Here is a 57,671-nt window from a genome sequence, read left to right on the forward strand (position 1 = left end):
TTCTGCCTTTTTTTATGTCGGCCCATTTTCATTTTTGGCCTCTTTTTTAAGAATTAGCCTAAAAACGACGGTTTAAATTTTAAACTGCTATTAAATGGCCGGTTACTTGCAAAATTGCTAGAGGGTTGGCGTATATTTGCCGCAAATTCTACATCTTTTAAATTTTTCATATAATGATAATAGGTCTTCCAAAGGAGATTAAAAACAACGAAAACCGCGTAGCCCTTACCCCGGGCGGCGTGGCTGAGTTTGTTAAAAACGGCCATACCGTGTATGTGCAGGCTACGGCCGGTAACGGAAGCGGCTTCCCAGATGAAGAGTATGTAGGCGCCGGCGCCACCATTCTTCCTACCATTGAAGAAGTGTACGCCATCGCTGAGATGATTGTGAAAGTAAAAGAGCCGATTGAGCAGGAATATAGCCTGATCAAAGAAGGCCAATTGCTGTTCACCTACTTCCACTTTGCCTCTTATGAGCCGTTGACCCACGCCATGATTGAGCGTAAGGCAACCTGCTTGGCCTATGAGACTGTTGAGTTGAAGGACCGCTCTTTGCCGTTGTTGATTCCTATGAGTGAAGTGGCTGGCCGCATGGCTCCGCAAGAAGGCGCTAAGTATCTGGAGAAACCATTGAAAGGCCGTGGCATTTTGCTTGGTGGCGTACCAGGCGTTCCTCCGGCCAATGTATTGGTATTAGGCGGTGGTATTGTTGGTACCCAGGCGGCTAAGATTGCCGCTGGCTTTGGTGCCCGCGTTACCATCATGGACATCAGCTTGAAGCGTCTGCGCGAACTGGATGATTTCATGCCAGCCAACGTAACCACCGTGATGTCTAACCATTACAACATCAAAGAGGCCATCAAAACTGCTGATTTGATCATTGGCGCGGTATTGATCCCTGGCGCGAAGGCTCCTCACTTGATCACCCGTGACATGTTGAAAGACATGAAGCCAGGTACCGTTCTTGTAGACGTGGCCGTTGACCAGGGCGGTTGCATTGAAACTTGTAAGCCTACCACCCATGAGAACCCAACCTTTATCATTGACGACGTGGTGCATTACTGCGTAGCCAACATGCCAGGAGCGGTTCCTTACACGTCTACCCTAGCCTTGACCAACGCTACTCTTCCTTATGCTTTGTTACTAGCCAACAAAGGCTGGAAGCAAGCCTGCCAGGAACGCGACGAGCTGAAACTTGGCCTGAACGTAGTAGACGGCAAAGTGGTGTACCCAGGCGTAGCCGAGGCCTTCAACTTACCATTGGTAAACGTAGAAGAAGTATTAGCATAAGCGAGACTCACCTATATAAGAAGTGCCTCCTGATGAGAATTAGGAGGCGCTTTTGTATTTATAAGGAGGCAGGCGTTAAAGGAAGAACCAAATTTGATGGGCGTTTTTAGCTTGTTTTCTGGATAATAGGCCAAAAACGGTGGCTGGACCAACTCCAGTTGACTTATTTCCGTAAGGCGTCAAACTCAATTTGGAGTTGGGGAAAAGTGGGGAGCATTTCCAGCGCGGTGAGGCTGGTGCCGTCCTGGCCTACCTGCCAACAATAATGCTGAAGACCATTGCTGATGAATAAGTAAGGTGCTTTGACGGTTTGGTTATACACGGCCACCTGCTGAACTGTTGTGGTTGTTAAAGGTATATATGGCGCTTTGCATTCCACCAACAACAAAGGAGCGCCTTGCTGGTCAAAGACACACAAGTCGGTACGTTTTTGGAGCGTGTTATAGGTAGTGCCTCTTTCCAATCCCATTAAACCAAGGGGATATTGCAGGTGCAGATGCAGGAAATGAACCACGTGCTGACGTACCCATTCCTCGGGGGTAAGAACCAACCATTTCTTACGGACTATATCGTAAATACAAGTTTTACCTCCAGAATCCTTAAGTTTGTAGTCAAACGCCGGTAAAGTCAACTGCTCCATGCCTCAAAGGTAGCATTTGTTGAGATTCTGATTACTGGCTGTTTTCCTGAAATAGAGCAAAAAATAAACTATGAAGACTAAAAAAGAGATTGTAGAGAACTGGTTGCCCCGCTATACGGGCAGGCCGTTAGATGAGTTTGGCGAATATATTTTATTGACCAACTTCCTGAATTACGTGGTTATGTTCTCTGAGCAGTTTGGCGTAGAGATGAAAGGCCTGGACAAGCCCATGCAGACCGCCACGGCTGAGAACATCACCATCATCAACTTCGGGATGGGAAGCGCCATGGCTGCCACAGTGATGGACTTACTGTCTGCCGTTAAGCCTAAAGCCGCTTTGTTCTTGGGCAAGTGCGGAGGTTTGAAAAAATCTAAGCTTGGTGATTTGATCTTGCCAATTGCCGCCATCAGAGGAGAGGGTACGTCTAATGATTACCTACCACCAGAGATTCCTGCCTTGCCGTCCTTCCGTTTGCAACGCGCCGTTTCTTCCATGATCAAAAAGCATGAGATGGACTATTGGACCGGCACCGTGTACACCACCAACCGCCGCGTATGGGAGCATGACGAGAAGTTTAAAGAATACCTGCGCTCTATTAGAGCCTTGGGCGTGGACATGGAGACGGCTACCATCTTTGTGGTTGGCTTCATCAATGAGATTCCGCATGGCGCGTTGTTGCTGGTTTCTGATAATCCCATGACCCCAGACGGCGTGAAAACCTCTGAAAGCGATTTGAAAGTAACGGCAGACTATGTCACCAAACACTTGCAGATCGGCATTGAATCCTTGTTAGAGCTTAGAGACTCTGGTGAGTCTGTGAAACACTTGCGCTATGACTAAGAAATTAACGCAGTGGGGCCTTGGGGCCCTTTTGTGCGCTTCGCTCCTCTCCTCTTGCAAAGGCACGGCCAGTGGTGACCAAGCTGACTTGCTGGTTTACAATGCCACTGTCTACACAGTCAATCAGGATTTTGCCAAAGCGCAGGCCATTGCCGTGAAGGACGGTAAGATTGTAGCCGTAGGCACCAATGATGAACTGAAAGCCAAATACAAAGCCAAAGAAGAAGTAGATGCCCAAGGCAAGCCTTTGTACCCAGGCTTTATAGACGCCCATGCGCACTTTGTAGGTTATGCCGCCAATCAGCGCGAAGCAGACTTGGTAGGCACCACCTCCTTCTCAGAGGTAGTGCAACGCCTGCAGAAACACCGCCAAGAGTATCCTTCGGCGGTTTGGCTGACCGGCCGCGGCTGGGACCAGAACGATTGGGACATAAAACAGTTTCCTACCAAGGACACTCTGGACAAGCTTTTTCCAGGTACGCCGGTTATCATTGAGCGCGTAGACGGCCACGCTTCTTTGGCAAACCAGAAAGCCTTGGATCTAGCCGGTGTCACTGCACAAACGCCGCAGGTAACAGGCGGCAAGATTGAAATCAAAGATGGAAAGCTTACTGGCATTTTAGTAGACCGCGCGGCTGACCTAGTGATTTCTAAGATTCCAGCTTTGACCTCAGGTGAATACACTCAAGTATTGAAAGAAGCCGAGCAGAACCTGTTTGCCGTGGGCTTGACGTCTGTGGTTGATGCTGGCTTGCCTAAGTCCTCGGTAGACCTGATTGACTCGCTTCAGAAAAAGAATGAATTGAAGATACGGGTGTACGCCATGCTCAGCCCTACACCAGAGAACAAAGCCCATTATTTAAAGAACGGGCCTTACACCACAGAGAGACTTAATGTAAGGTCTTTTAAGGTTTACGGTGACGGTGCTTTGGGTTCAAGAGGCGCTTGTCTGTTACACCCATATGCAGACAAAAAGGACGAGACAGGCTTTTTACTGTTAACCGTCCAGGAATACAAGGATTTAGCCGCCGAGATTTTCAAGTCAGATTTTCAGATGAACACGCACGCCATTGGGGATTCTGCCAACCGGACCATTTTGCAGATTTACGGTAACCTGTTAAAAGGCAAAAATGACCGCCGCTGGCGCATTGAACACGCGCAGGTGGTAAATCCGGCAGACATGCCGTTGTTTGGCAAGTATAGCATCCTGCCCTCGGTGCAGCCTACGCACGCCACTTCAGACATGTACTGGGCTGGTGACCGCTTGGGAATGGACCGCTTGAAACATGCCTATGCCTTTAAAGCCTTGATGCAACAGAATAATATGATTCCGCTGGGCTCAGATTTCCCGGTAGAGCATATCAACCCGTTGTATGGTTTCCATGCGGCGGTGGCCAGACAGGACGCAAAGAACTATCCAAAAGGCGGCTTTCAGATGGATAACGCCTTGACCAGAGAAGAAGCTTTGCGTGGCACTACCATCTGGGCGGCTTACGCCAATTTTGAAGAAAAGCAGAAAGGTAGTTTAGAGGTAGGCAAAGTAGCTGACTTCGTGATTCTAGAGCAGGACATCATGACCGCCAAGCCAGAAGCCTTACGCGATGTAAAAGTGCTTTCTACTTATGTGAACGGCGAAAAGGTTTACGGTAAAAAGTAATTCCGTTTTTTGCCTCCTTTCTAGAAAATAAGCTAAAAATGCCAACCTGCACAGGTTGGCATTTTTGTTTTGTATCTGATGTATTACCAATTACTCTTAACTCATTGCATAAATTCATCACTTCACATCAAACCATCCATTAATTTAAGTACCAGTCCTTTATACAGACACTAAATAATTACGAATACTACAAAAGTAAGCGCCGTCGTTTTTGGGCTACTTCCCAGAAAGTAGCCCAAAAACGACGGCGCTAAAGGTAGATGATCGGTTAAGCCAAAATCGGTACTGGCTTATCCTCTGCCCCAGACAGTTTCTTGCTTTTGATGGTGAGCAGAATGATGAGGCCAATTACAAAGAAGATTAAAAGCGTGAGGATACTGTTGCGCATAGACCCGAAGATTTGTTGGGTAACCCCAAACGCTAAGCTTCCTAAGGCTAAGCCTACCTTATCACAGATGTCATAGAAGCTGAAGTAAGAGGCATGGTCAGTGGTTTCCGGTAACAGCTTGCTATACGTAGACCGGGACAAGGCCTGAATGCCGCCCATCACCGCGCCAACCACAAAGGCCAAAACGTAATACTGCGTACCCGTAGTGATGAAATAAGCCCCAATGGTAATACCTACCCACACTATCACCGTTATGGCAATGGCCTTTATGTTTCCTATTCGGCCAGAAAGCCACGCAAAGAAATAAGCACCACCAATGGCCACGGCCTGGATGATTAATAAGACGGTTATCAAGTCTTCGCTAGGCAAGCCAAGCTCTTTAGACCCAAACAAAGAAGCTACATACATGACGGTTTGTACACCCATGTTGTAAAAGAAAAAAGCCAGTAAGAAACGCTTGAGCATAGGCAAATGCTTGAGCTGTCGTACAACTATGCCTAGTTCCCTGAAGCCATTTAACAAGAAGTTTCCTTTCGTCTCTTTTTGGTAAGGATTATGAGGTAAATAAGCAAACGAGTATTGGGCAAAGCCAAACCACCATAGGCCTGTCAATAAAAAAGAAATCCTGGCTGGCAAATTCCCATCAGTAAAACCAAACATCTCTTTATACATAACCAACACCAAAGAGATAATCAGTAATATCATACTACCAATGTACCCTAAGGAAAAACCTTTGGCGCTAAGCCTGTCAAATTGGTCTTCGGTGGCAATCTCTGGCAGGTAGGCGTTGTAAAAAACAATACTGCCGCTGTAACCAATGGCCGCAATCATAAAGAGCAACACGGAAAGGGAAAATGTCTGCTCTGTGAAAAAGAACAAGCCCATACACGCCAAAGAGCCCATGTAGCAGAAAAAGCGCATAAAAGACTTCTTGTTTCCGCCAGAGTCAGCCAGTGCCGTGAGCAGCGGACTTAGAAAAGCAATAATCAGGAAGGCTCCCGTCAAGGCATAACTGTACAAGACAGAGGCAGAGATGTCCCAGCCAAAAAAGCTGACCTGATCGCCGGTTTCCTTTTTGGTTAAGGCTACGTAGTATATAGGAAAAATGGCCGTGGTGATGACCAGAGAGTAGACAGAGTTAGCCCAATCATAAAAGCACCAGGCACGCGTAATTTTAGGATCATTCTTTACTAGTTTTTCCATAGAATAGAAGCCGGCAGACACCAGGCGCATTGTAAGGCTAGTTACGTAAATTCTTTCTTTTTACATCTTAACCTATGATTTAATGCTTGTAAAAATAGGTAGGCTCTACGCTTCTTTTATCTTTGCAAGGTACTTTCATCCTGTAATTATGGGTTCAACGTCCATCAACCCAGACCAAGACCTACACCACCTGCTCAAAACCAACGAGGCTTTGTTCATGGAAACGCTGTTTAAGCAGTATTACAGCTTGCTTTGCCGCACTGCGCTGCGTTTTACCAAAGACACTGAGGCCGCCGAGGACCTGGTACAGGAGGTTTTCTGCAAAATATGGCAGAACCGCGAGGCTTTGGAGGTAACCACTTCCTATAAGGCCTATCTGGTAAGATCTGTCACCAACCAATCCCTTAACTACCTGGAGAAGCAGAAACGAATGGTATTAACAGAAGACACCTCCCCTTTTGAGGAGGCTTTTTCTGCCAACACCACCATGGACTTGCTGGAGGGCACCGAGATGGAGATACGCGTCCAAAAGGCGCTGGCAGTTCTTCCACCGCAATGCCGCCTCATTTTTGAGATGAGTAGATTTGAGGAGTTGACTTATAAAGAGATAGCAGAGTCGTTGCAGCTTTCCCCAAAAACCGTGGAGAACCAGATGGGCAAGGCGCTCAGAATCTTGCGGGAGCGGTTATTGAGTCTGCTTCTTCTGAGCTTTTTCTTAGGATCATAAAATACTGTACCTACTTAGGTTAACAGAAAAATAATATTTTTTCCATTTGAAGATAGGGGTGCCCCCTTCTTCATCTGTCTTACAAGCAACATGACACACACCACACCTGTCACCCATGAAAGCCCAGAATGGGTCTTAATGGCGAAAGCCCTTCAAGGAGAGCTGTCTGATGAGGAGCAAAAAGCCTTCACGGCCTGGCTTGCTCAGGAAGAAGCACATGCTGTCCTCTGGGCTGAGGCTACGGAAGCGTGGCAGAAGTCTGAGGCCGTAGAGAACAAAGGCTTTGAGCCCAACGTGGCCCGGGCCTGGGAGAAGTTCTGCGCGAAAGCTGAACTGAACACCCTCTCTCCTGCCCCTGAGCAAACACGAGAGGCCGTGGTGAGGCCAATGTTCTCTTTTACCTCGTTCACCAAATACGCAGCCCTTTTTGTATTAGTCGCCGGTCTAGCCTGGCTTGGGTACACTCAATTCAAAGATTCAGGGGAGTGGGTTCAAATGGCTACACTTACCGGAGAACGTAAGGTATTCTACCTGCCAGACAGCAGCAGAGTTGTTCTGAACGAGAACTCTACTTTACGCTACCAAGAAGCATTCACGGGCAAGGAGCGGTTAGTGGAGTTAACCGGCGAGGGATTCTTTGAGGTACAGAAGAACCCTTCAAAACCCTTTGTCATCAACAGCGGCAACGCCCAAACAAAAGTATTGGGCACGTCTTTCAACGTGAAAGCTATTGACAAGGCAGAAGAAGTGACGGTCACGGTCTCTACCGGAAAGGTTTCTTTTTCTTCTCTAGAAACCAACAACCAGGTTATTTTGACGCCTGGCTTTACAGGCAGGATGCTAGGCAATGGAACGGTAGCCAAATCTAAGACTATTGATGATTCTTCTATTTCTTGGCAAACGCTTAAATATGAGGGAGCCCGTTTAATAGAGATAGAGAGTTCCTTAGAAAAGTATTTTGGTATTGATATTTCACTGTCAGACAGCTCTTTACAAAACTGTACCTTTACAGGTACTTTCACACAGCCTGACTTAAAAGAAATCTTAGCTGTTTTAGCGGCTTCTAATGGGCTTTCCATTACACAGCCAGCTACCAATAAATACGTAATAGCTGGTACTGGCTGTCTATAAGCCATTGCCCCCTACCCTGCCATGAACTTTTCTAACAGCACTCTTTTTGTCCTTAGCCTAGTTCTTTTACTTGCTTTTTCCTCTTGTAACATCATGGGGGAAGGTCCGTGCCTAGTAGGTAGCGGAGCGGTTAAGAAAGAAGTAAGGGACTTGCCTCCTTTTTCGGGTGTTGACCTGCGCATACCAGGTAAAGTGTTTATTCAAGCAGGCCCTCAACGTGTTACATTAGAAACGTTCCAGAATATATCCCAAGAGATAAAAATGGAGGTGGTGGGTAGCACTTTAGTTATCAACGCCGCTAACTGTTTGGAGTACATGGACGAGGAAGCAAAAATCTATGTCTACCTGCCTAACGTTGAAAACGTGGAGCTTAAAAGTTCAGGCCAAATTTATGTACAATCTGTTCCCTCTTTGGGCAAATTGAGGCTCAGCCTTTCTGGATCTGGCTATTTGGATTACTCGGGTAATCCTGAAGAGCTTTTTGTGTTACATTCAGGTTCTGGAGACGTAGATTTATTTGGAAGCGCCGCCTATTTAGAAACTACGTTGAGTGGCTCTGGTAGGCTTAGAGGCTTCCCATTAGCCGCTGAATCCGCTAAAACAACGCTTACAGGATCTGGCTACCAACAGGTATGGGTCAAAGACCGGCTTGATGCCATCATAACTGGCAGCGGAAACATATATTACCGCGGACAGCCTCAATTACTAACTGTTTACACTACCAGCTCAGGAAAGGTCATCAACAGCAACTACTAGCTAATCAATTATAGTGCTTTTTATAATTGAGGACGCCTTCCTATTGCATTTTTTCCTTAAAAATCTCAATTTGCGGTAAATCCTTTCGCCACCCCGGGCGCCTAGCATTGCTCCATCATCTATGGATTTGCCGCACTTCATAAGGCTTTCTTTTTGTTGCTTCCTTCTCTTGCTTGGCATGCAAAAGGCGGTGGGACAAAAATCCGAAACCGGAAAAGGGCAAAGAATCTCGTTCAATTATACTAATACGCCTCTATCTGTTGTTTTACAAGATTTAGAACAGCGGTATTCCCTGCATTTTTCTTATAGCAATGAGCAGGTAGACTTAGCTACCCAGGTCACGTGCGCATCTAACCCTGCATCTTTAGAGAGGGCGCTTAGACAGCTAACCTCTTGCTTACAGCTCACTTACCAAATAGTGGGCGGACAAGTGGTTTTACGCCGCTTGGAAGAACCAGGAGCCAATGGAGCCCCCAAACCTTATACTCAAAACATACGCGGCACGGTGGTAGATGCCGCCATCCAAACGCCCTTAGTGGGCGCCACCGTGATTTTGGCTTCTGAAACTCCAGTAAGAGCAGTAAGTACCCGTGAGGATGGATCTTTTTTGATACCAAAAGTTGGCATTGGACGGCACATCCTCCGCATCTCTTATATTGGTTACCAAGAGGCAGAGATATCTAATCTTTTGGTGGTGGCTGGTAAAGAAGCGCTAGTGAATGCCACCTTGGCCGAGAGCCTAACCCCTGGCATGGAGATTGTCATTGAAGCAGAAAGCGACAAATCCTTACCCCAGAATCAGTTGATCGTCTCTAGCGTCCATACACTTAGGACCGATGAGATTAACCGGTTTGCGGGCTCCAGACAAGACCCAAGCCGTATGGCCGCCAATTATGCAGGCGTGCTCAATGCATCTGACCAACGCAATGATTTGATTGTCAGAGGTAATTCTCCCCTGGGAGTGCTTTGGCGGTTGGAAGGGGTAGAGATTCCAAATCCTAATCACTTCACCTTTACCCCTAATTCGGGCGGAGCCTTCAGTTTACTAAACAACAACCTTCTAGCCAGCTCAGATTTCTTGACGGGGGCTTTTCCGGCAGAGTATGGTAACCGCATTGGGGCAGTGATGGACGTAAAAATGCGCACTGGCAACAATCAAAAGTTTGAAAACACCTTGCAGCTGGGATTAAACGGACTAGAGATGGTGACTGAAGGGCCTTTGGCTAGGCAATGGGGCGGGTCTTTTTTAGGCAGCATGCGCCTGTTTACATTCCAGCCACTGGAGAAGTTGGGTATTGACATAGGCTTTAACGGCTTACCCAAGTACCAGGACGGTTCCTTCAAGATTGAATTACCCACGCCAAAGGCCGGCACTTTCACTTTGTGGGGCATTGGTGGCACCAGTAATATCACCATCATGGACATTGACCCCGACACCACCACCTGGGGGAAGGTACGCTTTAGAACAGAGCCCACGCTAACCAATAGAATGTATGCCTCTGGGTTAAAACACACTCATAGACTTTCTCCCAGGACTGTCTCTGATTTTATAATCTCCAGTTCGGGCAGCCAGGTAGAAGCCACCACCACGGCTACTTTTAGAAACAGGACTACCAGGCTCTCTTATTACCTGCGGAATTATGAACAACAATTCATCACTCGTTTTAACATTACGCATAAATCCTCGCAGAAGCTGCTCCTTAAAACAGGTGCTTCTTGGCAGAAGATGTATTACAACAACCAGGAGATAGTGTATTATGATTTGCGTGACGCCTATGAGATCCCTTTAGATGCGCAAGGTTCTGCCTCTATCCTGCAGGGTTTTGTGCAAGGACGCTACTCTTTCTCACCGGTGTTTGATGTACAAGTGGGTTTGCACAGCCAGCTATTCTCCATTGGGGGCAAGTGGTCCTTGGAGCCGCGCATTTCAGCAAGTTACTATTTAACTGATGCGCATAGAATATATGCTGCGGCTGGGCTACATAGTCAAACACAACCCTTGGTGTATTATGAATACAAGTTCTTTGATCCTTCAGGAGAGAGGTTCAGCCAACCTTACAATAAACTGGACTTTACCAGAAGCACTCAAGCCGTAGTTGGTTACAATTATAGCATAAATAATGCTTGGCGTTTTAAAACGGAAGCCTATTACCAGAAACACTACCATGTGCCCATTAGCAGGCGCGCCGGTGAAGAAGCTTTTTCCATGCTGAACCAAGGAACTGAATATAATTTTGTCACCGTAGATAGTGTGGTGAGCGAAGGATCAGGCAAGAACTATGGGGTAGAGCTAACCTTGGAACGATTTCTTAAGAAAGGCTTCTATGCCTTGGGCAACGTAACTTTTCTGCAATCCCTATTTACAGGCGGAGATGGCTTGGAGCGCCCCACCACCTTTAGTGTAGGCTATATTTCAAATATCTTGATTGGGAAAGAATTTCAGTTAGATGCAGAAAAGCGGCATCTGTTATCCTTAGATGTAAGATTCAACCTATCTGGCGGCAGACGGTTTATTCCCATTGACGTAGAGAGAACCATTAATGAGCCGACAGATAAACTACACTATGATGTAGCCAATGCCTTTATTCCTCAACTAAAGGACTACTTTAGGTCAGATGTGAGATTATCCTACCAGTTAAACACCCAGAAAACAACTCACTGGATTTTTGCCGCGGCAGATAACTTCTTAAATACCAAGAACGAACTCTACTACAGCTGGGACCTAGAGGAGAACAAAGCTAAAATCTATTACCAGTTGGGCATATATCCTTACTTAGGCTACCGCATTCAGTTTTAATGCAATCCTATGTCTTAAACCTCACGTAGCTGAAGTCGCTTGATTATAAGTTCCCATAAATGCTCATACGGGACAATCTCTATTTCTGCATAGGCGTCACCCGGCGGATTAGTGTTCTGCAGTTTGTGATAAAGGCTCTCCCCTTTTTTCTGAGCCACTATGTAATCAAAATCAGCTTTCACTACCAGATTCAGCAATTTGAAGAATATTCTGCTGCGCTCACTAAAGCTGTCCTTAAAGTGTTTATGGGCATATTTCTTTAATGCCTCCATTCTGTACTCCAAGGCTTCAGTGTCCATCATGTCTACATAATAGAGCACTTGTAGTATTAATATGGCAACGTTAAAGCCTTCTTTGTCCTTGCTGTAACTGGGCACGTTCTGCGTAAGACTTTTCCACTTAAAAGGTTTATCCTCTTGGGGAGCCACCAAATTTAAATATGCTTCAAAGAGGCTCCAGCGCTCCTGCGCCATCTTGGTAATCTTTTTAATAAAAGGATTGGTAAGTACTTTATGGAGCAACGTATGCGCGATTTTATACTGCTTGGCGTGTAAGGCCAACAGAGTGTAATTCTCCATGAAGGCAAACCAGTTGTTGCTGGATGGGTTAAAAGAAGACTCATAAAGGCTGGCCAGCCGAATACCCTCTTCCAGTTTTTTGGCCCTTAAGTGGGCATACACTTGGATAAATTTATTATACCTGTGGTCAAAGCGCTCTGGGTTTACTTTCTTTGATTGAAGCAATTCTTCAGAGGCATTAGTAAGCTCAACTATTTTATTGAAATCACCAGAAAGCTCTTTTGCCCAAATAGACAATAAATAATAAAAATCAAAGGTGTTATATGATTGTGCTTCCATCCAAAGTCCCTCAAGTCTCTTAAGGACAACTTCAACATTTACAAGATGATTCTTTCTGGAAGAAATGGAGTGATTAAGTTCCACCTTAGATTCTAAAAAAAGACGTTCTGATTCTTGATCAGCCGAAAGTTTTGGGACTAGCTCTTGCAGCTGATTATTTACTTTGTAGAAAAGAGACCTCTCTCCTAAATTGGCATACGCATGCATCAATGACCTAAGAGTTAAGGATGCTATGTCATTAAAATCAAAATCGTAGGCTGTAGAAAGCACTTGCCTTAAAAGAGGAAGTGCTAAATCATAAGCACCAGAATTTACAAGAACTCTAGCCTGGTACAATTTGGCCAAACACTCTTGTTCAAGGGTATGAGAACTCTTAATACTATTCCCCTGGAATTCAAGAAAGAATAGCTGATTCATCAATTTCTTCCTTAACCTGGATTTAACCATCTTAAAGGCCGATGTTGAAGTTTCATTTGGGTACAATAAAGAAATTGCATCCTCTTCATTTGTAATAAGCCCGCTTGCAAGCCCTTCAAAAAGAGAATACTCTTTATTTGGGCGTTTCAACTTAAAATTCAAAAGCTGCGAATCTGAAGCTCCTCTCTTTTGAATAATTTGAACAAGCTTTTTTAATTCTTCCATTAGTAGAAATGTAATTATGGCTATACATCAAAAAGTAAAATTGGTATCTTGCTTTTAGTCGCTTACCTAACTTTAAATGATTTTGTTATAATAAGACCATTTTGATACTTAATAAATCAAAAAAATCTAATATAAACCAGCCTAATACATTATTAATGATAAATTTTATGTTTTTTATTAATAAATAACAAGTTACTATACCTCACACCCTTTCCTTTTTCTACCTATTAAAATCAATCATATTTGATATAGACAAATAAATAAGACAAACTATGGTAGATTTATTAATTGCTCTGCTTTTACAATTAGGTATATTGACTGGTGGTATTGGTCAAAAACAAAACACCAATACTTCAGCATCTAATACTACTACCACCCAGACCACTAATACTAATGGTCAAACTACCAACACCACTGAGGAGGACAAAACGACCGACGGAAATGACAGCTATGGTGGTACTGGTACTTGGGACACTAAAGACTAACTAAAATAGATCGGGCTACCCCTCCTATTGCCCGATCTATTTTATTATCTCTTTTGCATACCACAACTTTAACCCAAGTTTTGTAATATTGGGCAGAGCATTTTGGCGTCTGCAATCAATGAAAAAACTTCTTTCACTTACTTTGATCTGCACTCTTGTTTGTCAGATCTCTTGTTCTCCAACTGCTCAAAAGGAAACTCCTCTTAGGGTAAGGCTTCCGCAAGACCCAGAGTCTTTACATCCTTTAAGTTACGGGAATGCACACGCGCTCCAACTCATCAACCTTATATACCAAAGCCTACTCACGGTAGAACTAGGCTCAAAGGAAGTACAGCCTTTATTGGCTGCCAACTTGCCGCTTGTAACCATAAAAGACAGCCTTTCTTATTTTGCCTACCAGATTAGACCAGAAGCCAGATGGGACGATGGCAAGCCTGTCACAGCACAAGATGTTGCCTTTTCACTTAAGCTACTAAACAGCCCCTTGCTAGACAATGAGCGTTGGCGCGCGCAGTATCATTTTATAAAGGATATTGTACTTTCTAATAAAAACCCTCTTGCGTTTACCATTATTTGTAGCGGCTATACCCCCGAAATGAATCTGCTCACAGGTGATTTCTTTGTCTTACCTGCTCATAGATATGATCCTCAAGCTAAAATCACCCAGATTCCCTTTGGTTTGTTCAAAATCAGATATGACTCCCTGGCAAATAGCCCTGCCATTAAAGAACTGTCGTCTACCGTTCAGTCGCCTTCCATGGCGAAAGACACTGCCTGGGTACGTGGAAGTGGGCCCTACAAGCTTATGGCTTGGAGTGGCGGACAGCAAGTGACATTGTCCAAAAAGAAAAATTGGTGGGGCACTACCTTAGAAAAATCTTCCCCCAGTTTTAGAAACAACCCCTCTACTCTACAATTTCAAATAATTGAAGACAACGCTGCGGCTGTTATAGCTCTTAAGGCCAGGCAACTGGATGTGATGGACAATATCCCACTGCCCAGTTTTTTAGAGATGCAGAGGAACAAGTCGTTTAAACAGGACTTTAGCTTGCATACTGCCCCTACCTTCGATTTGGTATTTTTAGGGATTAATGGCTCTAGCCCTCTTCTGAATGACAAATTGACCCGCCAGGCTCTTTCTCACTTAGTTAACATTCCTCAGTTAATCAAAACCATCCAAGGTGGGTACGCTACGGCTACGGTAGGATTAGTCCATCCAGAGGAAAAACAGTTTTACAATTCTACCCTACCCCCCATTGATCATAATCCAGCAAAGACTCAGGACTTGCTTCAAAAAGCTGGTTGGAAGAAATCTTCTGAAGGCTGGGTAAAATCAAAAGGAAAAAGCAAGACCGTGCTTGCGCTTACACTCATGTACAGGGCAGGCAACTCTGAGTTTGAAAGTATTGCCTTGCTCTTTCAACAGAACGCCAAAGCAATGGGCATCCCTGTTAGCCTACAAGCCATTGAAAGCAGCCAGATTTCACAAAGGCTCCAGGACGGCACCTTTGATTTGTACCTAAGAACGTTTGTGGGCAATCCCTTTTCTTATAACCTGCTCCCGCTTTTACACACATCCAGTATAGGTGAGGGCGGGGGTAATGTGACGCGCTTCGGGAATGCAGAAACAGACCAATTGCTGGAGAGAATATCCATTGAGAGCAACCAAAATACCAAGGCCACGCTCCTGAAACAGTTACAAGAGAAAATGCAGGAGGAGCGAAACCTGGTGTTTTTGTTTTTCCAGCAGAACAAACTGGCGGTTTCAAAAAAAGTTGACTCAGTGATCATTTCCAGCCTCAAGCCGGGGTATGACCTGCCTAAATTTGTTCTAAAGAAATAAGTATGCCAATCAAAAGCCTTATCCATAAGCTCTTGGGGCTTGGTTTGGCGCTTTGGGGAACAGCCAGTGTCTTATTTTTCCTGATTCATCTTTTGCCCTCCTATAATCTACCGCGAGGCATGGATCAGGCAGATGTCACTGCCTACGGGAATGCCGCTTCTTCGGTTCAGCAGCAAGTAAAAGCAGATTATCTTAAAAGAAGAGGCTTAGACCAGCCTTTATTTTATTTTAAAATTTCTCCCAATGGGTTGCAAAAGAATGGCACGGTACCAACCCCATATTACCTAGAAGCTTTTATAGAAAAGGCAAGCAAAACGCACGGACTAAACGCCACCCGTGCCTTTCTTAGAGAATGGAACTTGTTTCTGCTAGACATAGAAAGCCAAACGCAAAGTCTCTCAAAAAACATTGCGCTCCACGCCTTCTTTAATGATTGGGCATTGCAAGAATCCAGTAAAGGAAGAGCCTCATTAGAAAGTCGTTTTTTGCTTGATTTGACAAAAACAGGCCAAAATCGGGCTTCAAAAGTTATGCAAGCTTGGCACCAGTTAATGAATAGCAGCCCACAGGTAACAGACCTTCTCCCAACTATAGCTTGGGTAGGCAATAAGAACCAATATCATATCTGGCTAGCTGGCATAATCACCGGCAATCTGGGCACCTCAACTAAAGATTATGAGCCTGTCAAGGACAAGCTTTTATCGTCTTTAAAAGTGTCTGCGTCTATAGCCTTGCCAGCAACCTTCGTGGCCCTGGTACTCTCCTGCATGTTGGCATTCTGGATGAGCCTCCCTGAAAAATCTGAATTAAAAACCGGGATAACGCACATACTGTATGCATTAGACAGCCTTCCTGGGTTCATGATAACACTGGGAATTTTTGCTCTCTATCTCATTTTGGGAGGTACCTTGGCCAGTTATGATGCACTGTCGTTTAATCCTTTCTCTGGCACCATTCTGCTGGGGAGTTTGAGCGTGGTTTTGTTTCTGTTACCATTTCTCACGTTGTTCTTCCAGAGGAGCCTCCTTTCAGAATTAAACCAACCCTACATACGGACGGCTCAGGCCAAAGGCATGTCCTTTAGAAATGCATTAGCTACCCATGGCGTGCCTAATGCCTTAGCTTCAGTTACCGTAGTGGTAGCAGATATGCTGGCGAGTCTCATTGCCGGGGTGCTCATTGTAGAGGTGACGTTTTCCTTGCCAGGGACTGGTAGTTTATTAGCCCACTCCTTGGTATCCCAGGACTTTGCAACCGTCATTGGGCTTACACTTAGTCTATTGTTATTTAGAACAACACTTATGTGGTTGACAGAGGCAGCCAACTCTTTTCTTGACCCTAGAACACAAAGGGTATGAGCTTAACCGCATCTGCACTACCTGCGCGTTTGATGACTTACCAATGGAAAGTTATGTTGGCTGCCGTTTGGCTTGCCACATTTACTTTACTAGCCTTCTTGCCTTTGCCTGAGAATGCACTTAATGCAATTCCTGAGAACGCTCTGTTACCTCCTTTTCAAGACCCCTTTCACTGGCTTGGCACGGACCAATTAGGGAGAGAGATAAACTGGTACCTTGTAGCTGCCACTCAGACGGCGTGGTGGCTTACCTTTCCACCCTTATTAGGGGCTACCCTGATAGGTATTATTATTGGGACGACTTCTGCGCACTTCGCTAAAAAGCCTTTGAAGCTACCCTTGCTTACTTTAGCATTAATCGTCTTGGCATTGCTCTGGGCTATCTACCTTATTTATCTGTATCTGGGTTGGGTCATTGCTGCACCCAGGGCTATGGCATCCTTCTGGGCCTTGACCTTTGGTAGCTTACTATTACTGGTGATTGCCTCATATGGAATCACTAGAATTACCTCTATTACTAAGAGAAGCCTGGTGACCTTGCCGGTAGATGAGGCAGCGCAACGGCTAATGGACTTTTGGACTACTTTCCCTAAGCTTCTTCTGCTTTTACTGCTCTCCACCTTATCCTCTCCTTCCGTCATGAGCATGGGGGTTTGGATCATGGTCACGTATTGGGTTTTGCCAGCTAGGCTTGCCAGAAATAGATCCTTGCTGGTGAGGAATGAGCTATTCTTTGAAGCCGCAATTGCCCTTGGCCTCCCTCATCCTGCTTTATTGATCCGGCATCTATGGCCCTCCATGAAAGGCCAATTAATTACAAATTTCTGTTTTAATGCTTCAGGTTTGCTGGGCATAGGATCAACACTGGCATTCTTAGGAATAGGTTTGCCTGCCGATGTACCCACCTGGGGTAAGATGCTATCCTTGGCCAGATTCTCTTTAGAGAGTTGGTGGCTGTTACTTTTCCCGGCTACTTTACTGCTACTCTCCATAATTAGCCTACAGGCGGTAGGAAATTATCTTTCTAAGAGGAACATATAGCATTCAAATGTTACCTAGCAGACCTATTCTTATTTTTATCAATATGCCACCTAATGGATTACATAACATTTAAAGGTATTTCAATATAATATTTAACTATAATCCTAGTTACTAAATTTCAATAGTTTCCTTTTTCAATTTACACCGCTTCCCTACTTTCGTAACAAGTCAAGGCATACTTACACATGGTGTTTACTAATATGTATTGTGTCTTATGCTAGTGAGACCGTGTTTGTTCCCCCGGCAGAGGCGGTTTAGTGAAATTTAGTTTTTTGTTGTTTGTCTGTCTGCCTGCCGTCTTGTCAACGGCAGGCTTTTTTTGTGCCTATTTCTGCCAAGGAACTAAGACGTTGTAAACCTTAAATGGAGGGTAAAAAAAAGAGCCTTGCACCATAAGGTTACAAGGCTCTTCTTAAAATTCTGCGGAGAGGGAGGGATTCGAACCCTCGATACCGTTACCAGTATACACACTTTCCAGGCGTGCTCGTTCGACCACTCTGACACCTCTCCGGTTAACAGGTTGCAAAGAAAGGCAGAAGCAAACGCTTTTGCAAGCGGTTTGCTTATTTTCCCTGCCTTATCCTCTAAAAGTAAGCTCGCCCCTCAGGTTGGACTGAAGCAGTTTTTTGGTTTCTTCTAAAGGAAGGCGTTTTCCTAAGACAAACATCAGTTTGGTAACTGCCGCTTCGGTGGTCATGTCAGTGCCCCCAACCACGCCCATTTCCCTTAGGTACAGACTGGTTTCATACTGACCCTGGCGCACCTCTCCTTCCTCGCATTGAGAAACGTTAAGGATGACAATGCCACGACCTACTGCCTCTTGCAGTAATTCTAAAAACCACGGATACGTGGGCGCGTTCCCAGATCCGAAAGTTTCCAGTACAAGACCCTTCAACCCTTCGCTTTGCAGGACGGCCCTTACCACCGCTGGCGTAATGCCTGGAAAGAGCTTAAGAACTGCCACTTGCTCCTCTAGCTCCTGGTATACTTTCAATGGTGTTTCAGGAATAGGCTTTATAAGCGTCTGATTGTATTCAATGTCTATGCCCACATGCGCTAAGGGTGGAAACTTGCCAGAATTGAAGGCATTGAACATCCTGCTCTCTACCTTGGTAGCTCTGTTTCCGCGCAATAATTGTGTATTGAAGAAGATGCAAACCTCTGGCACCAATGGCTTGCCTTTTAAGTGAGCAGAGGCTATCTCTAAGGCGGTGATTAGGTTACGACGGGCATCTGTGCGCATGCGCCCAATAGGAACCTGAGCCCCTGTGAAAATGACTGGCTTGGATAGATTCTCTAAAAGGAAGCTAAGTACTGAGGCACTGTACGCCATGGTGTCAGTACCATGTAACACTACAAAGCCATCATACTCCTCATAATTGACCTGAATGATTTGGGCAAGCTTGATCCAATGCTCCACCCCAATGTTAGAGGAATCAATAGGTGGGTCCAGGCTCAACACTGTGAGCATCACCTTAAACTGCCGCATCTCAGGTACTCTGTGAATCACCTCGCTAAAATCAAACGGCACTAGGTGTTCATCCTGTTTATCTGACACCATGCCAATGGTACCACCCGTGTAAATAAGCAAAATAGACGCCTCTGGGTTGCGGGGAGCGGCTGTATTGATATTTACCTTAAAGAATTTCATAGGCTATGATGGCTAAGCGAATAATTGGATGGCGTTGGCAGTAGTGGCAGTAGCCACTTGCTCTAAGGTCAAGGATTTAATATCAGCAATGCGCTGGGCAATACGGGGCAGGTAGCTGGGTTCATTACGCTTTCCTCTATAAGGAACCGGTGCTAAGTAAGGACTATCTGTCTCCAGCACCAAGTGACGCAAATCTGTCTGTTGGATGACAGGCTCCAGACCACCATTCTTGAAGGTGGCCACGCCGCCAATCCCTAATAGAAAACCCGTTTCTATTGCTTGGTCAGCTTCCTCTACAGTGCCTGAGAAACAATGAAAAATACCTGTAAGGGTACCGTCCTGCAGCTCCTGAACAATCTCTAGCGTTTCTTTGAAGGCGTCACGGGTATGTAACACAATAGGAATTTGGTATTGTTTAGCCCATTGGCACTGGATGCGCAACACTTCTTGCTGTTGGGCAAAGAAAGTCTTGTCCCAATACAAATCAAGGCCAGCCTCCCCTATTCCTTTAAACTTTCTTTTCTGGAACCAGCCTTCTACCTCATACAGCACCTTCTGGTAGTCTTCTTTAACGTAACAAGGATGCAAACCCATCAGCGCATGGCACATAGCAGGGTGCTTTTGCTCTAAAGCAAGCATTGCGTCTATAGACGTATGGTCAATGTTGGGCATGTAAATCTGCGCTACCCCCGCTTCCTCAGCCCTTAGGATCATGCCTTCCTGGTCATCCTCGAACTCAGGTGCGAATATATGGGCATGGGTATCAATAAATTGCATGCTAGGTTTCTATTTAAGCGATGGCCGTTTTTGGCTTCTTTTCCAGAAAACAGACCAGAAATGGCAAATATAACAGAATGCCCTTGAACCGCTTTCAATAAAGCCGGCCCTTCCAGTTAATCTTGAAAGGCAAAAAGTAGTACACTATGAGCAGAATAGAAATTCCTAAAAGGTAGAATTCAAAGAATAGGACATCATACCATCTCATAGACCGGCCCGCTCTTTGCACGGCCTTCATCACAAAAATGCTCTGTAATAGCACCTTTCCCAAGCCAATCAGTAAAGCGGTACTCAAGGAGGTGTAGGAAAAAAAGGGCACCCAAACCGGATAGTAAATGGAATTAAATACCAATAAGGCCCGTATGTACCAAGGCAAAAGCCAGGCACCCCGCATCCAACGCTTGCGCTGGTGCAGCAGAAAACGCAAAGAGGGCGCCGGCGCGCTCAGGGCTAACACTGAATCACTAAATACATGGCAAGAAGAAAAGCCCTTCTTAAGCACCTTAGAAAATAACTGAACATCCTCCGTTATGGAAAAAGGGATGCCTTCAAACCCGCCAACCGCCTCATATGCTTGCCGGGTAATGGCCATGTTGTTCCCCATGGTAGACACCGGAAGCCCTCTGTCTGCCACTACTTGCATGAGGCCCAATGAATAAAGCCAGTCCAAGGCCTGCATCCGGTCAAACCACCGGCTACCCGTCACGGTGGTAATACCAGTAGCCAACGCATAGCGGCCGGTAAGTTGCTGCAACAAACTTTTCACCCAAGTCTTAGGCACTTGAATGTCTGCGTCTGTAAAGAAATAATAGTTAGAGGTCGCCAAATGCGCCAGCTGGGCTAAAACGTTGGCCTTCCCTTTTGTGCCTGCCACATCATGAGTGATAGAGACAAGCTTAATGAAAGGTTTATCAAGGATGAAATTCTTTACCAGATGCTTGGTCTGGTCCTGTGAACGGTCATCACCTACCAAAATCTCTAGCTTGTCTTTAGGATAATCCAATTGGCTCAGCGCCTCAAGACAAGTAAGAATATATGATTCTTCATCTCTGGCTGCCACCAAAATAGAGACCTTGGGCCAATTCTGTAAATCAAAGGCACTAAGGTTACCTCCTTTAAACCGGAAGACCCAGAAATAAAGCAATACCAGAAAGAGTAGAAAAAACAACGTGAAATAGACCAATGAGATGACCATGGCCTATAGCGCTTTAAAAGTAAAGCCAGAAGCTGTGTAGTGCTCTAAAAGCCTGGGCAGGACGTAGCGTAGGTTTCGTTCAGCTTTGAGGCTGTCATGCAGGACTACAATAGAGCCCGGCGTTAAAAGCCCTTTTAGTTTAAGCCAGCAAACTTCAGGAGAAAGGCTTTGGTCAAAGTCATAGGTCAAGTGACTCCACATCACTACTTGGTACTTCTCTCTGAGTTGGGTTAAAAGAGAGTAGGTTAGTTGGCCATGCGGAGGCCTGAACAGTTTGGTAGTGACATGGGGCACCACTTGTTGCAGAGTCTTTTGGCATTGTTCTACTTCTTGCAGATAATGAGCAAACGGCGTTTTAAAAGCCTGCACATGTTTGTGTGTATGATTCCCCAGGGTGTGCCCCCCCTGAGCCACTTTTTTTGCAATGTCTGGATTGCGCTGTAAGTTTTCACCCACGCAGAAGAAAGTAGCCTTTGCCTGGTACTTCTCCAATTCAGCCAACACGAATTCAGTAACTTCTGGTATGGGGCCGTCGTCAAACGTGAGGTAGATGGTTTTCTCCAAAGACTTTCTGTGCCACCAAATATTTGGAAACAACCAGAACAGAACACTTGGAGTCTTATAGAACCGCACGCGTATAGGCCAAACAAGAAAAGTTAAACAGTCTATTATTTAAACCTACAAGAGAGCAACGTGATGTCATCTGAGTAGGTGGCGCTGCTGTTAAAGGTGTTTATTTCCTGCAATAGTTGGGTATGGATATTACGCGAACTCACGTACCGGCAGCACTGCAACACACGTATGGTATTCTCTATCCCAAACTCATCCTCATCCTGGTTGAAGACTTCTGTGAGCCCGTCTGTGTAGCAGAACACAAAAGACCTGGGCGGAATCTCAACTTTGGTGACTGTCAAGAACGGCAGGTCTTCAAAGATGCCCAGCATGGTACAGCCTTCTTCCAGCAGCTCGTACGAATTATTCTCCAGCAGCAAGATAGAGGCATTGTGTCCCGCATTTACGTAAGAAAGCTCCCGGGTTTCTGCGTTGTACAAGCCTATAAAAGTTGTGATGAACTTCTCAGCGATGGCGTTCTGGTAGATGAGGTAATTAAGCTCCTTCACAATGGTCCCTAAGTCTGTAGTTTGCCGCAGAATGGTACGCAATCCTGCCTGAAAGTTAGACATAAGCAAAGAGGCCGGCACTCCCTTACCAGATACATCTGCCACGCAGAACAAAAACTGGTTGGAGTCTATCTGAATGAAATCATAGTAGTCGCCGCCAATGGAAGAGTGCGGAATATAGGTGGCATGAATAGAGACCTTGGCGTTGTTAGGCAGACTCTTAGGGAAGAGCATGTTCTGCACCTCACGGGCAATCTCAATCTCTTTTCTAATGGCTTCCTGGGCTAAGCGGTGCCGCTCCAAGCGCCGATTTTCCATGGCCACCAGGATGATGTTGCTTAAGGTCTGCACAAAGCTGAGCGCACCAAGGGTGGTGTAGTAAGAGTGCACGTTGCCAATCATCACAAAGGCCAGAATGCGGTTGTTGTGGATGATGGGAATGATGGTCTCAAAATCCTGCCAGCGCTTGTCAATGTGCAGCCTGGACATGGCCGTGATTTCACGCAGGTCAGTCACCTCCTCGGGCAATGCGATCTCCCTGAAATTATGCTCCGTCCCAAAATTCACCTTGCACTCCCATTCCTCATCATGGATGAAAAGAGCCAGTCTTCTAATGTGCAACTGGGCCAGCAGGGTAAAGTGGTAAATCTTGTAGAGCGCTTCTTCGGGCAGGTTGTTATTGATGGCTTTGGTAATCTCTAGCAATGCCGCCAGCTCCAACTTCTTCAAGTTCAACTCCTGTTCTACCGTAGGGAACTTCAACTCAGACATTGTCTTTTTATTTGGGGGGTATTGAACAAACCAGAGGAGCTACGCAGGTAAACCAACAGCTTCTAGCTAGAAAATTCAGGTGGCAAAATAACTAAAATAACGGTGCCTTGCACAGTCCCTCACCAGAAACCCTAGGCGCACTGTGGTAAACAACTTAATCGTCCTTCTTTTGTTTTAATAAAATCTTTACAAGGTGGTATTATGCGCCAAAAGCCCAGCCTTGCTGGCTAAAAAGAAATAGGCCGCGTGGTGCAATTCAAAATGCTCTCCGTCAAAAGGCACCTCGGTGTCTTGGTCTGGGAATAAGCACTTTACATAGCTTTTACCAATTAAGCCTGTCAAGACGCGTATCAGTTCCTCGGTCGGCAACCCGGTTTGCTTTTGCAAGTCTGTGAAAGAAGTGACAAAATAAAGTTCATCAATGATATCAAATTCCTGATCTGTCATGCAGCCACATGTTGACGGTCTTTCCAAGCATACGTACCGCGCCAGCCAAGGATAGCCGTTGCTAAAATATATGGTACATATACTAACTGCAAAAGACCTAAGTGAAGTAATAATTTTCTATTTTGAAAGAAGCCCAATACCTGATAGAGCAAAAAGGCATCTGCTACCAGTTTCAACACCACTAGTAATAAAAACCAACTCCATGAAACCCCCAGTGCTATAGTAGCCACCAAGGCCAGCCACAAGCTTATATTCCCTACTAACACCAAAAGTGCAAGTGCTTTAGGAGCCGCTAAAGTGTAATGTTTCCATTTGCTGGCCCAGCGCTTGCGCTGTTCAATAAAAGAGGTAAAAGAGTTGGTTGCCTTGGTGTACACAGTGGCATTGCGGTCTTTAAGAAAAGCGACACAGCCTGCCTCCCGCTGATGGATTTTATGCATCAAAAACTCGTCATCACCAGAGGGCAGGTGTGCATTGCCAGAAAACCCGTTTACCTCTAGAAAGGCTGATTTTTCATAGGCCAGATTAGCCCCGTTGCACATGGTAGGCAGAGTAAGACCAATACTAGCAGCCCCTACCCCAATCAAGGCCGAAAACTCCAATGCCTGCAGCTGCTGAAACCAACTTCCGTCTGAGGCAAACGCCACCGGACCACTGATGAATTTGGCCTGCTGCTCTACCCGACATTGGTTTATCGAAGAAAGCCAGGCAGCGGGTACCCGACAGTCGCCGTCCGTGCAGGCAATCCAATCTCCCTTCGCTTGTGAAACTCCTACTGCAATGGCTCCCTTTTTTAGCCTGTTTTCCGGAAAAGACGCCAAAAACAAAACCCTTAGATTTAATGAGCTCGTCGCTAGAAAATTCTGTACTAAGGAGGGCGTACTGTCCGTGGAATGATCATCTATGACCAGCACTTCAAAATTAGATGGTGGGTAGTCTTGCCCCTCTAAATCTTGCAGTAGTTGCAGGATTGTAGCTGCCTCATCCTTGACCGGGACAATAACCGAAAAGAAAGCAACATCATGAGGTGGTTTGGCCTGTAGGCGAGGTAGTTTATACCAGGCCACGGCACATGCCAGAAGAGTTACGGCATACGTGCCTATGACCAGAAGCAAGAGGGCAAAAAGAATCAACGCGTGCGGGTAAGTTTAAGCGGAAGAACAAACAACAAGCCTACCACGCTAGGCAAGGCAATGTTCAAAGCCCACAGTGACAAACTGGCTCCTAAGACTAATAAAGGGTCCTGCCCCATTAACCCGAAGAAGTGCATGGCGCTCAACTCCCGCATACCAATGTCTGCCAGCGCATTGATAGAAGGCACCAATGACTTTAAAAGAAAGGTACCAGCCACGCCCCAGATGTATTGATCTATAGACAAGTTAACCCCAAACGCCCACAATAAGGCAATGAACTGACCCATGAAAACCGCATACCGCATACCAGATAGCAAGATCATCTTGTTCAGTTCCTCAGGGGTGTACTCGCCAATGACGGCAAAGTAATGTACCCAGCGTTTAAGCACCGGCACTTTCTCCAATACTGCAATGGCCCAATGGAAACTGAACAACAAGGCCAGCATCCAACCGTTTAACAACAGCAATCCAAAAGCAATGGAAATCCCCACGGGTGTAGCCAAGGGCATATAATAACTGTAAAAAAAATACGCCAGGGCGGCAGAACCCACCAACACCGTGGCAAACAGCTGGCATAAGCGTCCCAACAGGATTGCCCCAATGGCGTCTACCCGGTTCTTTTGATGCATGGTCAAGATACGACCGGCGTAGTCTCCCACCCTATTGGGCGTGACAAAACCTAAGGTGAGGCCAGCCAATACGGCGCGGTATGCTTTTAAGAAAGATATTTTTTCAATTTTCTTAGAAAGAAACTGCCACTTGAGCGCTTCAAATCCCCAATTTATTGGTAGTAAAATCACCGCCAAAGCCGCTACCCAACCACTGTTTGCCCACACTTGTTGCCATCTGGCCCAAGAGAAGGCGGTTTGGTTCTCGGCGTCCAGCAAGGCCTCCCGTAAATAATAAAGTGTCAAACAAAGCACCGCCAGTTTACCGCCCCACACCATTAGGCGCACGGGTAGGGTAAGACTGCTAGTTTGTTTGTAATTTTGTGCTTTATGATTCATTCTAACCTACCGCTTCCTAATAATAAGTTGATTCTTGGCGTTGACCCCGGCACGAACGTGATGGGGTATGGCCTCATTGAAGTAAACGGCTCCAAAGTTACGGTGCTCCAGTACGGTGTGTTGCAGTTAAAGAGCTACCCCAACCATGCTGTGAAATTAAAGAAAATATTTGACGCCACCCTTCGCCTCATCACCGAGTACCTCCCCGACGAGATGGCCATTGAGGCACCGTTCTTCGGGACTAACGTACAGTCCATGCTAAAGTTGGGACGCGCCCAGGGCGTGGCCATCGCTGCCGCCCTCTCCAGAGACATCCCGTACGTGGAATACGCGCCTAAAAAGATCAAGCAGTCTGTGACCGGCAATGGCAACGCCTCAAAAGAACAGGTGGCCGCCATGCTCCTGCAAATCCTTAAGATCAAGGAAGCACCCAAGTTTCTAGACTCCACAGATGCCCTGGCCGTGGCGCTCTGTCACCATTACTCACAGGGCAGTAACCAGAAAGCCGGCGGAAAATCCTGGAAAGCCTTTCTTACTGAAAATCCGGATAGAATTAAATAGACGCAAGATTCAAGACTTTTTCTATTAGAAGTATAAAGCCAGAACTGCCGTTTTTGGCTTGTTTTATAGAAAACAGGCCAAAAACGGCAGTTCTGCATTAAGTCTTGTGTCTTAAATCTTATGTCTTACATCTAGCTAATTGCTTCTCTCCCTATCAAGTGGGCCACGTCTTCCATTTCTTCTGGAGAGAACTTCTGCTTGGGATTGCTGAAGTTCATGTCAGACATCTTGTTAATAGGGATCAGGTGAATATGCGCATGGGGTACTTCTAGACCAATCACGGCCACGCCTACGCGCTGACAAGGAACTGCTTTTTTAATAGCCACGGCTACCTTGCGGGAAAACTTATGCAAGTCGCCCAAAGTGTCTGGATCCAAGTCAAAGATGTAGTCTACGGGCTCTTTGGGGATGACCAACACATGACCTTTCACCAAGGGATTCACGTCCAGAAACGCTAAAAACCGGTCATCTTCCAGCACTTTGTACGCCGGAATCTCTCCTTTTACAATCCTTGAAAAAATAGTTTCTTCCATCGCGCAGCGGTTGGTTATCTAGAGATTTCTATGATTTCAAGCTTGATGGTACCAGCAGGCACCGTAATTTCAGCAATATCTCCCACGCTCTTGCCCAGCAAACCTTTGCCAATGGGTGACTTCACAGAGATTCTACCAGCGGCCAGGTTGGCTTCTTCTTCGGCCACCAGGGTATAGTTCACCTCCATGTTGTTGGAGAGGTTCTTCAGTTTCACCTTAGAGAGAATCAAGGCCTTGGACGGATCCAGGTTGGAGTCGTCAATGAGGCGGGCGTTGCCTACCACTTCTTCTAGTTTTGAGATTTTAAGTTCCAGGTGGCCCTGTGCATCTTTGGCGGCATCGTATTCTGCGTTCTCACTTAAGTCACCTTTGTCACGCGCCTCTGCCAATTGACGGGCCGCCTCGGCACGTCCTTTGGTCTTAAGTTCTGCTAACTCTTCTTTGAGTCGTTGCAATCCTTCTGGGGTATAGTATGATACTGACATATGTAATAGTTGAGCACTGTGGTAAAAAAGAAGAACGGCCTTCCGTTTGGAGACCGTTCTTATGCTAAGGTAGTATTATTTTTCTAAAAAGCATGGAATCCGGCCAATATTTTGACGCTCCCGCCCCGGCGTAATCATTCTTAAGAATAAGAACCATTTTTCACTGGCTTTCAGTTTCCGTTTTTGGCCTGATTTCCAGTAAACAGGCCAAAAACGACTTACAAGGCATACTCCTCCTTTACATTTTTGGCTATATTTGTTTCTACCTCTATGACAGAATCCACCGAACCCCTCTTAAAATTAGCCGCCATTGACATTGGTTCTAATGCGGTCCGCTGCCAGATTTCAAACGTGTTCAGGTATGAGCAGCACACGCTCTTTAAACGGGTAGAATACATCCGGTACCCCATGCGCCTGGGCGAGGACGTCTTTGCCTCTGGCATTATTTCTAAGAAGAAGACGGATAAGTTTGTCAAGCTGTTGCACGCTCTTAAGCTGTTGTTAGAGGTACATGAGGTACAGGATTACATGGTCTGCGCCACCTCTGCCATGCGCTCTGCCACCAATGCGCCAGAGATCATCCAGGAGGTACACAAAAAGTTGGGCATGGACATACAGGTGATTGACGGCACCACCGAGGCCGACCTCATCAACATGGTCATACGGCAGCAACTGGACGACAAGAACTACCTGCACATTGACGTGGGCGGCGGCAGCACCGAGTTCAACATCTACGTGAACCGCATGAAGGTGGCTTCCCGCTCTTTTGAACAAGGCTCCATCCGGCACATGCAGGGGGACGAGTCACAAGAAATGTGGCTGGCCATGCAGGATTGGGTCACCGAGAAAGCCAAGCTGCACCATGTCACCCGGGCCATTGGCACGGGCGGTAACATCAACAAGATTTATGACATGGCCCGCAAGACCGGCGGCAAGCCTATCTTCAGGAAACAGATTGAGGAAGTGGTGGACCACATTTCCAGCCTGACCATGGAAGAGCGCGTGAAGGTGTTGCTCCTCAACGCAGACCGGGCGGACGTCATCGTGCCCGCCGCCGAAATTTACCTTTCTGCCATGAAGTGGGCGCACATTGAAAGCATGTTGGTCCCGCAGGTAGGATTGAAAGACGGTATGCTGCAAGCCTTGCTAGAACGTCACCAGGAAGGCATCCACCATCATTTCAAAATTGATTTTTAATAAAATAACTGAGGCCGTTTTTGGCCTATATTCTAGAAAACAGGCCAAAAATGAAAGCGCCCGCTAGTATTGTTAGCGGGCGCTTTCATTTAGAAATTCAATAGCACATAAGCACATTGAATAATTAGCACATTAAAACAAACAAGCTTCCTTAGTCATTTCATTGGTTAGGTGGTAGAACTCGCGGTGGGCGTTGAAAGGAGCTTCGCCTTCTTCCGGATGGCGACGTACATAGGTCCCGTCTTCGCGCATCATGTAAGAGTTCTGGTTGTCCATGAGGTTAAAGCGCAGGATGTTGATGGCCTGGCGCTTGAGCTCGTCATTCACAATGTAGAACAAGGCTTCAATGCGGCGCTCAAAACTGCGCACCATAATATCAGCACTGCCGCCCAACACCGTAGGGATGCCGTTGTTGTGGAAGTAGAACAAACGCGCGTGCTCTAGGTATTCACCCACAATGGAGCTCACCTGGATGTTCTCGCTGAGACCTTCCCGCCCTGGGCGTAGGCAGCAGATGCCGCGCACAATCAGCTTGATCTTTACGCCGGCTTGTGAAGCCGCATAGAACTCGTCAATAACTTCCTTGTCTTCCAAAGAGTTGATTTTGATGACAATACCTGCCTCAAAGCCCTGCTTGGCGTTCTCTGCCTCATGCCTGATCAATTCTATCAACTGCTGGCGCATGTCTTTGGGCGCGGTGATCAAGTACTGGTAGTCTTCTGGATAGGAATGACCCGTGATTACATTAAAGAAGTCTGACACATCATGCGCATACACGTCATCTGTGGTGAGCATGCTTATGTCTGTGTACTGCCGGCTGGTAGACTCATTGTAGTTACCAGAGCCAATGTGTACGTACCGGGTTACCTTTTCCCCTTCCTTTCTAATGATCATCATCATCTTGGTGTGGGTCTTGTACTTACTGATGCCGTAAATCACAAAACAGCCGGCCTTTTCCAGCCGCTCCCCTTCCTTGATGTTCTTCTCTTCGTCAAAACGCGCCTTTACCTCAAACAAAGCAGAAACGTGCTTTCCGTTCTCGGCGGCTTTTAATAGCGCTGCCGTAACCCTGGAGTTGTCTGCCAGACGGTAAATGGTCTGCTTGATTCCCAGCACATAGGGGTCCTCGGCGGCTTTCTCTAGAAGGCTCACCACGGGCTCAATGCTGTTGTAAGGATGATGCAAGAGCACGTCATGCTCCTTCAGGTACTCAAACATATTCTCCTCGGCGCCGCGTGGTAGGCTGGGTGCCTGTACGGGGGCCGGGGCTTTCATGAGCTTATTCTTGAACTGCGGGTGTTTTATGATCTGCCACAAACCGCGCAAATCTACCAACCCGTTTATCTGAAACAGGTTAGCCTTGTCAATGGTCCAGCGCTCCTTCAAGATTTTGAGCATGTGCGGCGATGGTTCTTTGTCCATCTCCAGACGCACTACTCTTCCTTTCTTACGGGTTTTGAGTTTGAGCTTGACCTCCTGCACGAAGTCCTGGTCCATGTCATCGCTTTCTTCCAGGGTAAAGTCACCGTTACGGGTAATCCTGAACAAGCTCACCGACAGAATCTCTACGTTACGGAACAGCTTGGGCATGTTCTCCCGTATCACATCCTCAATGGGTACAAAGATGATTTTGTCCTTGCGCTGTATTTCTATGAAACGGTTAAGATTGGCTGGTATTTGTATGAAGGTTAGGCGGTTACTAGGCTTCACCTCTTCTGCCACTTGCGTCACTACTCCAAAAATTAGGAGCATGTTCATCATTAGGGGAAACCCGTGGTAACTGTCATAGACCATGGGCGTGAGCAAAGGAAAGATGGTGTCCTTGAAATAGGCGTCTACCTTGCGCTGTTCAGACTCTGTGAGGTCTTTTACCTGGCAGATGTCTAATCCATTCTGCGGGAATTCCTTCACTAAATCCTGGTACACCTTGTACTGGTCTGTGACAAAGCGATGCGAGAAATCCAACAGCTTCTTCCGGAACGGGATCTCGCGCATGCCTGAGTAGTCAATGCGCTCCTTGCCGTAGTCTATGTAGTTGTACAGAGAGCCGATCCTGATCATGAAGAACTCATCCAGGTTAGACGAGCAGATGGCCAGGAATTTAAGCCGGTCAAAGATGGAGGTGTTTGGGTTGCGCGCCTGGTCCAGCACTCTAAAGTTAAACCGCATCCAGCTCAGGTCGCGAGAGATGTAATTACTCTTCCGGATTTGGTCAGAGACTTTTATTGGGTTCATAGCAGATGAATCATCATTTCTGAAACGCGGAACATCCCGTTTCTGCCTTGTGCTAAGATACTAGCTTTTTGCTTGTCAGCATGAATAGAAACACAAAAGCCTGCAAGTCCGCAGGCTTTTGTGTTTCATCTATAATTCAACTTCAATTTCTACCCGAAGGTTGTCTGAAAAAGAAGCTTTTTATTCCTTACACGTCTACTTTGGCGTACTTGGCGTTGCGTTCAATGAAGTCACGGCGCGGAGCCACCTCATCCCCCATCAGCATGGAGAACAGGTGATCGGCTTCGGCGGCAGACTCAACAGAAACGCGTTTAAGGGAGCGAGTATCTGGGCGCATGGTGGTTTCCCACAACTGCTCAGGGTTCATCTCACCCAAACCTTTGTAACGCTGTACGCCTACGCTGTCTTCCTTGCCTTTGCCTAGTTCGGCCACGGCCTCAATGCGATCTTGCTCGGTCCAGCAGTAACGCTCCTCCTTGCCTTTCTTCACCAGGTAAAGTGGTGGCAATGCAATGTACACGTAGCCAGAGTCAATCAAGTCACGCATGTACCGGAAGAAGAACGTCAGGATCAAGGTTCTGATGTGAGAACCGTCCACGTCCGCATCCGTCATGATGATCACTTTGTGGTAGCGCAGTTTGTTCATGTTCAGCGCCTTGTCATCCTCTGGTGTCCCGAAGCTCACGCCCAAGGCGGTGATCATGTTCTTGATCTCTTCGTTCTCATAGATGCGGTGCTCCTGCGCCTTCTCTACGTTTAAGATTTTACCACGCAAAGGCAAAATGGCCTGGAACTTACGGTCACGGCCTTGTTTAGCCGAACCACCCGCAGAGTCACCCTCTACCAAGTACAGTTCGCACACTTCAGGATCAGAGTCAGAGCAGTCAGCCAGTTTACCAGGCAAACCAGAGCCGCCCATCACGTTCTTGCGCTGTACCATCTCACGAGCCTTGCGGGCCGCCAGACGGGCTTGCGCCGCCAAGATCACTTTTTGGATGATAATGCGTGCCTCTTTCGGGTTTTCTTCCAGGAACTGGTTCAGGATCTCTCCTACCACCGTGTCCACGGCGCCCATCACATCTGAGTTACCCAGCTTGGTTTTGGTCTGGCCTTCAAACTGCGGCTCCTGCACTTTCACAGATATCACCGCGGTTAGGCCTTCCCTGAAGTCGTCACCCTGAATCTCTACCTTGGCTTTTTCCAGCATGCCAGATTTCTCGGCGTAGCTTTTCAAGGTACGGGTCAAGGCGCGTCTGAAACCGGCCACGTGGGTACCGCCTTCATGGGTGTTGATGTTGTTAACGTAAGAGAAGATGTTCTCTGTGTAAGACGTGTTGTAGTTCAAGGCAATCTCTACCGGAATACCGCCTTTCTCGCTTTCCACGTAAATGGGATCAGGAATCAGGTTGACGCGGGTTTCTTCCAGGTAGGCCACAAACTCACGCAGACCACCTTGGGAATAGAAGGAGTCGTTCAGGAACTCACCTTCAGAGATCACCTCGCGGCGGTCTGTCAAGTTGATTCTGATGCCTTTGTTCAAGAAAGAAAGCTCGCGCAGACGGCTAGCTACGGTCTCATACTTGTACTCAGTCACCGTAAAGATGCTGGCGTCTGGCTGGAACGTAACGGTAGTACCTGTTCTGTCAGTAGTGCCAATCTCCCGTACCGGGTAGGCAGGCGCACCAATGTTGTAATGCTGCTCGTAGATTTTTCCGTTTTTGTGTACGGTCACGTGCAGGTCGGTAGAGAGGGCGTTCACGCAGGAAACCCCCACGCCGTGTAGACCGCCAGAAACTTTATAAGAGTCTTTGTCAAACTTACCGCCGGCGTGCAACACGGTCATGACCACCTCCAGGGCAGAACGGCCCTCTTTCTGGTGAAAATCTACCGGTATACCACGGCCGTTGTCTGACACGGTGATGGAGTTGTTTTCATTGATGGTCACGTTGATCTCATCGCAGTGGCCGGCCAGGGCCTCGTCAATGGAGTTGTCAACTACTTCCCATACCAAGTGGTGCAGACCCTTTACGCCAATGTCGCCAATGTACATGGCCGGACGCTTACGTACCGCCTCCAGCCCCTCAAGGACCTGGATGCTGTCTGCAGAATAAGAAGAAAGATTGTTATTGATCGCGTTTTGTTCGATGTCACTCATGGTGTAATCGGTGGGTTATTAACATACAAAAATACCGAATTTTATCCGTTTTTCCCAGTAAAACCGCGCTAAATATAGGAGAAATTTAATAAAATATGACCTTCTCCCAACCGCAAACAAGGCCATCCTCAACGGGGCATGACCTATCTCCACCAAAGGGCGTTTTTGGCCTGTTTTACCCAAACCAAGCCAAAAACGACTTCCCCTTTAAAACGCTTAAAAATTATCTGTGTAAACTAAGAATTGGCTGTAAACTGTCTTTGGCGCAAGGATTAATTGCAATTTCAACTAACTCACTTTTAAACCGTTACACCAACAAGGACAGGTAATAGCAAGAGGTGTCATTTGGGTAAATGCACTATTCTTCTTAAGTTTCGTGCTTTATTGCAGAATCACCCTAGGCAGTCTTCCTTTTTAGCAAACTGTCTTCCGCTTATTTTCTTTACAAAAGCACATGAAGGACGTAATTTTAGGTATTGACATTGGGGGTACCAACACCAAGTTCGGTTTCTTAGACCGTGATGGCATCAGTTTGGCCCAAGGCGAGCTTTCTACCAATGAAGGCGAAACCGTGCATGATTTCCTGCGCATCCTGTACCAAGAGGTTCAAACCAAGTTCAAGAAAATTGAAGACGAGGCCACGCTCATCGGCGTAGGCGTAGGCGCTCCAAATGCCAACTACTACACCGGCAACATTGAGAACGCTCCTAACCTCAAATGGCACGGCATTGTTCCTTTGGTGGACCTGTTAAAGCAGTACTTTAAAATGCCGGTCTTTTTGACCAATGACGCCAACGCCGCCGCCATTGGCGAGATGGTGTACGGTGGCGCTAAGAACATGCGCAACTTTGTGGTCATCACCTTAGGCACCGGGCTGGGCAGCGGATTGGTAGTGAACGGCCAGCTGGTGTATGGACATGACGGCAACGCCGGCGAGATTGGCCATACCCTGGTGAACGTGAACGGCCGCGGCCGCATGTGCGGCTGTGGTAGAAAAGGCTGCCTTGAAACCTACGTTTCTGCTACGGGCATCAAGCGCACCGTCTACAAATTGTTGGCAGACTCCATTGACTACAGTGAACTGCGCGGCGTGAGCTTTAACGACCTTACCGCCGAAATGATCACGCAAGCCGCCAAGCGCGGGGACAAGATTGCCATTGATGCCTTTGAGTACACAGGTAAAGTGCTGGGCATGAAATTAGCCGACACCGTGGCTCACTTAAGCCCTGAGGCCATCTTCCTCTTCGGCGGACTGGTGCGCGCCGAGGAGTTCTTGTTTGACCCGGTACGTTACCATATGGAAAAGAACCTCTTGCACGTCTTCAAAAACAAAGTAAAGATTCTTCCTTCTGGCCTAGGCCTAAACAACACCGCCGTTATGGGCGCGGCCGCTTTGGCCTGGAATGAAATTGAACGCGCCGCTACGGCGTAACCAAAACCACATATTTTTTAAACGAAGAAGGCGCTGCATTTGTAGCGCCTTCTTCGTTTTTGGCCTAATTTCTGGAAAACAAGCCAAAAATGGGTTTTAACCAAAACCATGATGGCGGCAAAAATCAGGCAGGCAAACTTTATAGCAACATTTCTTTAGAATATTAGTATTTACAAATATCCCACGCGCCATCATGTTAGTGCGCAATAGGGTTAAATACCAATTCAGCTTTCCATCCTCCATCATATAATTATTGTTTTGCCTCCTGCGCTTCTTTTAAGAGAAGAGATATTGACTGGTGTTTACATGCTGTAAAAGCAATTGCAACTCAAACCTTATCCAAGCCATCATCGCGTTTCTTGCAGCGTCACAGAGAATGGGTTACCGGACAGTCTCCAGAAATCCAATCCGTCAGAAATTTCGATAGGTCATTTAAGCACATACCTCAAAATCAACTTGTTCCTTACAGAGAACCTATAGGCCAGCGGCTGCGCCAGCCCTTCCAAAATTTTACTTATTCTATGAAATAAGATGTACTATTTTAAAATATGCCTCCTTGTTTTTTGCGTCTTCTTTGTGAACCTCGCACAAAGTTGGGCGCAGGATTGCGTTGCTGTCATTACACCATCTAACCCAGCGGCGGTTTGCCAGCCCCAGGCGGTGACTTTGGCCGCCAACAGCGGTCCCGGCCTCAACTACCAATGGCAGAAGGACGGCACAGACATTCCTAACGCAACCGGGGTTTCCTTTACCGCGTCTTCTTCGGGCAGCTACACGGTAAGGGTAAGTAGCGCCACCTGTACTACTAAAACTTCTACGCCCGTTACGGTCACTATTACGCCGCAACCGGCCCAACCCACTTTTTTAGTCAACCCCAACAATACCCAGTGCGCCGGCCGGCCGGTTTCTTTTTCCATTGTCAGTCCCTTGCCCAACGCCTCCTATGTATGGGATTTTGGCGATGGTAGAACAGCCTCGGGGACAACCGTAAATCACACCTACTATTCGGTGGGCACCGGCACGGTAAACTACACTGCTCTGGTATATGCAGTGACGACAGACGGTTGCACATCCCCTACACGGTCTACCACTATTTCAGTGGCGCAGATTCCGGCGTTTAGCCCCCCCAAAGACAGCAGCAATTTCATTGTCTGCGTGCCAGACAGCCAAAAGGTGATTAAACAGACGGCCTCTCTGCTTAACCAAACGCCTGTCCCCAATAACATAGCCTCTTACGTGGTAGACTTTGGTGACGGGGCTGGTCCTAAAGTATTTTCACCCGCAGACTTCACAGCCTCTAAGCCTATTAGAAACACGGTTCCTTATGACACCACGGGAGCCTTTCCAATCACCATAAGAGCCATAGGCGCCAATGGATGTGATTCTGTCTACACCATTGACTACCAGGTAAGCCGAAAACCCAAAGCCCACTTCACCCCCAACAAAGAGCGCATAAACCCGGCAGACTGCGTGCCTGTGAAAGTAACCGTGGACACCGACAGCAGCCGGGGTGGGAATCTGGCCTATGAATGGCAGGTGCTCAACAACAATGGCCAAGAGGCGGGCAACAGTGACGTAGAATACATTGAGGATACTAACAATACGTCACAGAGTCCCATCTTCAGTTTTAAGACGAAGGGCAGGTTTACCATCAAGTTGTTCGTGTCCAACTCCTGCGGTAAGGATTCTACCGAGCAAAGCGTCTTGATTGCCTTGCCAGAGGTACGGATGCAGGCAGATTCTACCTACTGCGGCGCGCCGGCCACGGTCAAGTTTAATGGTGATTTGGTACAGTTTGATGCCAACCTAGGCACTATAAGTTCTTATGCCTGGACGGTATCTGGGGCAGGCGGAGCCACGGCTATCAATGGAACCACGTTGCAAGACCAAGCGCCTGAAATCAGATTCCCGAATGTGGGCGTGTACACGGTCACGGTCGTAGTCAGGAATGAGTGCGGCGCCTCTGATGAGGTGGAACAGCAGATGGCCACGGCCACCATTACCATCAATGACATACCCACGGCCCCTACGTTTTCTGGAACCTCCACGCAGATTTGCAACGAGACAGCGGCTTTAATCAGACCCACGGGCCCCGGTGTGTCCTTTAACTTTTACAGTGACCCGGCCGGAGGAACACCCTTGAAAACCGGAAGGGACTATACCACAGACACCCTGAGCGCCTCGGTTACCTATTACGTTTCTGCCGTCACGGACAAGGGGTGTGAAAGCGCCACCCGCACGCCGTTCACCGTCAACGTGACACCGGGCATCACCGACAATACCATAGCCGTTGAAGGCACCAACTCCCAGATTTGCGCAGGCTCAGGACCAGGCACCATTACAGGCAGTGCGGCCAAAGAAGGCAATGCGGTTCCTACCTATGTCTGGCAGAAAAGCACCACCAGTGAAACGGCAGGATTTACTACCCTTTCGGGGGTGACTACGCAGGATTATGCCCCGGGTGCGTTGGCAGCCACCACTTGGTTTAGACGCATTGCCCGCTCCAATTTCTCCTGTAATCCAGACACCAGCAATGTAGTGGTGGTAAACGTGAGTCCGGCCATAGAAGGCAACACCATCAACGTGGGCGGCGGCGGATTAAGCACCATCTGTGAAGGAGATACGGCTCCTGAGATTACCGGGACCGCTATTGCCGGGGTTACTTTCCTGTGGGAAAGCAGCAATAACGCCACCAACGGATTTACAGAGGCGCCGGGCGTCAACACCCAGCAGAACTACAGCCCGGGCATTTTAACCCAAACTACCTTCTTTAGAAGGCGCGTCATTAGCTCTGCCTGTGACCAGGCGTCTGCGGCTGTGGTAGAGATAAGGGTTACACCTAAACTGACCAATAACACCATTGAAGGCAATCAGGAAATTTGCGCCAGCGGGACAGCCCCGGCACCGTTGACAGGTAATGTCCCAACTGGTGGCGTGCTTACTAAAAATTATCGCTGGGAAAGTAGCCTAACGGGGAACGCCGAAGATTTCCAGACGGCGGCTGGCAACAACACCGGCCAAAACTACACGCCTGGGGTGCTTTCGCAAACTACGTTCTTCAGAAGGCTGGTTTCTTCTGGGGGCTGTGATTCCCTGGCCAGCAACATCGTTAAAATCACGGTGAGCGCTACCATCAATGACAACACCATTACGGCTTCTCAAACCTCGGTTTGTCAAAATACCAGTACCTCCTTCTCGGGCTCCGTTCCTTCTGGTGGTTCAGGCACGCTGAGCATTCAGTGGCAAAAAAGCACCACCAACGGCACCGACGGTTTCCAGAACATTGCCGGGGCCACCTCTCAGAATTACACGCCTCCTCCCACCAACTTAAACACCTGGTACCGCAGGCTGGTCACCTCGGCTGGCAATACCTGTCCGCCTAGCATCTCCAATGTGATTTTAATCTCAGTGGAACCATCACCGGTGGCGCCCATGGTACAATCCGCTAACGTCACATCATGTGCGGGAGAGTCTGTGACGCTGCGGGCAAACGGGACGGGTGGCGTGTTTGAGTGGTTCAATACGCCAGAAGGCGGCACTCCGGTATTCATTGGGCCTGAGTTCCAGACGGGACCTTTGACGGCGACTACCAACTATTATGTGCAGGCCAAGAACACCAACCAATGCGTAAGCGTTACGCGCACCCAGGTAACCGTGACGGTCAGCAATGCCGTGGCAGATGCCGGGCCAGACGCTACTATCATTGAAGGACAGGCGGCCACCTTGCGCGGAAGCGGCGGTGCCACCTACCTCTGGTCGCCGGCTACGGGCTTGAGCAGTACCACGGCAGCCAATCCGGCGGCCAGCCCTATTGTGACCACCACCTATACCTTGCAAGTGACAGACGCCAACGGGTGCACCGACACGGACGAGGTGACGGTGACTGTGATTGGCGGGCTCAAAATAGTGAACACCTTCTCTCCTAACGGTGATGGCATCAATGAGACCTGGGACATAGGCAACGTGAGCAACTTCCCAGAGATCTCCATTGAGATTTTCAACAGATGGGGCCAGCGCATTTACACGTCCAAAGGCTACGCCACGCCATGGGACGGCACATACAACGGAAAGGCTCTGCCGGTAGACACTTACTACTACATCATCAGGCTGAACCAGGAAGAGAATCCTTTGAAAGGAAGTGTCACCATTATCAAATAAACCATGATGAAAAACTCACTGTCACTTTGGGGATTGATGCTGGTGCTCTCTACCACGGCCTGGGCCCAGCAACGCCCGCAATACACCCAGTACATGATCAACAGCTATCTGCTTAACCCCGCCATTACGGGTATTGAAGATTATACAGATGTCAAACTTGGCTCGCGCCAGCAGTGGGTGGGTTTGGAAGGAGCACCAAAAACCTATTATTTCAGTGCCCATACGCCGCTTAACAAGGCCGTGGGGAGCGTGAGAAGCGCCTCTAGCCCCAGCGGCGTTAGGTCTGTGAACAAGAACAAATTTGTGCCGGCGTACCCGCACCACGGCGTGGGCATTATGGCGGTGGTAGACAAGGCCGGTCCTTTACGCCGAACCAATGTCAACCTTTCCTATGCCTACCACCTACCGGTAACCAGAAGCATTACAGTGTCTGTAGGGGCCCACGGCGGAATTCTAAGAAACAGTTTCAATGCAAGCGAGGCTACTTTCTCCAACCCGGCAGAGCCCGCGTTAGGCAGTGACTTCCTGAACCGAAATTTCATTGACGTAGGCTTGGGCACCTGGATTTACGCCCCTAATTTCTACCTTGGCTTTTCTGGGGCACAGTTGTTACACACCGAGTTAAGGGCTTCTGAGGGATCTATTACGGAGGGCATAGTTCAGAGGCATTTCTTTGGGATGGCTGGTTATAAGTTTAGGGTGGGACCTGCGGTGACGTTGATTCCATCAGTGTTGGTGAAGATAGCCTCGCCTAGCCCTACTACGGTAGACGCCAATCTGCGCGCCGTGTATGCTGACCGTTTCTGGGTAGGGGCCACCTACCGCGCCAAAGACGCCTATGCCGCCATGCTGGGAATAAACTTCACCCATTTCCTGGAAGCCAGTTACGCATATGACTATAACACCTCTAACCTCAACATCGCCAACTCTGGATCGCATGAAGTAACCGTGGGGGTGCGTCTCTTTAACAGAGGAAAAGTGCTGTGCCCACGCTGGATGAATTAATCCAATTCACTTAAAAAGTGCCGCCGTCGTTTTTACCCTATTTCCTGAAAAGGAGGCCAAAAACGACGGCGGCACTTTTTGTTTTTAACTAAGGGAAAGACACTCAGCCGAATGTCTTTAGGCCTGATTGGTAGGAAATCCAAACGCAAGTGGCTACTTTCTATTGATTGTTTCTGGTCACACCAGAAATGCGAGTATGTCTAGGCGATCAAAAGGTAAACCGTCGCTAAAAAAATGATTGCGCCGCTAAAAACATGGGAGGCTTAACATCTTAAATTATTGGCAAATAGGTTGGGAATAGCTGGGATCAACCCTTCCTGTCAAAAAAAACAGACGGACCGTTTTTAGCCTGTTTTCTGTAAAACAGGCTAAAAACGGTCCGTCAGATTGTAAATCCTCTAGTTATACTGGAAGTTATTTCTTGCCAAACAACCAGGTGAAGCCGTCTGGGAATTCGCGTTGCCAGAAGGATTCTTTGTGCTCTCCGTCGGCGTGGACTTCATATTGGAGGTTCTTCTTTTTTAGGCCTTTCTGCAGAAGCAAATCGCGCATTCTGGCCATGTCGGGCACCATGTCTTTTCCTTCTTTTTCGCCGGCCAACATCACCACTTTCAGGTCTTTGGGCACTTTGTTTTTAGAAACGTAGTCGTATACTTCAGGAGAAACCCAGAAGGCCGGGGAAAAGACGCCCGCCTTGCCAAATACGCTTGGGTGCTTAATGGCAGCGTACAAAGAAATCAAACCGCCCATGGAGCTTCCGGCCACGCCTGTGTACTTTTTCTCAGGCATGGTTCTATAGTGCGCGTCTATGTAAGGCTTTAAGGTGTAGGCCAGAAAATCAACGTAGGCCTCGCCTTGGCCGCCGCCGTATTTCTCGTTCTTCCAGGGGGTGTATTCATTCATGCGCTGGTCACCGCCGTTGTCTGGGGCAACAATTATTGCGCTCAGGCCTTTCTCTTGGAACAGCTTGTCCATGGATTCGTCAATGCCCCACTCCCCGCTGAAGCCATAAAAAGCGTCAAACAAATTCTGCCCGTCGTGCATATACAGCACCGGGTATTTTTTGCCGGAGGTGGCGTAGTCGGGTGGCAGGTAAATCCAAACGCGGCGGCTTCGGTTTAACTGGGGCATCCAGAACTCATTGCTCAGGATTTTCACGTTGGCGCTGGCTGTGTGCACCTTGTCAGGGCTGTCATGAAAATCTGACCAGCTTTCTATTTCCAAACGTACTGTATCTATAGGTTTCTTGGCCAGATAGATTCTATTGTTTTTAGCCACGCCATTGGTAAAAGCTTCACCGGTGGCCCAGCTACCGCGCGTTATTTTGTATTCCAATTCTTCCTTGCCAGAAGGCATGGTTAGGTAATAACGTCCGTTGGCTGCCTTTTTAAAGCTATGGGCTTTGTTTCGGGGGTTCCAGTTGTTGTGGTTGCCGGCCAGGAAAAGCGTGTCTTGGGCAGGGGTTTTGGCTGGAACCTTGGTCACCTCAAAAGTGACCTGCGCCAAGGCGGTTTGCACGCCCACGCCTAGAAGCAACAGGGTCATCAGCTTAGTTCTGAAGCTGTTTTTCATAATTTGGCATTTTAAAATCAAGGAAATCGATTTCCCTCTCACAAATCTTATTATTTTTGGTGTAAATATTATAAAACTAGCAAAGAAACGCTAGGCCCTGGACCCCAAACATCCCAAAGGCATGTATAAAAAAGCAATTCCCGTATTACTAATAGCCAGTTGTGCTTTTTTATCATGCACCAGAAATGCTTCAGCGCCCATGCCTTCTGATTCGGTTCTATATACGTCTGCCGCGTACTCCCTCTTTTCTAACAGGGTGGTGCAGGGAAAAAACGAGGCGGTAGCCATATCCCCTACGCATTTGCGGTCTACCTACCAAAGTCCTGCCAACCAGACGTTTAACCGGCTCATTGAATTCAAATTCAGCTTAAACGGCAAAGACAATGAGCTGCCGGTGGGCGTAAACCACCACTTGGTTTTACAACCCGTTAATGGCAAAGTGGTAACGCCAATTATAGTGTTTGGGCAACAAGATGCCATAACGCCTACTGCCAAGGCCAACGATTTCCTTGAGCCCAACACCGAGGTTACTATTAAGTTGGACATGCGGCAAGTATTGGAGGCTTTTCAGAAGCAAGGCTATTACACGTCTTCTAACGGGGACAAGCTCTATACCCAGGATTTTAAAGGCGTCTTTGTGGCTGGAGGTTCTGAGCCCTTGAGCTGGGATTTTGAGAACCTGCCCAGCCGCCAGCACCTGCAACTAACAGATCCCGACAAAGACGGCATTTATACTGTTACGCTCACATTCAACGCCTACAACCCAGAAAACTTCACCGCCTCTGAGTGGAAGCTAAATAAGGACATTAGCCGCCTACCGCAGTTTAGCTCTAGCCACGTCTTGCTAGATGCTTTATACAACATGTCTTTAGAAGAGTCAATGCTGGACATACGCCCTGACCAGACCTTTATGGCCGGAGCCAAATGGGACGGCGTCTGGACGCGGGACATCAGCTATAGCATTGTGTTAGCCTTGGCGGCCATTCACCCCGAGATTTCTAAGAACAGCCTGCTGCGCAAAGTCAAAGACGGACGCATTATTCAGGACACCGGCACGGGTGGTTCCTGGCCTATCTCCTCTGACCGCATGACCTGGGCCCTAGCCGCCTGGGAAGTGTATGTAGTAACGGGAGACCAGAATTGGTTACAGCAGGCTTTTGCTATCATTAAAAAATCAGCGGAGGAAGATTTATTGACCGTGCAAGACCCAAAGACTGGCCTGATGCGCGGCGAGTCCTCTTTCCTGGATTGGCGCAAGCAGACCTACCCGCTCTGGATGCAACCCGTGGACATTTACGAGTCGCTTAATTTGGGTACCAACGCCGTGCATTACCAGACCTACCGTATTCTGGAACAGATGGCCCAGCGCCTGGGACAGCCTAGCCAGCAGTACAGCCAATTAGCGAATCTAATTAAGCAGGGAATCAATGAAAAGCTTTGGTCTGAGGAGCATAAGTACTATGGCCAGTACCTGTACGGACGCCTACACGTGAGCTTGTCACCCAAGGCCGAAGCATTGGGTGAAGCCCTAACCATTTTATATGGCATTGCAGACGGTGAGCGCCAAACACAGGTATTAAACAACACGCCGCAGACTAACTACGGCATTCCTAGCATCTACCCGTACATCCCAGAGATTCCGCCCTACCACAACAACAGCATGTGGCCCTTTGTGCAGGCCTATTGGACCTGGGCCGCCGCTGAGGCCGGACATACCGCCAAAGTATCTGAGAGCATGAGTGCGCTCTACCGCGCGGCTGCCTTGTTCTTGACCAACAAAGAAAACTTGGTGGCTACCACCGGTGATTACAAAGGCACTGAGATTAACTCTGACCGGCAATTATGGAGCGTGGCTGGCAATCTGGCCATGGTGTACAGAGTGTTCTTCGGGATGAAGTTTGAGCAAGACAAACTGGTCTTTAAACCCGTAGTGCCAGCCAACTTTGCAGGTAAGAAAACCTTAACCAACTTCCCTTTCAGAAAAGCCGTCTTAAACATAAAATTAGAAGGCCACGGCACGCAACTAAAAGAAGTATATCTGGACGGTAAACGCCTAGAGAACGCCGAAGTGCCAGCCTCTTTGACAGGCCAGCATACGCTTAGAATGATTTTGGCCGGCGATCTAGGAACTACCTCTCCCTCTAAAATGGTGGAGCACTTATTCTCCCCTACTACACCGCAAATTACATACAAAAATGGAGTGGTGAGTTGGCCTTCGGTGTCGCAGGCAGCTTCTTATAAAGTTTTATACAACGGGAAAGAAAGTGAGACTAAAAACACAACTTTCGCAATTGTTACCGGCAATCAAATTATACCTACAGAACTCCAAGTTAAGGCGGTTGATAAAAATGGTACCGAGTCCTTTTTAAGTGAACCACTTAGAATTGATCGCTCCATTGTGGTAGAACTAGAAACTACAATTTCTTCAAAAGCCCACAACGCTGCAGGATTCACTGGCAAAGGCTATACAGAAATCAAGAAAGGGCAAGCGCCATTTATGTTTAAAGTGCAGGTGAATGAAAACGGATATTACGCACTGGACTTTAGATATGCCAACGGAAGCGGCCCTATCAACACCGACAACAAAGCGTCCATCCGGAGCCTGGCTGTCAATGGAAAACGTATAGGCGCCATGGTGTTTCCGCAGCGCGGTTTCGACGAATGGTCTAACTGGGGCTATTCGAACGCGCAGCAACTGTACTTGCCTAAAGGCATCCATACGTTTACACTTTCCCTGGAAGCGTCAGACGAGAATATGAACGGCGATGTCAATGAAGCCCTGTTAGACCACCTGCGATTGACCTGGCTAAGAGCCAAAAAATAAGCTTCGTTTTTAGCCTGTTTTCTGGAAATTAGGCCTAAAATGACTTAACAATAAATTTAGATAAATTAATAAAGATAAACGTATGCGGAAATTCCCCTTCGGCTTGGCCGGCAGATTGAGCTTCTTGCTTTTGTTGCTGGTCACTTTCACCACGCAGGCCCAGAAAAAAGACGGCATCACCCGTATAGATCCTACGTTCTGGTGGGTGGGCATGAAAAACCCCAACCTGCAACTCTTGGTGTACGGCCCTAATGCTGGTACCTATGACTACTCCTTGAGCCATCCGGGTGTGACCTTGGTGAAGACCAATAAAGTAGAAAACCCTAACTACGCCTTTATTGATGTGACCATTGCGCCTACCGCCAAAGCGGGTAGCTTCACTTTGACTGGTAAAAAAGGCGGCAAGACCATCAAGCGTACGTATGAACTGAAAGCCCGTACCGCAGAACCGAAGGCCCAAGGCCTAAACGGCTCTGACTTCATATACCTGGTCCTGCCTGACCGCTTCTCTAACGGCGACCCCAAGAACGACAAGTTCAAGGAAATGGCCGACCCCAACGCCGACCGGAACAACCCATTCCTACGTCACGGCGGTGACATACAGGGGATTCAGAACCACTTAGATTATTTTCAGGAATTTGGAGTGACGGCGCTTTGGCTGAACCCGGTCATTGAAAACAACCAACCACTAACGGATGAAGGCGGTACCAAGCGCAGTGCCTACCATGGCTACGCCTTCACGGACCATTACAACGTAGACCGCCGCTTGGGTGGCAACGAAGCGTACAAAAAACTAGCCCAGGCGGCGCACGCGAGAGGCATGAAAATTGTGCAGGACGCCGTGTACAACCACGTGGGCATCAACCACTGGTTTATCAAAGACCTGCCCAGCAAAGACTGGGTGCACCAGTTCCCCAGCTACACCAACACCTCGCACAAGTTCCAGCCCATCATTGACCCCAACGGCTCCAAAGCGGACTGGGACATCATGCTCAACGGTTGGTTCACGCCTTTCATGCCTGATCTGAACCATGACAACAAGTTGGTGGAGAACTACCTCATTCAGCATGCCATCTGGACGGTCGAGCACTTTGGCGTGGATGCCTGGCGCATTGACACCTACATGTACAACGAGGACCAGTTCATGAACCGCTGTAACCAGGCCCTGCTGGACGAGTACCCCAACATCCACATCTTCGGGGAGAGCTGGGTGAACAATGTCATCGCGCAGGCCCGTTTTACGCGCAACAACATCAACTTCCCGTTCAAGAGCAACCAACCCGGCACGCTGGATTTCGTCTTATTCAACGCCATCAATGACGCCCTAAACCAAAACTTCGGCTGGGACGAAGGCGTGAGCAAAGTGCACCAAGTCTTGGCGCAGGACGCCGTCTATGAAGACCCCATGAAACTGGTGACCTTCCTGGACAACCATGACATGAACCGCTACTTCTCCGTAATAGGCGAAGACCTGAACAAGTACAAAATGGGCATGACCTGGCTCTTGACCACACGTGGCATTCCGTCCCTGTACTACGGCACCGAGATTCTGATGAAGAACTTCAAGGACCCTTCGGACGCCGAGGTGCGCAAGGATTTCCCGGGTGGTTTTGCCGGTGACAAGGAGAACAAGTTCTTGGCCTCAGGGAGAAGTGAGCGTGAGAATGACGCCTTCAATTTTGTAAAGACCCTGGCCAACTACCGCAAGAACACCCCTACCCTGCACTCTGGTAAACTGATGCAGTTTGTACCGCAGGACGGTATCTACGTGTACTTCAGGTACAACCAGGACAAAACCGTGATGGTGGCCACCAATACCACAAACAAAGAGGTTGATTTAAAAACCGAGCGTTTCGCAGAGCGTACAGCCGGCTTCACCAAAGCCCAGAACGTAATCACCAACCAGCCGGTAAGCGGCCTGGCCAGTATTAAGATTCCGGCCAAGACCGCCTTGGTGCTAGAGCTACAGAAATAAACCGTTTTTGGCCTATTTTCTGGAAAACAGGCCGAAAACGACCTTACCTTCAACCCTCCATTGAGAGGTATAACCTTACAAGAAAAGAAGTAAATGAGCCAGATAACAGCGTGCCTTTTTGACTTAGACGGCGTTTTAGTAGACACCGCCGTGTACCATTACAAAGCCTGGCGGGACCTTGCCAACAGCCTGGGTATAGAATTCACCGAAGAGGACAATGAGCGCTTGAAGGGCGTGAGCCGCGTGCGGTCCCTGGAGATTATCCTGGAGATTGGCAACCAGACCCTGGAGCAGGAGAAGATGCTGGCCCTTTGCGAGCAGAAAAACACCGAGTACTTGAAAGACGTGGCCCAAATGACGCCCGCCGAGATTCTGCCCGGCGTAGTGGATTTCCTGAAGGCCCTTAAGCAAGAAGGAATTCTGATTGCCTTAGGTTCGGCGAGTAAGAACGCCCAGTTGATTCTGGAGCGTACCGGTTTGCTAGGCTATTTTGACGCCATCATTGACGGCCGTCATGTCATCAACGGCAAACCAGACCCAGAGGTGTTCTTAAAAGGCGCCGAAGCCTTGAGCGTACAGCCTGAAAACTGCGTAGTCTTTGAAGACGCCGTAGCCGGCGTAGAGGCCGCCAAGAACGCAGGCATGCTGTGCGTAGGCGTAGGTGAACCAGAGACCTTGGCGCTGGCAGACATCGTGGTGAAAGACATGACCGAAATGTCAGTCGCCAAATTGAGAGAGTTGGAGAAGTAATCCGTTAATAGACACGCATTTCGTCCCCCTTTGAAGGGGGTTGGGGGATGACAAAGAAGTTACAAGTTTGAATAGCTTCCCTAAAAGGAGTTAATACTTAATCTTGATTATTTTTTAGTCATCATCAGAAGCTAATCATCCCCCTACCCCCTTCAAAGGGGGACGCAGAAGTACCTAAATAAATAACCGTTTTTAGCCTAGTTTCCAGAAAACAGGCCAAAAACGAACATCAGATAAGAAATTAAAAAGACTAGCTATTAGCATCTAGCTACTAACATCTTAAAAGCATGAAGCAATACCTTACCATAGACGAATGGTCCATCATAGAAGAAGGCTTCCGTCCGGAGTATAATAGAATATCGGAGAGCGTATTCAGTTTGGGCAACGGGCGCATGGGCCAGCGCGCCAACTTTGAGGAAACCTACACCGGCGAGACCCTGCAGGGAAACTACGTGGCCGGTGTGTACTACCCAGACAAAACCCGCGTGGGCTGGTGGAAGAACGGCTATCCAGAATACTTCGCCAAGGTATTAAACGCCGCCAACTGGATTGGCATTGACGTGACCATTGACGGCGAAACCCTGGACCTGCACCACTGCCAGGTGCTGGAATTCAGACGGGAGCTGAACATGCGCGAAGGCTGGTTGGAGCGTACCTTCACGGCGCAGCTGCCCAGCGGCAAGCAAGTGCGCGTGGTGGCCAAGCGCTTTACCAGCATCGTGGACGATGAGGTAGGTGCCATCAAATACTGCCTCACCCCTTTGAACTTCTCGGGCAACATCACCTTCACTCCCTTCGTGGACGTGGACGTGATGAACGCCGATTCTAACTATGACGAGAAGTTCTGGAACGAGGTACAGAAAGAAGCCCAGGGCTTGGAAGGCTATGTGACCGCTGAGACCAAGAAGACCGCTTTCCATGTCTGCACCGGTCAGAAAATCAAGGTGACGCTGGACGGCGAAGAAGTTGCTGTGGACGCCACCACTACGGAGACCTCCAAGTATGTGGCCTCTACCTTTACCGTGGCTGCCAACCAAGACCAAGACCTGATTGTCTATAAAATTGCCGCCAACCTTTCGTCAGAAAACCATCCGAAGGAGCAATTGCTTGCCAACACCAAACAAGTTATCGCTGAGGCTTATGCCAAGGGGTTCCAGCAGTTGCTGTTAGAGCAGATCGACGCCTGGGCCGCCAAGTGGGAAGAAAGCGACATTGTCATTGAAGGCGACGCCGCCGCCCAGCAAGGCATCCGCTTCAACATCTTCCAACTCAACCAAACCTACACCGGCGAGGATGAACGCCTAAACATCGGTCCGAAAGGCTTTACCGGCGAGAAATACGGTGGGTCTACCTACTGGGACACCGAGGCGTACTGCCTTCCGTTCTACTTGGCCACCGCCGACCAACAAGTGGCACGCAACCTCTTGGTGTACCGCTATAAGCATTTGCAGAAAGCCATTGAGAATGCGGAGAAACTGGGCTTTACGAATGGTGCCGCTTTGTACCCCATGGTGACCATCAACGGCGAGGAGTGCCACAATGAGTGGGAAATCACCTTTGAGGAGATTCACCGTAACGGCGCCATTGCGCATGCCATTTATGACTACATTAGGTACACTGGAGATGACGCCTACCTAGCCGAATACGGTGTGGAGGTATTGGTGGGCATCTCCCGGTTCTGGGCACAGCGCGTGAACTGGTCGGCGGCCAAAAACCAGTACGTGATGCTGGGCGTGACCGGCCCGAACGAGTACGAGAACAACGTCAACAACAACTGGTACACGTCCACCATTGCCACCTGGACGCTGGAGTATACGCTCAAAGCCCTGAAGCACGTGCAGGAAACTAACCCATCGCGCTACCAGGAATTGGTGGGCGTCATGAACCTGGACGTAGCCAAGGAAACCGAGCAGTGGCAACACGTGATTGACCACATGTTCTACGCCGAGGACAAGGACCTAGGCATCTTCTTGCAGCAGGACGGATTCCTGGACAAAGAGCAGACCCTAGTAAAAGACCTTCCCGCCGAAGACCGCCCGCTGAACCAGAAATGGTCCTGGGACAGAATCCTGCGCTCGGTGTTCATCAAGCAGGCCGACGTGTTGCAGGGCATCTACCTCTTCGAGGACCGCTATGACCTGGAGACCATCCGGAGAAACTATGACTTCTATGAGCCGCGCACGGTACATGAATCCTCGTTGAGCCCGTGTGTGCACTCCATCCTGGCGGCCAAGCTGGGCGACGAAGAGCGTGCCTATGAGTTTTACCTGCGCACCGCGCGTCTGGATTTGGACGACTACAACAACGACACAGAGGACGGATGCCATACCACCAGCATGGCGGGCACCTGGATGAGCGTGGTACAGGGTTTTGGCGGCATGCGCGTGCGGGACAACCAGCTGCACTTTAATCCTTTCATTCCAGCGGGTTGGTCCAGCTACTCTTTCAAGATTAGGTTCAGAGGCCATCTATTGAATGTGAAAGTGAACAAGGAAGGCGTGGTGATTGAGAACCAGCACATCCAGCCGTTGTCGCTAACTATCTTTGACCAGCCCCAGACCATTGAGGCCAATGGCAAGGTGCAACTGGCGCATCAAGTAGCGTAAAGATGCCGCTTCCGTTTTTGGCCTGTTTTCTTGAATTTAGGCCAAAAACGGAAGCTTTTTTCCTAATAAGAACTGGCGAGAGACTTTAGTCTCGTGACAAGGATGAAGTGAGCCTCCAGACTCACTGGGAAATACCAGTAAAAAATGGAGTCTGGAGACTCCAACCATCTATAGGCACTAGTCTGAAGACTCGCGCCAGAAAGTTGATTTAATGTCATTTTATCAGTTGCACATCATCCTGCTACTTGACACTTGTTACTTGATATCAAAACTATGAAACATAATCAGCGTTCATTCTTGTCTTTAGCTTTGCTGGCGTCGCTGGCGGTTGGCTGTAAATCGTCAGTGCCCGGCTCTACTACCCTCCCTGAAAAAGAAATTACAGAAACTAGTATGACTACTTCTGAAGGTGCCACAGAAACGCCAAACCCCTACACCACGGATGAGGAGGTAACGGACCAGAAACTGGTGATTTACCAGATGATGACCCGCCTATTCGGGAACAAAAAAACGGTGAACAAAACCTATGGCACTCTGCAGGAAAACGGCGTGGGCAAGTTCAATGACATCACGGACAAGGCCCTGCAGGAAATCAAGAAACTGGGCGCCACGCACGTGTGGTACACCGGCGTTCTGGAACACGCGCTCATGACGGATTATACCAAGTTCGGGATTCCCTTGGATGACGCCGATGTCATCAAAGGCCGCGCGGGCTCACCGTATGCCATCAAGGATTACTATGACGTGAACCCAGACTTGGCCGTGGACGTGCGCAAGCGGATGACGGAATTTGAGGCGCTGGTAAAACGTACCCACGGCAACGGCCTGAAGGTGATTATTGACTTTGTGCCCAACCACGTGGCCCGCAAGTACCAGTCAGACGCCAAGCCAGCAGGCGTGGAGGATTTCGGGGCGAAGGATGATGTGACCGTTGGCTTTAAGTCGAGCAACAATTTTTATTATTTGCCTGGTCAGCCCTTGCAAGTGCCTTCTGGGTACAATGCCTTGAGCGCCTCGTTCAAAGGCCCGCAGGAGGACGGCAAGTTCAATGAGAACCCGGCCAAGGCTTCTGGGAATGACGTGTTTAGCGCTACGCCCAGTGTAGATGACTGGTTTGAGACCGTAAAGCTGAACTACGGAGTAGACTACCAGAACAACCGCACCAAGCACTTCTCTCCCACCCCAGACACCTGGCTTAAGATGCGCGACATTCTGATGTACTGGGCAGGTAAAAACGTGGATGGGTTTAGATGCGACATGGCCGAGATGGTACCCGTGGAGTTCTGGGCCTGGGTTATTCCGCAGGTGAAGGCCAAGTACCCAGACATCAAATTTATCGCTGAGATTTACAACCCCAAGGAATACCACAACTACATAAAGACCGGAGGCTTTGACTATCTCTATGACAAGGTGGGCTTGTATGACGGCGTGCGTAGATTGATGGAAAACAAAGGCAAAGGCAATACCGCTGAAATTACTAGAGTCTGGCAAGAGGAAAGCAAAGGCATTTCCAGCCAGATGCTACGCTTCTTGGAAAACCATGACGAGCAGCGCCTGGCCTCTGCTGAGTTTGCCGGCACGCCTTGGGCGGGGGTACCTGCCATGACGGTGAGTGCTACCCTGGGCAGCGGTCCGGTGCTAATTTATTTTGGGCAGGAAGTTGGGGAGCTGGGCAAAGGCCACGAGGGCTTTCAGGGCGAGGACGGCCGCACCACCATCTTTGACTACTGGGGCGTCCCGGCGCACCAGGCCTGGATGAACGGCGGCAAATTTGACGGCGGCAAGCTCACCGAAGACCAACAACGCCTGCGCGAGTTCTACACCAAACTGCTCAACGTCAGCACTAGCCGCGAAGCCATCCGGAAGGGCAAGCTTTATGCCTTGACCGTGCAGGAAGGAGTTGCTCCGGCGGGCACCTACGCCTACATCCGGCATACTGCCAATGAACGTATCTTGGTAGTAGTCAACTTCAACCGCACTGCTTCAGATTTCAGCTTGGCCTTGCCGGCGCAAGCATTGTCTGCGGTGGGAATGGACAACAAAGGCACGCTTATCCTGCAGGACTTGCTCTCCAGCATGCCGCCGTTGTTTCTGGAGCCTTCGGTGAAAACCAATATTACCCTGGCGCCTTTGAGTGCGCACCTGTTTCTATTGCAGAAAAAATAGAAAGAGGCCCCGATTCTCGGCTATTTTTCCCAAATTAAGACAAAACTGACCTAACCCTTTACCTAACAAACGAACCTCCGCTAATGGCACAAACCTTACAGACCGCCTCTACCAAGCCTAGGCTGGGTTTCTGGCAAATCTGGAACATGAACTTCGGGTTCCTGGGCATCCAATTTGGCTTTGCCCTGCAGAACGCCAACGTGAGCCGCATCTTTGAAACCCTGGGCGGCACCGAGATTGCCCTGTACTGGTTGGCCGCCCCGGTAACAGGTTTGCTGGTACAACCCGTTGTAGGCTATTTGAGCGATAGGACCTGGCACCCGGTGTTTGGCAGACGCAAGCCCTTCTTCATGATTGGGGCTCTGCTGGCCTCCTTGTCCTTGCTGGTTATGCCCAACTCGTCTGTCCTTTGGATGGCGGTGGGTATGCTTTGGATCATGGACTCTTCCATCAACATCTCCATGGAGCCGTTTAGAGCCTTGGTGGGTGACTTATTGCCTTCCAGCCAGCGTACCTCGGGCTTCGCGTTCCAGACGTTCTTTATTGGGGTGGGCGCCGTGGTGGCTTCTGCCCTGCCTTGGGTACTGACCAATTGGTTTGATGTGCCCAATACCGCGCCGGCCGGTGAGATTCCGCCTTCGGTGAAGTGGGCCTTCTATCTTGGCGGTGTGGTGTTCTTTTTGACGGTGCTTTGGACGGTCATCAAAACCAAGGAATACCCGCCTGAGGACATGGACGCCTTTGAGCGCGAAAGAAGCGAGACTTCTTTTTGGAACGGCATGCAGGAAACTGTATCGGGCATTTTCAAAATGCCGAAGACTATGTTGCAGTTGGCCATTGTGCAGTTCTTTACGTGGTTCGCGCTGTTTTCTATGTGGATTTTCACCACCCCTGCCATCACCAGTCACCTATACCACACCACAGACAAAGCCTCCAAGCTCTACAACGAAGGCGCTGACTGGGTAGGCATCCTGTTTGCCGTCTACAACGGAGTTTCTGCTATTGCGGCGCTCCTTTTGCCAACCTTGGCCAGAAAAACCAACCGCAAAATGACCCACCTTATCTGCTTGTTAATAGGCGGATTAGGACTTATCTCGTTCTACTTTGTGAGTGACCCTAAGATGTTGATTTTCTCTATGATAGGGGTTGGTATTGCCTGGGCGAGTATTTTGTCTATGCCGTACGCCATCCTGGCAGGCTCTCTGCCTAGCAACCGCATGGGTTACTACATGGGCGTGTTCAACTTCTTTATCGTGATTCCGCAGATTGTAGCCGGTTCCATTCTGGATTTCTTCAACAAAAACGTGTTTGGCGGGGAGTCTATCTATGTGTTGGTATTAGGAGGTTGCTCCATGGTACTGGCAGGCCTGTTGACGCTGCTGGTGAAAGACGTAGATGAGGTGGTGGAGTAGCATTTTCATCTTTTATTAATAAAAACGAAGAAGCCCCAGCATTGAGCTGGGGCTTCTTCGTTTTTGGCCTATTTTCTGGAAAACAGGCTAAAAACGAACATTATCCCTGCCTCTACCTTAAACCTGCTTTCCCTTGAAGACTAAGCATTTCTTATTTAAGGAGATAGGGGGCAATGATAGATTGCCAGATGGTGTATCCTTCGGGTTGCATGTGCAGGCGGTCCTGGACGTAGAGTTCCTCGCGCATATTTCCTTCCTTGTCCAGCATGGCGCCATAGATGTCAATAAAGTCACTGTTCTTCTGCTTTCTGAGGAAGCGCTTGATGTCCTTGTTGACCTGTTTTACCTTTCCTTGTATAAGGGCGCGGCTGGGGCTGGGCTTGATACTGACATAGCTGATTCTTGCAGTTGGCAGATTGCTCCTGATGATGCCAAACAAGGTCTTGAACCTGCGTACCGCTTCATCTGAGGAAATGCTGTCTGCCGAGGCCAAATCGTTTTCGCCGCAGTAAATGACCACCTGCTTGGGTTGGTACGGCAGGATGATGTCATAGGCGTACTTTATCACATCCACCAATGTTGAGCCGCCAAAACCTCTGTTTAGGATGGGATAGCCCGGGAAACTTTTCTGGAGGTTATTCCATCTGGTGAAGGAGGAACTCCCTACAAACAGAATAGGATTGGCCGGGGGGCGCTGGCTCTCATCCTGCTTTTTAAAGGATACTATATCTGGCCAAAACGCCGGCGCGGTTTGCGCCTTTACAGATTCTAGGTTAAGAGCTAAGAATAAGATGAGGAAGAAAACTTTTTTCATGCGCTATAAAGAGGTTAGTACTAGTCTAAAAATTAACAGAAGAAGAACTTGAGCTGTAATCTAACATGTAAACAAAACAGACCCAGTTCTGGCCGGGTCTGTTTTTATTTAAGTGATATATCCTTAGTTAGGTAGTCAATTACTTTTTTACCAAGACAACTAGATCCATTGGTTTCACCTGTACTTGCTTCCTCTTCTTTTTTGTAAAGGCATCTTTGAACTTGCCATTATTCAAAAGACTATGCGTAAAATCAGCCGTTTGTTCTCCCCTATTAAGGACTACAATTACTTCTTCTTGCCCTAGCTTACGGCTGAAGGCATAAAGTTTTTTAGCGTCATCCATCTGAAGAGTGGTATAATCGCCTAGTCTAATAGACTTGTATTTGTGGCGCAAAGAGATAAACTTCTTGTACCAATTTAACAGGTCCTGATTGAAAACCACCGCGTCCGGGTCATGCTTGCTTTGGTCGGGGTTGTGGGTCTCTGGCTCATATTTTAGATTTTGCCACACCATGGGCTTGCGGCAGTCTGGGTCATTGCTTCCCCACATGCCGGCCTCATCGCCGTAGTAAATCATAGGTGCGCCCACATACAACATTTGGAAAGCGGCAATCAGCTTCTGCTTTTGCAGTTGCGCAGGCGTAGGTTTGCGGGCATTGTAAGTTTTATTGTTGCTCTTTTGGCTCCAGTTAAAGTATTTACCCCAGTTGCCAAACCGCTCTCCGTCAGGGTTGGCCACGGCACTGCCTAGGCGGGTAGCGTCATGACTGTCCATCAGGTTCTGCATATTGTAAGCCACGCCCGGCCCAAACACTTCACGTAGCTCTCTCAATTTTGCATCAAACTGCGTGACCGTTGTTGCCTTCTTATCCTGCACCATAAAGTCATGCACGATAAAGGCAAAATTGTAATTCATGGTGGCATCAAATTCATCACCGCTTAAATAGGGCTTGGTCTCGTCAATGGAGAATACCAGTTCTGCGGTCATGTAGGCGTTAGGATTAATGCTGCGTACGTGCTTGCGCCAGTCCTTCCAGAAGGCATGCCCTACGTCATACGCCACATCCAGTCGCCAGCCGTCAATGCCGTGGGCTATGCCTTTATCCATCGGGTTCATCCAGCGCTTGGTGGCGTTGAAGATGTATTCCTTAGGACCAGTCACAATACCAGTGCTGTCTTCTTTAAACTCTGGTAGGGTACTCACGCCAAACCAACCTTTGTATTTAAAGGGAATGCCTTTGGCCTCATCCCGCCAACTTTGCACTATGAACCAGTCTTTATAGGCAGAGGCCTGTTGCTTTTTCATTAAGTCCTGGAAAGCGAAACTGTTCAAGCCAATATGGTTGAACACGCCGTCAAAGATGATGTACATCTTGCGCTTATGCACTTCCTCAATTAGTTTAAGCGCCAACTTATCTGCGCTGGTCCAAGCCCAGGTAGAAGGGTCTAATGGATTCTCCCTAGCTATAAGCAGTTTATCTCCCTCGGGATCTGGGCCAAAAGTTGGATCAATGTGATGGTAGGACAAGGCATCATACTTATGGGAGGATGGTGCCCAAAACACAGGGTTCATGTAAATAGCATTGACGCCCAGTGATTGCAGGTAATCAAGTTTATCTATTACACCCTGCAAATCACCCCCGTAGCGGCGGCGCTGCAGATTGAAGTAAATATCCTTGCCATTCTTCACCTCATACGGTTGTAATTTATACCAATCACTTGTCCAAGGATGAATCTGAAAGGCCGACGAATCATCAAATGGATAAGCACCGCTTTGGTCTTCTACTTTAGGGTCGTTGCTCTTATCGCCATTATGAAACCTATCTGGAAAGATTTGATACCAAACCACCCCTTTGCTCCAGTCAGGAGTGAAGTCTTTTTGTGCTAACGCCGGTACTGCACTTAACAAGAGTACTAGTAAGGCACCTATGGATAAAATATTCTTTACCATTCAGAATTCTTTTCTACTTTAACTTTCCTTATTACTTCTTCAAAATGACGCTGGTGTAAGCAGGAATTGTCAGGATTGATTTATCAAGATTTGCTTTACCAGTTACGTGCTGTACTTTGTTATAAGCCTTTACACCTTCAGGCAATGTTACCCTTACTTCTGCCCCAGATAGATTATGCACCACAAATAAGGATTCTTGTTTAGTAGTTCTGGTAAAGCCACTTAAGGAAGCCGAACCTAATTGAACAGGCACCAAATCTCCATAAGTTAGCGCATGGCTATTGTTCCTTAGCTTGATGAGTTGTTTATAATGATTGTACAAAGAGTTCTTGTCTTTTACCTGAATTGAGACTGGGGCCACGGTTTTCTCAGTGGTAAATTCTGGCTTCATCCATTTGGTGCGGCTCTTGTCTTTGCTGGCCACATCCCACAAGAAAGGCTCTCTGATGTTTGGATCTGGTTTGGTGCCTAGCATGCCCAGCTCTTCGCCGTAATATAAGTAAGGAGAGCCTGGCAAGGTTAAGAGAATAGAAGCAGCCACCTTGGCCTTGTTTTGATCACCTTTCAGTTCACTCATGATCCGGTTCTGGTCATGGTTACTCAAAATGGTGGCGTCTATAAACTCTGGGTTCACTGAATTGTAGAAATTGGTAATCTTGGCGTGTTTGATGGACAATGAATCTCCCCTTCCTTGGTTAAGGGCCTTTAAGATGTCCCAGCTCATTTCAAAGTTGAATAGGGCTGGCAAGCCTTTCATGTAAGGAGCCACAATGTCTGATGTAGCCCATACCTCCCCTACCAGGTACACGTCTGGCTTGGCCTTTACCATTTCATTTCTGAAATACTCCCACCAGCGGTGGTTGTCGTAAGGCCGTTCATCTGGGAAGATATGGCGTGCAGCGTCTAATCTAAAACCATCCACGCCCACGTCTTGTAACCAATAGCGGCCAATTTTAAATATTTCATTGCGCAACTTAGGGCTGTCAAAATTCAGGTCTGGCATGCCACCGTAGAAATAACCATAATACAGGTAGTCACTACCTGGCACAGTGTGCCAGTGCTGGGTATTGCCAGAGTCTCCGCCGGTTACTTTGCCCTCTTTCTGGGCCTGGGGATCAGTTTTATGGGTCCAGACGTAATAATCGCGGTACAGGCTGTTCTCGTTTTTGGCAGCATCTTTAAACCAGGGGTGCTCACTGGACGAATGGTTGATCACCATGTCCATGACCACGTTGATCCCGCGTTTATGGGCTTCTTTTACAAACTCCTTAAAGTCTGCCATGGTGCCGTAGTCTGGGTGGATGCCGTAATAATCTGTGACATCATATTTGTGATAAGAAGGCGAAGGGTTGATGGGCATCAGCCAAACGCCTTCCACTCCCAGGTCTTTCAGGTAGTCCAATTTGGAAGTCATGCCCTTTATGTCACCAATGCCATCACCGTTAGAATCGGCGAAGGACTGCACAAAAATCTCATAGGTGACGCCTCTGGGCCATTTGCTTGCCTTTCCTGATTGCGCCTGGGCTGTGCCATTCAAGACCAATGCACAGAAAAGCATGGACAACACGGCCAATGATTGAGTGATAGATATTTTTTTCATAGACAGAATGGGTGTGAGTTTTAATACAAGGAGGTGACTTCTTACCGCAGGTTTTGATAATAACCAAATAGCGGTTATCGTTCCTTTTAAAAATTTATACAGGTTGTAATTACTTGATTAATGGGCTACTACCAAACGCTTGACGGTGGTTACATCACCAGACGACACTTTTACAAAGTAGGTGCCATTGGCTAACGGCTGGGTATCAAATGAATAACTGGTGCCTTTAAATTGTACTTTAGATAACATCCTTCCAGTCATATCAAACAGTTGAATGGTAGTAGTATGCGAAGCCTTGTCGCCAAGAGTTACAGTTACTTTATCAGCGGTAGGGTTAGGGTATAGTTGTACAGCCAGCGCTGGTTTTTCATCAGCCAGCCCCGTAGTGGTTTCTTTAGATACTAATACTATCCAGGTTTGATTTGCGCCTAAAGATGATGCAGAAGGAGACCAATTAGAGAATGCTCCTTGCGCGTTTAACGTC

42 protein-coding genes, 1 tRNA gene and 1 pseudogene (1 of these 44 running past the window's edge) are annotated in these 57,671 nt (G+C 48.1%); 23 read left to right on the top strand and 21 right to left on the bottom strand.

All coding sequences use genetic code 11. The annotated features are described in order from the left end of the window. The first annotated feature begins 173 nt into the window (after nucleotides 1-173). Nucleotides 174-1,289, top strand: a complete 1,116-nt coding sequence (gene ald / locus ABD880_RS04600; protein ID WP_345162793.1) for an alanine dehydrogenase — start codon at nucleotides 174-176, stop codon at nucleotides 1,287-1,289. Between the two features lie 163 nt (nucleotides 1,290-1,452). Here ald and ABD880_RS04605 read toward each other — a convergent pair whose 3' ends face one another. After that, nucleotides 1,453-1,929, bottom strand: a complete 477-nt coding sequence (locus ABD880_RS04605) for a type I restriction enzyme HsdR N-terminal domain-containing protein (protein WP_345162795.1) — start codon at nucleotides 1,927-1,929, stop codon at nucleotides 1,453-1,455. A 70-nt stretch (nucleotides 1,930-1,999) separates the two neighbouring features. Between ABD880_RS04605 and ABD880_RS04610 the strand changes: the two genes are divergently transcribed. Both ABD880_RS04610 and ABD880_RS04615 read left to right on the top strand, forming a co-directional pair. Next, on the top strand, nucleotides 2,000-2,770 hold the full coding sequence (locus ABD880_RS04610) for an AMP nucleosidase (protein ID WP_345162797.1): 771 nt from the start codon (nucleotides 2,000-2,002) through the stop codon (nucleotides 2,768-2,770). Next, nucleotides 2,763-4,427, top strand: a complete 1,665-nt coding sequence (locus tag ABD880_RS04615) for an amidohydrolase (protein WP_345162799.1) — start codon at nucleotides 2,763-2,765, stop codon at nucleotides 4,425-4,427. Before ABD880_RS04610 ends, ABD880_RS04615 begins: the two co-directional genes overlap by 8 nt. A gap of 268 nt (nucleotides 4,428-4,695) precedes the next feature. On the opposite strand, the gene ABD880_RS04620 is transcribed toward ABD880_RS04615, so the two are convergent. After that, nucleotides 4,696-6,018 (bottom strand): MFS transporter, encoded by a 1,323-nt coding sequence (locus ABD880_RS04620; RefSeq protein ID WP_345162801.1) that lies wholly within the window; start codon nucleotides 6,016-6,018, stop codon nucleotides 4,696-4,698. Nucleotides 6,019-6,166: 148 nt separating this feature from the next. On the opposite strand from ABD880_RS04620, the gene ABD880_RS04625 reads away from it, so the two are divergent. The 5 genes and pseudogenes from ABD880_RS04625 (at nucleotide 6,167) to ABD880_RS04640 (ending at nucleotide 11,429) form a co-directional block, all read left to right on the top strand. Continuing rightward, a complete protein-coding gene (locus ABD880_RS04625) occupies nucleotides 6,167-6,745 on the top strand; it encodes an RNA polymerase sigma-70 factor (protein ID WP_345162803.1) in 579 nt (192 codons plus the stop codon). A gap of 90 nt (nucleotides 6,746-6,835) precedes the next feature. Next, the gene (locus ABD880_RS04630; protein WP_345162806.1) at nucleotides 6,836-7,876 is read left to right on the top strand and encodes a FecR family protein; all 1,041 of its coding nucleotides are present in this window, start codon (nucleotides 6,836-6,838) and stop codon (nucleotides 7,874-7,876) included. A gap of 21 nt (nucleotides 7,877-7,897) precedes the next feature. Next, nucleotides 7,898-8,632, top strand: a complete 735-nt coding sequence (locus ABD880_RS04635) for a head GIN domain-containing protein (protein WP_345162808.1) — start codon at nucleotides 7,898-7,900, stop codon at nucleotides 8,630-8,632. A 178-nt stretch (nucleotides 8,633-8,810) separates the two neighbouring features. Further along, nucleotides 8,811-9,056: pseudogene (locus tag ABD880_RS19105) on the top strand (FecR domain-containing protein); the annotation flags it as partial. 21 nt (nucleotides 9,057-9,077) lie between these two features. After that, nucleotides 9,078-11,429: a TonB-dependent receptor gene (locus ABD880_RS04640; protein WP_345162810.1), complete on the top strand. Its 2,352-nt coding sequence runs from the start codon at nucleotides 9,078-9,080 to the stop codon at nucleotides 11,427-11,429. A gap of 14 nt (nucleotides 11,430-11,443) precedes the next feature. On the opposite strand, the gene ABD880_RS04645 is transcribed toward ABD880_RS04640, so the two are convergent. Further along, a complete protein-coding gene (locus tag ABD880_RS04645) occupies nucleotides 11,444-12,928 on the bottom strand; it encodes a hypothetical protein (protein WP_345162813.1) in 1,485 nt (494 codons plus the stop codon). A gap of 272 nt (nucleotides 12,929-13,200) precedes the next feature. Here ABD880_RS04645 and ABD880_RS04650 point away from each other — a divergent pair, with 272 nt between their 5' ends. The 4 genes from ABD880_RS04650 (at nucleotide 13,201) to ABD880_RS04665 (ending at nucleotide 17,654) form a co-directional block, all read left to right on the top strand. Next, nucleotides 13,201-13,413 (top strand): hypothetical protein, encoded by a 213-nt coding sequence (locus ABD880_RS04650; protein WP_345162815.1) that lies wholly within the window; start codon nucleotides 13,201-13,203, stop codon nucleotides 13,411-13,413. A gap of 118 nt (nucleotides 13,414-13,531) precedes the next feature. Next, nucleotides 13,532-15,256, top strand: coding sequence for an ABC transporter substrate-binding protein (locus ABD880_RS04655; protein ID WP_345162817.1), 1,725 nt, complete (start codon nucleotides 13,532-13,534; stop codon nucleotides 15,254-15,256). A gap of 2 nt (nucleotides 15,257-15,258) precedes the next feature. Then, nucleotides 15,259-16,614, top strand: coding sequence for an ABC transporter permease (locus tag ABD880_RS04660; RefSeq protein ID WP_345162819.1), 1,356 nt, complete (start codon nucleotides 15,259-15,261; stop codon nucleotides 16,612-16,614). Further along, nucleotides 16,611-17,654: an ABC transporter permease subunit gene (locus ABD880_RS04665; RefSeq protein WP_345162821.1), complete on the top strand. Its 1,044-nt coding sequence runs from the start codon at nucleotides 16,611-16,613 to the stop codon at nucleotides 17,652-17,654. Before ABD880_RS04660 ends, ABD880_RS04665 begins: the two co-directional genes overlap by 4 nt. 423 nt (nucleotides 17,655-18,077) lie before the next feature. On the opposite strand, the gene ABD880_RS04670 is transcribed toward ABD880_RS04665, so the two are convergent. The 9 genes from ABD880_RS04670 to ABD880_RS04710 all read right to left on the bottom strand — a co-directional run bounded on the left by ABD880_RS04670 (nucleotide 18,078) and on the right by ABD880_RS04710 (nucleotide 25,756). Next, nucleotides 18,078-18,164, bottom strand: a tRNA-Ser gene (locus ABD880_RS04670). A 67-nt stretch (nucleotides 18,165-18,231) separates the two neighbouring features. Further along, nucleotides 18,232-19,305, bottom strand: coding sequence for an asparaginase (locus ABD880_RS04675; protein ID WP_345162823.1), 1,074 nt, complete (start codon nucleotides 19,303-19,305; stop codon nucleotides 18,232-18,234). 12 nt (nucleotides 19,306-19,317) lie between these two features. Then, the gene (locus tag ABD880_RS04680; protein WP_345162825.1) at nucleotides 19,318-20,082 is read right to left on the bottom strand and encodes a TatD family hydrolase; all 765 of its coding nucleotides are present in this window, start codon (nucleotides 20,080-20,082) and stop codon (nucleotides 19,318-19,320) included. Between the two features lie 94 nt (nucleotides 20,083-20,176). Next, a complete protein-coding gene (locus ABD880_RS04685; RefSeq protein ID WP_345162827.1) occupies nucleotides 20,177-21,277 on the bottom strand; it encodes a glycosyltransferase in 1,101 nt (366 codons plus the stop codon). Nucleotides 21,278-21,280: 3 nt separating this feature from the next. Beyond that, nucleotides 21,281-21,841, bottom strand: coding sequence for a polysaccharide deacetylase family protein (locus tag ABD880_RS04690; protein ID WP_345162829.1), 561 nt, complete (start codon nucleotides 21,839-21,841; stop codon nucleotides 21,281-21,283). A 104-nt stretch (nucleotides 21,842-21,945) separates the two neighbouring features. Then, nucleotides 21,946-23,169 carry a PP2C family protein-serine/threonine phosphatase gene (locus tag ABD880_RS04695; RefSeq protein ID WP_345162831.1) on the bottom strand — a complete coding sequence of 408 codons (1,224 nt, stop codon included), beginning with the start codon at nucleotides 23,167-23,169 and terminating at the stop codon, nucleotides 21,946-21,948. A 186-nt stretch (nucleotides 23,170-23,355) separates the two neighbouring features. After that, nucleotides 23,356-23,616, bottom strand: coding sequence for a hypothetical protein (locus tag ABD880_RS04700; protein ID WP_345162833.1), 261 nt, complete (start codon nucleotides 23,614-23,616; stop codon nucleotides 23,356-23,358). Then, complete coding sequence (locus tag ABD880_RS04705; protein WP_345162835.1) at nucleotides 23,613-24,749, bottom strand: glycosyltransferase; 1,137 nt, start codon at nucleotides 24,747-24,749, stop codon at nucleotides 23,613-23,615. The genes ABD880_RS04700 and ABD880_RS04705 overlap by 4 nt, the downstream gene beginning before the upstream one ends. After that, nucleotides 24,746-25,756 carry a lysylphosphatidylglycerol synthase domain-containing protein gene (locus ABD880_RS04710; protein ID WP_345162837.1) on the bottom strand — a complete coding sequence of 337 codons (1,011 nt, stop codon included), beginning with the start codon at nucleotides 25,754-25,756 and terminating at the stop codon, nucleotides 24,746-24,748. The genes ABD880_RS04705 and ABD880_RS04710 overlap by 4 nt, the downstream gene beginning before the upstream one ends. On the opposite strand from ABD880_RS04710, the gene ruvC reads away from it, so the two are divergent. Continuing rightward, entirely contained in the window at nucleotides 25,748-26,317 is a 570-nt protein-coding gene (gene ruvC, locus ABD880_RS04715; protein WP_345162839.1) for a crossover junction endodeoxyribonuclease RuvC, read from the top strand. The two genes, ABD880_RS04710 and ruvC, sit on opposite strands and share 9 nt — an antisense overlap. A gap of 131 nt (nucleotides 26,318-26,448) precedes the next feature. On the opposite strand, the gene ABD880_RS04720 is transcribed toward ruvC, so the two are convergent. Together ABD880_RS04720 and greA are read right to left on the bottom strand one after the other, a co-directional pair. Further along, a complete protein-coding gene (locus ABD880_RS04720; RefSeq protein WP_345162841.1) occupies nucleotides 26,449-26,850 on the bottom strand; it encodes an HIT family protein in 402 nt (133 codons plus the stop codon). 14 nt (nucleotides 26,851-26,864) lie between these two features. Next, nucleotides 26,865-27,335 carry a transcription elongation factor GreA gene (gene greA / locus ABD880_RS04725; RefSeq protein WP_066511709.1) on the bottom strand — a complete coding sequence of 157 codons (471 nt, stop codon included), beginning with the start codon at nucleotides 27,333-27,335 and terminating at the stop codon, nucleotides 26,865-26,867. A gap of 270 nt (nucleotides 27,336-27,605) precedes the next feature. Between greA and ABD880_RS04730 the strand changes: the two genes are divergently transcribed. Next, complete coding sequence (locus ABD880_RS04730) at nucleotides 27,606-28,532, top strand: Ppx/GppA phosphatase family protein (RefSeq protein ID WP_345162849.1); 927 nt, start codon at nucleotides 27,606-27,608, stop codon at nucleotides 28,530-28,532. 132 nt (nucleotides 28,533-28,664) lie between these two features. On the opposite strand, the gene ppk1 is transcribed toward ABD880_RS04730, so the two are convergent. Beyond that, on the bottom strand, nucleotides 28,665-30,767 hold the full coding sequence (ppk1, locus tag ABD880_RS04735) for a polyphosphate kinase 1 (protein ID WP_345162852.1): 2,103 nt from the start codon (nucleotides 30,765-30,767) through the stop codon (nucleotides 28,665-28,667). 187 nt (nucleotides 30,768-30,954) lie between these two features. Continuing rightward, nucleotides 30,955-32,922 (bottom strand): DNA topoisomerase (ATP-hydrolyzing) subunit B, encoded by a 1,968-nt coding sequence (gene gyrB, locus ABD880_RS04740; RefSeq protein ID WP_345162855.1) that lies wholly within the window; start codon nucleotides 32,920-32,922, stop codon nucleotides 30,955-30,957. A gap of 454 nt (nucleotides 32,923-33,376) precedes the next feature. On the opposite strand from gyrB, the gene ABD880_RS04745 reads away from it, so the two are divergent. The 3 genes from ABD880_RS04745 (at nucleotide 33,377) to ABD880_RS04755 (ending at nucleotide 39,517) form a co-directional block, all read left to right on the top strand. Continuing rightward, entirely contained in the window at nucleotides 33,377-34,354 is a 978-nt protein-coding gene (locus ABD880_RS04745; protein WP_345162858.1) for an ROK family protein, read from the top strand. A gap of 576 nt (nucleotides 34,355-34,930) precedes the next feature. Continuing rightward, nucleotides 34,931-38,512: an Ig-like domain-containing protein gene (locus ABD880_RS04750; protein WP_345162861.1), complete on the top strand. Its 3,582-nt coding sequence runs from the start codon at nucleotides 34,931-34,933 to the stop codon at nucleotides 38,510-38,512. A gap of 3 nt (nucleotides 38,513-38,515) precedes the next feature. After that, complete coding sequence (locus tag ABD880_RS04755; protein ID WP_345162865.1) at nucleotides 38,516-39,517, top strand: PorP/SprF family type IX secretion system membrane protein; 1,002 nt, start codon at nucleotides 38,516-38,518, stop codon at nucleotides 39,515-39,517. A gap of 414 nt (nucleotides 39,518-39,931) precedes the next feature. On the opposite strand, the gene ABD880_RS04760 is transcribed toward ABD880_RS04755, so the two are convergent. Continuing rightward, the gene (locus ABD880_RS04760) at nucleotides 39,932-41,089 is read right to left on the bottom strand and encodes an alpha/beta hydrolase (RefSeq protein ID WP_345162868.1); all 1,158 of its coding nucleotides are present in this window, start codon (nucleotides 41,087-41,089) and stop codon (nucleotides 39,932-39,934) included. Between the two features lie 199 nt (nucleotides 41,090-41,288). Between ABD880_RS04760 and ABD880_RS04765 the strand changes: the two genes are divergently transcribed. The 6 genes from ABD880_RS04765 to ABD880_RS04790 all read left to right on the top strand — a co-directional run bounded on the left by ABD880_RS04765 (nucleotide 41,289) and on the right by ABD880_RS04790 (nucleotide 52,822). After that, nucleotides 41,289-43,913, top strand: coding sequence for an alpha-L-rhamnosidase-related protein (locus tag ABD880_RS04765; RefSeq protein WP_345162871.1), 2,625 nt, complete (start codon nucleotides 41,289-41,291; stop codon nucleotides 43,911-43,913). A gap of 82 nt (nucleotides 43,914-43,995) precedes the next feature. Beyond that, on the top strand, nucleotides 43,996-45,888 hold the full coding sequence (locus ABD880_RS04770) for a glycoside hydrolase family 13 protein (protein ID WP_345162874.1): 1,893 nt from the start codon (nucleotides 43,996-43,998) through the stop codon (nucleotides 45,886-45,888). A gap of 93 nt (nucleotides 45,889-45,981) precedes the next feature. Beyond that, entirely contained in the window at nucleotides 45,982-46,638 is a 657-nt protein-coding gene (pgmB, locus tag ABD880_RS04775; protein ID WP_345162877.1) for a beta-phosphoglucomutase, read from the top strand. Nucleotides 46,639-46,925: 287 nt separating this feature from the next. Further along, a complete protein-coding gene (locus ABD880_RS04780) occupies nucleotides 46,926-49,244 on the top strand; it encodes a glycoside hydrolase family 65 protein (RefSeq protein WP_345162880.1) in 2,319 nt (772 codons plus the stop codon). Nucleotides 49,245-49,637: 393 nt separating this feature from the next. Next, on the top strand, nucleotides 49,638-51,410 hold the full coding sequence (locus ABD880_RS04785; protein ID WP_425575825.1) for an alpha-amylase family protein: 1,773 nt from the start codon (nucleotides 49,638-49,640) through the stop codon (nucleotides 51,408-51,410). An 83-nt stretch (nucleotides 51,411-51,493) separates the two neighbouring features. Beyond that, entirely contained in the window at nucleotides 51,494-52,822 is a 1,329-nt protein-coding gene (locus tag ABD880_RS04790) for an MFS transporter (RefSeq protein WP_345162883.1), read from the top strand. A gap of 151 nt (nucleotides 52,823-52,973) precedes the next feature. Here the strand turns inward: ABD880_RS04790 and ABD880_RS04795 are convergent, their stop codons facing one another. From ABD880_RS04795 to ABD880_RS04810, 4 genes are all read right to left on the bottom strand, one after another. Beyond that, entirely contained in the window at nucleotides 52,974-53,636 is a 663-nt protein-coding gene (locus ABD880_RS04795; RefSeq protein ID WP_345162886.1) for a GDSL-type esterase/lipase family protein, read from the bottom strand. Nucleotides 53,637-53,775: 139 nt separating this feature from the next. Beyond that, nucleotides 53,776-55,587 carry a glycoside hydrolase family 13 protein gene (locus tag ABD880_RS04800; protein WP_345162889.1) on the bottom strand — a complete coding sequence of 604 codons (1,812 nt, stop codon included), beginning with the start codon at nucleotides 55,585-55,587 and terminating at the stop codon, nucleotides 53,776-53,778. Between the two features lie 31 nt (nucleotides 55,588-55,618). After that, nucleotides 55,619-57,187: an alpha-amylase family glycosyl hydrolase gene (locus ABD880_RS04805; protein WP_345162892.1), complete on the bottom strand. Its 1,569-nt coding sequence runs from the start codon at nucleotides 57,185-57,187 to the stop codon at nucleotides 55,619-55,621. A gap of 117 nt (nucleotides 57,188-57,304) precedes the next feature. Then, nucleotides 57,305-57,671 carry the 3' end of an alpha-amylase family glycosyl hydrolase gene (locus tag ABD880_RS04810; protein ID WP_345162897.1) on the bottom strand. Its footprint extends 2,222 nt past the window's final position, so the window shows 367 of its 2,589 coding nt (coding positions 2,223-2,589); its start codon lies beyond the right edge, outside the window — the gene reads right to left on this strand; it ends in the stop codon at nucleotides 57,305-57,307.

Source organism: Nibribacter koreensis (assembly GCF_039541795.1).
GTDB lineage: Bacteria > Bacteroidota > Bacteroidia > Cytophagales > Hymenobacteraceae > Nibribacter > Nibribacter koreensis.

What these genes read in the sequence shown, in the direction of transcription:
- ald (WP_345162793.1), top strand. Translation starts at nt 174, where the DNA reads ATGATAATAGGTCTTCCAAAGGAGATTAAAAACAACGAAAACCGCGTA.
- ABD880_RS04605 (WP_345162795.1), bottom strand. Translation starts at nt 1,929, where the DNA reads ATGGAGCAGTTGACTTTACCGGCGTTTGACTACAAACTTAAGGATTCT.
- ABD880_RS04610 (WP_345162797.1), top strand. Translation starts at nt 2,000, where the DNA reads ATGAAGACTAAAAAAGAGATTGTAGAGAACTGGTTGCCCCGCTATACG.
- ABD880_RS04615 (WP_345162799.1), top strand. Translation starts at nt 2,763, where the DNA reads ATGACTAAGAAATTAACGCAGTGGGGCCTTGGGGCCCTTTTGTGCGCT.
- ABD880_RS04620 (WP_345162801.1), bottom strand. Translation starts at nt 6,018, where the DNA reads ATGGAAAAACTAGTAAAGAATGATCCTAAAATTACGCGTGCCTGGTGC.
- ABD880_RS04625 (WP_345162803.1), top strand. Translation starts at nt 6,167, where the DNA reads ATGGGTTCAACGTCCATCAACCCAGACCAAGACCTACACCACCTGCTC.
- ABD880_RS04630 (WP_345162806.1), top strand. Translation starts at nt 6,836, where the DNA reads ATGACACACACCACACCTGTCACCCATGAAAGCCCAGAATGGGTCTTA.
- ABD880_RS04635 (WP_345162808.1), top strand. Translation starts at nt 7,898, where the DNA reads ATGAACTTTTCTAACAGCACTCTTTTTGTCCTTAGCCTAGTTCTTTTA.
- ABD880_RS04645 (WP_345162813.1), bottom strand. Translation starts at nt 12,928, where the DNA reads ATGGAAGAATTAAAAAAGCTTGTTCAAATTATTCAAAAGAGAGGAGCT.
- ABD880_RS04650 (WP_345162815.1), top strand. Translation starts at nt 13,201, where the DNA reads ATGGTAGATTTATTAATTGCTCTGCTTTTACAATTAGGTATATTGACT.
- ABD880_RS04655 (WP_345162817.1), top strand. Translation starts at nt 13,532, where the DNA reads ATGAAAAAACTTCTTTCACTTACTTTGATCTGCACTCTTGTTTGTCAG.
- ABD880_RS04660 (WP_345162819.1), top strand. Translation starts at nt 15,259, where the DNA reads ATGCCAATCAAAAGCCTTATCCATAAGCTCTTGGGGCTTGGTTTGGCG.
- ABD880_RS04665 (WP_345162821.1), top strand. Translation starts at nt 16,611, where the DNA reads ATGAGCTTAACCGCATCTGCACTACCTGCGCGTTTGATGACTTACCAA.
- ABD880_RS04675 (WP_345162823.1), bottom strand. Translation starts at nt 19,305, where the DNA reads ATGAAATTCTTTAAGGTAAATATCAATACAGCCGCTCCCCGCAACCCA.
- ABD880_RS04680 (WP_345162825.1), bottom strand. Translation starts at nt 20,082, where the DNA reads ATGCAATTTATTGATACCCATGCCCATATATTCGCACCTGAGTTCGAG.
- ABD880_RS04685 (WP_345162827.1), bottom strand. Translation starts at nt 21,277, where the DNA reads ATGGTCATCTCATTGGTCTATTTCACGTTGTTTTTTCTACTCTTTCTG.
- ABD880_RS04695 (WP_345162831.1), bottom strand. Translation starts at nt 23,169, where the DNA reads ATGTCTGAGTTGAAGTTCCCTACGGTAGAACAGGAGTTGAACTTGAAG.
- ABD880_RS04700 (WP_345162833.1), bottom strand. Translation starts at nt 23,616, where the DNA reads ATGACAGATCAGGAATTTGATATCATTGATGAACTTTATTTTGTCACT.
- ruvC (WP_345162839.1), top strand. Translation starts at nt 25,748, where the DNA reads ATGATTCATTCTAACCTACCGCTTCCTAATAATAAGTTGATTCTTGGC.
- ABD880_RS04710 (WP_345162837.1), bottom strand. Translation starts at nt 25,756, where the DNA reads ATGAATCATAAAGCACAAAATTACAAACAAACTAGCAGTCTTACCCTA.
- ABD880_RS04720 (WP_345162841.1), bottom strand. Translation starts at nt 26,850, where the DNA reads ATGGAAGAAACTATTTTTTCAAGGATTGTAAAAGGAGAGATTCCGGCG.
- greA (WP_066511709.1), bottom strand. Translation starts at nt 27,335, where the DNA reads ATGTCAGTATCATACTATACCCCAGAAGGATTGCAACGACTCAAAGAA.
- ABD880_RS04730 (WP_345162849.1), top strand. Translation starts at nt 27,606, where the DNA reads ATGACAGAATCCACCGAACCCCTCTTAAAATTAGCCGCCATTGACATT.
- ppk1 (WP_345162852.1), bottom strand. Translation starts at nt 30,767, where the DNA reads ATGAACCCAATAAAAGTCTCTGACCAAATCCGGAAGAGTAATTACATC.
- gyrB (WP_345162855.1), bottom strand. Translation starts at nt 32,922, where the DNA reads ATGAGTGACATCGAACAAAACGCGATCAATAACAATCTTTCTTCTTAT.
- ABD880_RS04745 (WP_345162858.1), top strand. Translation starts at nt 33,377, where the DNA reads ATGAAGGACGTAATTTTAGGTATTGACATTGGGGGTACCAACACCAAG.
- ABD880_RS04755 (WP_345162865.1), top strand. Translation starts at nt 38,516, where the DNA reads ATGATGAAAAACTCACTGTCACTTTGGGGATTGATGCTGGTGCTCTCT.
- ABD880_RS04760 (WP_345162868.1), bottom strand. Translation starts at nt 41,089, where the DNA reads ATGAAAAACAGCTTCAGAACTAAGCTGATGACCCTGTTGCTTCTAGGC.
- ABD880_RS04765 (WP_345162871.1), top strand. Translation starts at nt 41,289, where the DNA reads ATGCCTTCTGATTCGGTTCTATATACGTCTGCCGCGTACTCCCTCTTT.
- ABD880_RS04770 (WP_345162874.1), top strand. Translation starts at nt 43,996, where the DNA reads ATGCGGAAATTCCCCTTCGGCTTGGCCGGCAGATTGAGCTTCTTGCTT.
- pgmB (WP_345162877.1), top strand. Translation starts at nt 45,982, where the DNA reads ATGAGCCAGATAACAGCGTGCCTTTTTGACTTAGACGGCGTTTTAGTA.
- ABD880_RS04780 (WP_345162880.1), top strand. Translation starts at nt 46,926, where the DNA reads ATGAAGCAATACCTTACCATAGACGAATGGTCCATCATAGAAGAAGGC.
- ABD880_RS04785 (WP_425575825.1), top strand. Translation starts at nt 49,638, where the DNA reads ATGACTACTTCTGAAGGTGCCACAGAAACGCCAAACCCCTACACCACG.
- ABD880_RS04790 (WP_345162883.1), top strand. Translation starts at nt 51,494, where the DNA reads ATGGCACAAACCTTACAGACCGCCTCTACCAAGCCTAGGCTGGGTTTC.
- ABD880_RS04795 (WP_345162886.1), bottom strand. Translation starts at nt 53,636, where the DNA reads ATGAAAAAAGTTTTCTTCCTCATCTTATTCTTAGCTCTTAACCTAGAA.
- ABD880_RS04800 (WP_345162889.1), bottom strand. Translation starts at nt 55,587, where the DNA reads ATGGTAAAGAATATTTTATCCATAGGTGCCTTACTAGTACTCTTGTTA.
- ABD880_RS04805 (WP_345162892.1), bottom strand. Translation starts at nt 57,187, where the DNA reads ATGAAAAAAATATCTATCACTCAATCATTGGCCGTGTTGTCCATGCTT.